Origin of the sequence: Pelagovum pacificum (genome assembly GCF_016134045.1) — a bacterium.
Taxonomy (GTDB): domain Bacteria; phylum Pseudomonadota; class Alphaproteobacteria; order Rhodobacterales; family Rhodobacteraceae; genus Oceanicola; species Oceanicola pacificus_A.
On sequence record NZ_CP065915.1, the window covers coordinates 3,461,527 to 3,517,004 of the forward strand.

Below are 55,478 nucleotides of genomic sequence, written 5' to 3' on the forward strand. Positions count from 1 at the left end.
ATCGGGTTACAGTGGAAGATCGGAAGTAGCCAACGACCCGCATCGATCTTGACCAACGGCGACCGGATGAAGGTGCCAGCCTTGTCGAACATCACCTCGATGTCGCCCCAGCTCTTGCCTCCATCGGTCGACCTGCGCTGACGAACGAATGCGGTGTCCTGGTTGCCGAAGTGCTGGGCAGTCCAGATAGCGACGAGCTCGTTACCGTCCTCGTAGAGTACCGGGTTCTGTTCCGAGCGTTCCGGGTCATCGGAGATCTTCACCTCTTCTGTCCACTGGTCCGCACCTTTCGGCAGGCTCGAGAACCAGATCGAGACGTCGGGCTTGCCCTCCTGTGAGCCGGCGAACCAGAGGCAGCCGATGTCTCCGTTCTCCTGCGTCAGTAGAAAGGACGCATGGGTCGAGGCAGCGGCAGTCGGCAGAAAGCCGTCCAGACGCCCCGCGTCGCTCTCGCGCATCAGTCCGTCACGGCGCGGGTACTCTCCGATCTTGGTCATGGTGGTCCTCCCTCTGTCCAACTGGACATGTTGTGAATCAGTCAGGGTAGATCGTGAGTTCGCTCCCTGTGCATCGGCCAATAGATTACAAGAGAACAGCTTGGCAACAAGTCAGAATCGACTGGAATTTAGATTGAGCAGAAATTTATTAAACTATTACAATGGTATAATTGACCCCCCACCGTAAGGGCCAGTACCCTAGCGGGATATGTTGACAAATTTACAGCTGCTGTCATGGTGCTTGGCACGAATTCAGGGGAGGAGCCCATGACACACAAGATCAAAGCCGGCATTACCCGGCGCACCCTGCTCATGAGCGGCGCGGCCGCCGTTGGGGCACTATCCGTCGGCGCACGCCCGACCCAACTAATGGCGCAAACACCTGCCGCAGAGCAGGTTCTAAAGGTCGCCCACGGTGGCTTCGACCTTGACTGGTCGCCGATGCGTGGCGGCGGTCGCGTGCTTCGTTGGAACTCACTCTGGTGGGCGAGCCCGATGTACTTCGACGAAAATGCGCAAATCCAGCCGTACGTCGTTACGGAGTGGACGCCGAACGACGACATGACCGAGTGGACCTTCACCCTGAACCCCGACGCGGTGTTCTCGGACGGTAGCCCGATCACGGCTGCGGACATCAAGGGGTCGTGGGAACTGGCCGCGATGCCTTCCACCCGCCACGAACGGGTGAATCAGGTGCTGGCCGGCGTCGTCGGCTACGACGAAATCACCGGAGGCGAGACCTCGACGCTTGAAGGTGTTGCCACTCCCGACGACCAAACCGTCGTCGTGACGCTTGGCACGCCCGATCCAATCTTCTTCATGCGGATCGCCAACCATTTGATCCCGATCGTGAAAGCCTCGGAGGCCCGCGACGAGAACGGCGAAGAAGTCATGGAATGGTTCGCCCCCGAAAACGGTGGCATCACCTCCGGCCCCTTCACCATGGTGGAGCTAGACGTGGACGGCGGCTCTATCGCTTTCGAGCCCAACCCGAACTTCTTCATCGAAGCTCCGAAGCTGACCCGCGTCGAGATCCAGGTGATCGAGGACACGGTGACCGCGACCAACCTGATCGCGCGCGGAGACATGCATGCTCACACTGAGCTTGTCACCTCGACCATCATCCAGGACCTCGGACCCGAATTCTCGGCCGGCCCGCAGATCCCGTCAGGGCAGCACTTCTGGTTCAACGTGAACGCGGCGCCGTTCGATGACCCGATGGTGCGCGAGGCGGCGATCCTCGCCGTTGACCGCGAGGGCCTGATCCGGGCCTCGTTCCCCGACGGCCCCCACGAGATGGCGGAACAGATCCTCGTCGGAATCGACGGTGTGGACCCCGATTGGGAGCCCTATCCCTACGACCCGGAACGCGCCCGCGAACTGCTGGCCGAGTCGTCCTACGGCGGCCCCGAACGCCTGCCCCGCCTCATCCTCGCCGGCACGACTACGCCCGCGATCACCGCCGCGGCGCAGTTCATCGTGGAACAGTGGAGGCAAAACCTCGGCATTACGGCCGTGGAACTGCGACCCTCACTGGACGGCTTCCGACCGGCGGATGTCCACATCATCCGCGACGACGCCGGCACCCGGATCCCGGACGCTGCCTCGTTCCTGAATGCCAACATCTCGACCGAAGGCAACATCTCCAAGAACAAGATGAACGGCTATTCGAACGAGGAGATCGACAGCCTGCTCGACGCGGCAATCGACATGGCGGTCGACAACCCGGACCGGATCGGCAATGCGCGGGAAGCGCAACGCATCTTCCGCGACGAGTTCGGCTTCATTCCGTGGTACTATGAGACGATGTCCCGCTGGGCTCGTGCCGAAGTCGAGGGGATGGAGAAGAACCTCGATTGGCAGGTCATTCGCCCCTGGAACATCCAGATCATGGAATCCTGAGCCTGCCGGCCTGACGCTCCCACCCATGGCCCGGCAACCTTGCCGGGCCATGGGCTCCCAGAACGACCCGAGGTTCCCATGCTCCGCCATACGCTCCGGCGACTTCTCGTCTGGATCCCGACCGCCCTGCTGATCCTGCTAGCCGTCTACGCGCTTGCCTTCTATGGCGCGGGCGACCCAATCAAGCTGATCTTCGAGCGCGCCCCGGGCGATGTTGCCTACGATCCTGAGCGGATTGAAGCGATCCGAGAACGTGCCGGCCTCAACGACCCTTTCCTTGAACAGTTCGGCCGGTACGTGCTGAACGTCGTGCAGGGCGACTTTGGCAATTCGCTGATCTCCGGTCGCTCGGTCACGACGATGATTAAGAGCGCTGCCCCGGTATCGATGCAACTCGGCATATTGGCGATCGCGCTTACCGCGCTCGTGGCGATCCCGCTTGGCTTGATCGCCGGCCTCAACCAGAACACGCACCTCGACTACTGGATCCTCGGGTCTGCGCTATTCCTCTGGGCCATTCCTGCCTACGTCGCTGGCCCAATCATGATGGTCCTTCTTATCCTGCTGCTACCCGACGCGCAGATTCCATACGGTTGGGGCGGCATCCTCGACACGCGCATCATCCTTCCGCTCATCGTGCTGGCCTTCCAGCCCATCGCCCTGATTGTGCGCCAGACCCGCGCGGCAGTAATCGAGATCATGGGTGAGGACTTCGTTCGGACTGCCCGCGCCAAGGGCATCACCGAACGGCAGGTCGCGATGCGCCACATCCTGCGGCCGATCCTGACGCCGGTCATCACCCAGCTCGGTCTCATCATGATTACCCTCGTGAACGGGGCGATCTTCGTCGAACTCGTCTTCGGCCTCCCCGGCTTGGGCCGGATGACGGTGCAGGCGCTAACCAGCTCTGATTATCCGGTCATCCTCGCTGTGACGCTGATCGCCTCGTTCCTCGTCATGGCGGCGAACCTGATGGTCGACCTCGCTTATCCCCTGCTCGATCCCCGAGCCTCCGAAGCGCGGAGTGCGTGACATGGCCGCCATCGAACCGACAGATCCCAAAGTACTGGACGATGAGGCCGCGTCCCTCTGGGGCGACGCATGGGCCCGGCTCAAGGCAAATCGCATTGCGATGGCCGGCCTCGTGATGATCGCGCTGCTCTTCGCGATCGCCCTGATCGGCCCCTACGTCACGCCCTATGACTTCCTTGACCAGAACCTCGACCTGCGATCCGCGCCACCATCCTGGGCCCACCCGTTCGGCACGGACGAGCTTGGCCGGGATGTCCTGTCGCGCGTGATCTTCGGCACCCGGACGGCGCTTATCGTCGGCGTTGTCGTAACCCTGATTGCTGCCGCGCTCGGCGCGTTTCTCGGAGCGCTGGCCGGCTACATCGGAGGCCGGGTGGATCGCTTTGTGATGTGGCTGACGGACGTGTTCATGTCCGTGCCGCAGCTTTTGCTGGTGATCGTCGTCACTACCACCATGAAGCCACCACTGTCCCGCTGGATGGACGCGCAGTACATGGAGACGCTGAACCCGTTCTACCGCAACACGATGTGGATCGACTTCTTCATGGTGTTCGGGGGCATCTCGCTGGTCATGTGGCCGCAGTACGCCCGGATCGTTCGCGGCCAGGTGCTGTCCGTGCGCTCGCGTCCCTACGTCACTGCCGCCCGCGCTCTCGGCCTCGGGCAGAGCGCCATCCTGCGCCGCTACATCCTGCCGAATTCGATCGGCCCGCTCATCGTCGCCGTCAGCGCCGGTATCGGTCAGGCGATGGTCCTCGAGAGCGCCTTCTCCTTCCTTGGCGTCGGTGTTCAGCCTCCTATCCCTTCATGGGGCCTGATGATCTCCGACGGGCTGCGGACCTGGCAGCAATACCCGCACCTTCTGGCCGCGCCGGCGCTGACCCTCGGCATCGCCACTGTCGCCTTCAGCTTCCTTGGCGACGGCCTCAACGACGCTCTCAATCCCAAAGGCTCTAAATGACCAAGACCGAAATCTTCCCGCCGATCGCTATCGACCGCCCTGCCCGGCTGGTTTTCGGCTGGGGCCGCGTCGGAGAAGTCGGCGATTTCGCCCATGCCACGGGCGCGCATCGCACCCTGGTGATCGCCGACGCGTTCAACGCCGATCGCGTCGGGCTTCTGAACCTGCCCGGCGAAGTTACCACCTTTGGCACAGTCAAACCCGAGCCGGACATCGAAAACCTTGAGTCTGCGCGAGAAGCAGCGGCTGCCTGTGCCCCCGACCTCGTCGTTGGCTTCGGCGGCGGCAGCGCAATGGACCTCGCCAAGCTCGTCGCCGTGCTGGTCGGTCGCGATCACAAGCTGTCAGACATCGCCGGCCCGAATCGGGCCCCTGTCAGAACGGTGGACCTCGTCCAGGTACCGACGACTGCCGGGACCGGCAGCGAAGCCGGGATCCGCTCGCTCATCACCGACCCGGAAACGCGGAGCAAGGTCGCGGTCGAGAGCCGCAACATGTGCGCCGACCTCGCCTTGATCGATCCGGAACTGACCGCCACGATCCCTCCCGCCATCACTGCGACCACAGGTGTCGATGCGCTGGCGCATTGCACCGAGGCCTTCACCTCCGCTCGCGCCCATCCGATGATCGACCTCTACGCACGGGAGGGCATCCGGCTCGCCGGACAATGGCTGCCGGTCGCCGTGCGCAACGGCACCGACCAAGAAGCGCGGACGGCCATGTCTCTGGCCTCGCTTTACGGAGGGTTCTGCCTCGGCCAAGTCAACACCACTGCCGGTCACGCGCTGTCCTACCCGCTCGGCACGCGCTTCGGCTTGCCGCATGGCCTCGCCAACGCACTGATCTATCCACACACTCTTGCTTTCAATGCGCCAGCCCGACCGGAGAAAACGGCAGAGATTGCCCGCGCGCTTGGTGTCGCCGAGTCGGGATCAATGAAGGCGGATGTCACCGCCTTCTGCCGCGATCTCGGGATCGAGATGTCGCTCGCCGCGAACGGCGTCACTGCGCAGGACCTCGACGGGATGGCGGAAGAGGCGGCGGCGATCCGGCGACTGCTGGACTGGAACCCACGCGACATCGGCAAGGACGACATCCGCGCAATCTACGAAGAGGCACTCTGAGCCGAGCGCCTCAGCCTGTCAGCGCATTCGCAGATCCAGTTTACCACCCTCGAACAGCCGGTCGCGCGACCCATGCAGGTGCTCAGTCATCAGGTCGTGCGCCAGATCACCCTGTCCGTCGCGGATCGCTTCGAAGATGGCGTAATGCTCATCGAACACGGCCTGCAACCCCGGTTGCGGGCCCATCAACGCCTCTCCGTGAAGCTTCATGCCGACGCCGATATGGCTCTTGAGAGCCAGCATCGACGAGCTGAAGTAATGATTGTTCGACGCCTCGGAAATCGTCTGGTGAAAGACGAAATCGGCATCCTCGCGGTGGCTGTGCCGCCGGGTCGCGTCAGCCATCATCTGCAGCGATGCCTCGATCCGTTCGAGCGCGGACGGGTTATGCCGCTCCGCCGCATGGCGCGCGGCAACAGGCTCGATCGCGAGACGAAACTCGTAGCAGCGTTGGATGTCGGCAATTGTCTCCAGCGGAGCAAAGCCGAGCCGCGCCTCCTGTGCCGGTGCCCGAACGAAGCTGCCGGCCCCCTGTCGCGAGTAGATCAGGTTCTCGTCCCGTAGCCGGCTAAGCGCGAAACGAATGATCGGACGCGAGACGCTGAACTGCTCGGACAGCTCCTTCTCACTCGGAAGCCGCTGGTTCTCCTGGTACTCGCCTGAACTGATCCGCGTATGCAGGATATGGAAGATACGATCCGCCAGCGTGCTGCGGGTCCCCGTCGGGCTTTCCATGTCTCCGTCGGCCGTCTCAGCCATGTTTGCGCTCCCAAATCGATCCCGCGCGAGGGTTCACTGGTAATAGTCCGGCGGCACTGACGAGATCCAGTAGCGCCGACGGTCCGCCGAAACCGCCGGACTTCGTTACGATCTGCATTGCCCGGTGCCCGCTGTCGAGCGGCGCGACCCTGACAATGCCGGGACAGGGTTCGTCGAGCACGGTCAGTCGACTGATACCGAGCCTGTCCAGAATGGCCGCTGCTGTCTCACCCCCCGTCGCGACGAGGAGGCCATGACGTCGTGCGCCGAGGCGCGAGGCGACGCTGTCGGCAAAGCGCCGGACGGCATCGGCCGGGTCGAGCGGCGCAAAACCCTCGGCAAGCACGACGGTCGACAGGTCATCCTCCGGCAGCTCCGGAATTACGCCGCCCGGGGCCGGCACCACGAGCATCCCCTCCGCTGCGAGTGCATCGACCTGCGCACGGGTGATCGGGTCCCGTGATCCGACGGCGACGAGCACCGGCCCTGTCCAGTCCTCCCGACGATTGTCCGAAATATCCTCGAAACGTCGCGCGATGGCGGCGGAGAACCCGCGCGCACCCACCGCCAGAGTCCCCGGCGTAAGTGTCGCCGCGATCCGATCGAGGTCGGAAGCGCTCTCGCAGTCGGGAAAGCTTGCCCCGGCCCAGCCCATCCGTCCCACGATGTCGATTGGTTCCGCGACGCCGTCACCGACCAGCCGTCCGGCCCGGACGACCCGACCCATGTCCGGGATCGCGGGGCAGACGACCGCCTGCTCGCAGTCGGCCGCCTCAGCCGTCGCGCGGGTCTCCAGGCCGGGATGGCCCTTCATCCGGCTGTCGATCTTGCGGAACAGGATTTCGGGCTGCATCCGGGCAACCGCCTTACCAAAGCTCTGTGCGCGCGCCTCGGCCACCTCCGGTGGACCGTCACGTGTGCCGGAGACCAGACCGATGGCATCGGCTTCCACCCCCTCGAGCGAGCGGAGCGGATCGTTACCGCAGCAGACGACGGTTCTCAGACCCCGTGCCGCGAACGGTACGATGGCGTCGAGCGCACCGGTAAGGTCATCGGCGATGAGCGCGACGCGCGGGCTCATCAGCTGGGCTCACCTTGGATGGTCTCGGGCACCATGTGGCAGGCAACCCAATGCTCCGGCGCAGCCTCGCGCCACTGCGGCACCTTCTGGGAGCAGACAGTCTCGGCCAGCGGACAGCGCGTGTGAAAGCGGCACCCGGTCGGTGGATTCAAGGGTGAGGGGATCTCACCCACCAGTTCCTGACGGCGCCGATTGCGCTCCCGCTCCGGATCGGGCTCCGGCACAGCCGACAGCAGCGCGCGCGTGTAGGGGTGAAGTGGTTCGTGAAATAGCGCCTTCTTGGGCGCGAGCTCCGCGGGACGGCCGAGATACATGACAAGCACCCGGTCCGACATGTGCCGCACCACGGCGAGGTCGTGAGCGATGAACAGGTAGGTCAGACCGTACTTCTTCTGGAGGCTCATCAGCAGATTCACGATCTGCGCCTGCACCGAAACGTCGAGCGCGGAGACCGCCTCGTCACAGACGATGAATTCTGGATCGCAAGCGAGCGCCCGGGCGATGGCCACCCGCTGTCGCTGCCCGCCGGACAGCTGGTGTGGGTAGGAGCTGAGCACGCGCGTCGGCAGCCCGACGTCACCCAGCATCTCCACGCTTTTGTCGCGGACCGTTTTCTTCGTGGCCAGCCCGTGGAGCAGCAACGGCTCGGCCAACACTTCGCCGATGGTCATTCGCGGGTTGAGCGTCGCATACGGGTCCTGAAATACGACCTGCAGCTTCTGGCGGAAGCGGCGCATCTGCTTCTCGCTGAGCTGCGTCAGGTCCGTTCCCTCAAAGGTCACCGATCCCTCCGAGGGCTTCAGCAACTGCAGGATCGAGAAGCCAAGCGTTGACTTCCCGCAGCCAGACTCGCCCACCACCGACAGCGTTTCGCCCCGGCGGACGTCTATCGTGACGTCCTCCAGCGCGTGAACGGTGCGGACTTCGGTCCCGAATGCCCCGGGCTTGACGTAGAATTTCTTCCCGAGGTTCTCGATCCTCAGCAACGGCTCGGCATTCGGGAGCGCGCGCGACGACGGGCTGTCCATCCTTACCTCCATGTTCATGCGCTCACCTCTTCAGTTCGGGCTGCCAGGCCTGGCACCGTAACCCAGCAGGCGGCCCGGTGGCTCGACGTCGCTGAGACCGGCTCGAGTGGCGGCATTTCGTGGCCGCACCTGTCCACCGCATTCGCGCAGCGCGGCGCGAACGGGCAGCCCGCCGGCCGACGTCGCGGGTCCGGCGGCGTGCCGGGGATCGAGGCGAGTTCCTCCGGCTCCGCATCGTCGTCGCCGAGACCGGGCAGCGAAGCCAGAAGTCCCCGCGTGTAGGGATGAGTCGGATTGGCGTAGAGGTCGTCGACTTGCGCCTCCTCGACGATCACACCCGCGTAGAGCACGATGATCCGGTCGACGAGACCGGAAATCAGCGCGAGGTCGTGGGTGATCCAGATGATCGCCGTGCCGAGCCGGCCGCGAATGTCCTTCACCATATCGACGACTTGCGCCTGAATCGTCACGTCGAGCGCCGTCGTTGGCTCGTCCGCAATCACCAGCGACGGCTCGCAGGCAAGGCCCATCGCGATCATCACCCGCTGGCGCATACCGCCGGACAGCTCGTGCGGGTAGTTGTCCAGCCGCTCCTTCGGGCTCGGGATGCCGACGAGCGTCAGAAGCTCCTCTGCCCGCGCGAGCGCCGCCGCCTTCTTCATATTCCGGTGCCGGATCAGCGACTCCGTCAACTGATCGCCGATCCGCATCACCGGATTGAAAGAGGTCATCGGGTCCTGAAAGATCATGCCGATCTCGGCGCCACGGACGCTCCGCATCTCCTTGGCGGAGAGCTTCAACAGGTCCCGGTCCCGGTACATGACTCGTCCGCGGGACGCTTCAGCGGTGTGCGGCAACAGTCCCATCAGAGAGAGCGCGGTGATCGATTTTCCGCAGCCGGACTCCCCGACGACACCCAGCGCCTCGCCTTCCCGAACCTCGAAGCTGAGCGCGGGCACGATACTGGCCGTCTGACCGCCCCGCATTCTGATATCGATCCCCAGCTCCTCTACCGAGAGCAGCGGGGCTCCCCCTTGACGATCCGTCGACATGGGCACCTCCCAGCTAGTCCCATGAGGCTCTTGGATACTTGTTCATTTGTCAACATAGATCGACCGCAGGATGCATTAAGGAAGCGCTATCCGTCGTAATTTCACTGCAAAACGACGGAATAACCTGCATTTTACTCTGAATGACAAGCTAGCGCCCGACTTGACAATTTGACTGAACCGGTCACAACTTGCCGCGTCTTTCGAGGAGGGAACAGCATGTCAGCGTCAATGCCGGACGATCGCGTCGGGATCACGATGGGCGATCCCGCAGGTGTCGGGCCCGAAGTCATCATGCGCGCCGCCGCCAGCCTGTCCGCGCATGAGCTCGCCGCCACCACCGTCATCGGTACGGCCGACGTACTGCGCCGGGCTGCCGAGGTAACCGGCGTCAAGCTCCCCCTGTCGCAGAGCCCGAAGGACGGACATCTGCACGTGACTGAGGTCGAGGTTCCCGGCCTTTCCGCCGACTGGGGCAAGCTGCACGCCTCCTGTGGCGACGCCAGCTTCCGCTATGTCGAACGCGCAACCCGCATGGCGGAGGCCGGAGAGATCTCCGCCATCGTAACCGCGCCCATCAACAAGGAGGCGCTCAACAGCGCCGGCCACCACTACGATGGCCACACCGGCATGCTCGCTGCGCTGACCGGCCAACGATCGAGCTTCATGCTGCTCGCCTGCGAGCGGATGAAGGTGATCCACGTCTCCACGCATGTCGCCCTGTCTGAAGCGATCAACCGGGCCCGCCCCGCTCGCGTCATCGAGACGATCGAGGCAGGTCATGCCCACCTCCGTCGCCTCGGCGTCGAGGCCCCGCGCATTGCCGTCGCCGGGCTCAACCCGCACTGCGGCGAGAACGGCCTTTTCGGTGATGAAGACGACACGTATCTCGCCCCCGCCGTCGCCGAAGCCCGCAAGAATGGCATCGACGTCGTCGGTCCCATCTCGGCCGACACCTTGTTCCACCGCGCCTATAGCGGTCAATTCGACCTCGTCGTCGCGCAATACCACGATCAAGGTCATATCCCGATGAAGCTGGTGGCGTTTGATACGACGGTGAACGTCTCGCTCGGCCTGCCAATCGACCGCACCTCCGTTGATCACGGCACCGCCTTCGATATCGCCGGCACCGGGAAGGCAGATCACGGCAACATGCTTCACGCCATCGCCTACGCCCGTCGCCTTGCCGCCACGCGCGCCGCCAAACGGGAGACCGCATCATGAAGGGTGTTTACTGCGCCGCCGCTACCCCGCTGAACGCGGACCTGTCACCCGACACGGGGCGTCTCGCCGATCACTGCCGCCAGCTTCTCGAGGACGGTTGTCACGGGGTCGCCCTGCTCGGCTCTACCGGGGAGGCGAACTCGTTCTCAGTGTCAGAGCGGACTACGATGCTCGAAAGCGTCGTGAAGGCCGGCTTGTCGCCCGAGACCCTGATGCCGGGCACCGGTGTCGCGAACCTGCCGGAGACGGTGGAGTTGACCCGCCACGCCCTATCGCTCGGCGTGACGACGGTCGTCATGCTGCCGCCCTTTTACTACAAGGAGCCGGGTGACGCCGGCGTGGTAGAATCGTACTGTCGCGTGCTGGACGAGGTCGACGACGACCGCTTGCGGGTGGTGCTCTACCACATTCCCCAATTCAGTCAGACATCCATCACCCCAAAGGTCATCGAGGACCTGACCGGACGGTACCCGCAAACCGTCGTCGGCATGAAAGATTCCGCGGGAAATCTAGACCGGATGATCGAAATCGCCGGGCGCTTCCCGGGATTCGACGTTCTGTCAGGGGCCGACCCCCTGATGTTGCCGCTCCTGAAGGCCGGCTGCGCCGGATGCATCACGGCGACATCCAACCTGCTATCGACCGATTTGCGCTTCATCTACGACAATTACGCCAACGATTCCCGCCGGGACGATGTTGATGCCGCGCAGGCCCGCGTGGTTTCCGTCCGTGAACTAAGTAATCGGCATGCACAGATACCAACCATCAAAACCATGGTCGGCGGACGCTACGATGACTCGTCCTGGCGAAGAGTCCGAACTCCGCTCATGCCGCTGCCCGAAGACGACGGGGACGCAATCTGCAGCGACCTGCGGGCGTTGATGAATTGAGGGGCAACATTCCAATTGCATCCACTAGAGCTTCCCTGCACCGACTACACCTTTAGAGAATTCGCGTTGTAAGGTGTTACGACTTGCACGTTGAAATCTCTGATTGGCCCAGGTTGCGACTGCAAGTATTCGTCTAATTGAACGCCGGCCAGGATGTCTGCTTCTGGCCGGTGGCGGTCATTCGCTAAGAGGGTCATCGCCGGGGTGCGATAGCTCCGAAACGATAGTCCGCGAACACGCACGACCTGCTCCGGGTGACCAAAGTCAGCGGCGCTGGATGGAATTGCTTTACCCCAAGTGGCGTCCCCACAGATGTTCGCGGCCACTCGCACGAAGGCCTATCATGCGGCCAAAACCTTTTCTGTCTGACCAAACTACGTGTCGCTAAACCCGCCCCCCGAGAGTTCGGCGAGACCATCCTCCCAGGACATGACCGGCACATATCCGAGGTCCCGCTGCGCCTTGTGGATGTTGAGTGTAATCTCGACTGCACTAGTGGCAAAGTCTTGGAAGCTCATCGGCCCCCGCCAACGGCCGCCACTCACGCGATGAAGCCCGTCGCCTAGTCGCGCGACGTTGCGGAGCACGCCGCGCGGCACCGTCTTGGTGGGGACCTCGATTCTCTGGCTCTCCAAGAGTCCGGTGACAGTCTCGCGGAAGGTGCGCGCCGGTCCATCCGAGACATGGTAGATCTCGCCAGATGCTCCACGCTCCAAGGCCAGTTCCACGGCGTGGCACAGATTGGCGATGTGTAATGTTGAGGAGCGATAGCCCCCACCCGAGATCCAGCCGAACTGCCCGCTTTGAGCAGCGCCGACCAGCGTCGGCAGGGCCGTCGTATCGTCGCGCCCCCAGACCATGCGGGGGCGCAGGGTGACCACGTGCTGGCCGGAGGCGGCAGCGCGCAGGGCAATCCTCTCCGCTTCGGCCTTTCCAGCTGAGTAGGCTCCGGCAGGGCGAGACGGGTAGGGCGTACTCTCGTCAACGTTGCACAGCGGCCGGCCATCTTGGAGAACGGAATCTGTGCTGATGTGGATTGCCTTCTCTATATTCGCCTGTCTGGCGGCCTCGAGGACGCGTCTGGTGCCCTCTGGATTGATGACGGCCGCAGCGGAACCGGCTCCATGATCAACGCTCGCAGCCGCATGGATGAGGGTATCCGCACTGGACATGAGTGGCGCCAGATCGGCGCTCAACATGTCACCGAGTACGGGTTCCCCGCCCCAGGCTCTCACGCGATCAGCGGCCTCAGCGTTGCGGACCAGACCAATGACCCGCCGGCCCTTCGCAATGAAGTGGCGCAGCAGGTTGCGACCGACATAGCCAGCAGCGCCGGTAATGAAAATTGCATGCTCAGACACAGCGATCACCGACGGTGCTCATACCCTGACGGGCGAGCGTTTCGATATCTGCTAGAATTTCGACTCGCTCGGCCTCGCTCCAGTCGTAAAACTCAAGATGTTGTTGAAACTTCAGCCCTTCCAGCGCCAGCCAGGCCAGACGGGCGGCACGGGGATGGCTCGCCTGCTCCAGCAGATCGCGGCCGAGGGCGCTTTGGTTTTCGCGAAACGCGTCACGCAGCGTCGAGTCCTGCATCAGCGCTGAAACGAGGCTCAGCACGGCACCGTTCTCGCCCGGCACTGGCGGACTGCGCCGAGCGGCCTCAATCCGGCCGCGCAGAGGCGCATCAAGCTCTCCAGCGAACTCAGCCTGGCAGGCCTCGTTGAAGGCGTTATCAGCCTTGATGTTGCGGTTGACCAGAGCCGCGACGAGATCGGATTTACTGGAATGCTCGTACAGCACTGTCGCCTTCGACACGCCGGCTTCTTTCGCGACCGCATCGATGGTGAGCACACCATCGCGTGCAACTACACGTTCGACGGCATCGAGGATCTGTTGTTGATCATGTTTTCTTGGGCGGGCCATGGATCACCTGTTTATTTCCATTCGGTCGGAAATAAACAGGTGACCTCCTGCTGTCAATTCGTACGACGACATCGCGCTCCCGGAAGGTCGGCGACGAAGAGAGCTACGGTCTGTTCGACTGACGGTTCGTAGATGACCCTCATCCACGTGACGGCGTATCGGCATACAGCGCATGTATGGCACCGAGCTAAAGACATTTTGGCGAGCTCCGCCAAAGAGTGGCCGCGCTTCACGTCCTCACGCTGCAGCCGCGAAATCTTCATTCATCATGGCGGCAAATAAAGGTTCGAAGTGAACATGCGGAGGCGCAGGGGTTTGGCTGTTAGGTTCCCTCAACTAGGCGCGACAAGTTCAGTCCAGTTTGGACGTTGAGACCTGCCGCGACGATCGCCGCTTCCGGCCCCTGTCAGACGTATATCCCCACCGCGACGAGTGTCCGCTTCCCCACGCTTCTCTGGCCATCACCATCTCCCGATCAAATCCTTCGTTTGCGGTTCGACCAAAGACTAACCCACGCCGTTGGCGAAGGAATTGCTGCGACGCAGAGAACGGTTGGTCCCGTTCCACGAGGGCACCCATATATCTCCACGCCGTTGGACTTTGGAGTTGGTTCATCGGCGAAGCAGAAAGCTAGTTGTTACAGCCACCTTCGCCACGGCACGTCATTCACTGCTTTGCCGAGAGGTGAGATCTGTGACGGAGACGACTTCGATCTGGATGTCGCCTCGAACACGGAAAAAAGCCCACCAAGTTAGCTACCAAATCGATTTACATTTGACTCAACCGACAAGAAGTGTGACTTCTCATCGTTACAAATCGATTTGCAGGGGGGTGAGTCGGCGTGGTCAAGATCAAGCAAGTCGCGGAACGGGCCGGCGTCTCACCGACGAGCGTCAGCCACGTCCTGTCGCGCAAGCGGCAAGTCTCCGACGAATTGCGCCGCAAGGTCGAGGCCGCCATCGCCGATCTCGGCTACGCGCCCAACCCGTTGGCCCAGGGCCTTCGAACTGGCAAGACCGGTAGCGTCGCGTTTGTCCTTCCTGACATATGCAACCCCAATTACTCCGAGATGGCGCGCGCGCTTCAAGCGGGCCTAACCCGCTCGGGTGAGGACATGCTGGTCTACAACAGCGACCTGCCAGGCCAGTCCGATACGATGGCCGCCGACGAATCCGGCCGTGCCATCCTCGACCGTATCCGCGCGGGCCGTGTCGACGGGCTTATCGTCGCCGAAGCCGCACTTCAGGGAGCGGAAAGCGAGCTCCGCACACTCGGTTGTCCCTGCATCTACATCGGCGACTTGCCGAAGCCCCTCGTCGACAGTGTCAGCACTGATCAGTCGGAGAATACCCGCCTCGTCGCGCGGCACCTGATAGAGCGCGGACATACCCGCATTGCCCATGTCACCGGGCCGCACCATCTGCGGATGAGCAAGCCACGCAAGGATGCGTTCGAAGGCGCGTTGGTCGACGCGGGCGTACCGATCATCGACGACTTGAGGTTCGAAGGTTCGTTTCTCGCAGAATCCGGTCGCAGGGCCGCGGACTGGCTTGTCGATCAGATGCCGAAGCACCAACCGACTGCGATCTTCGTGGCAGGGTCGCAGATGGCCCGCGGCATGATGGGACGCCTCTACGACCTAGGCATCAGCGTCCCCGGCGACATCGCGGTCGCGACCTACGACATGCACAATACGCTCGAGGACTTGCGACCGCGCCTGACCTCGGTCGGTACGAAGCCCTCGCAACTCGCCGAACGGGCGCTTGAGATGCTCCGCGAGCGGCTGTCCGGCAAGGAAACCGGGCCGCCACGACGAGAGGTCATCCCCGGCGAGCTGCGTGTCGGCCAGACGACCTGACGCTTAATCGAATTCACTGAATCAATGCCAAGGGAGGAAATCATGGCTAATTGCAAATCGATTTGGAGATCGAGTTCAACCGCGCTTGCCGCGCTGTCACTCGGCCTTGTCGCAACGTCGGCGCTGCCACAGGAGGCTGAGCGCGAGGACCAGCTCGTCTTCGAGAACATCAGCCAGCGCGTCACGACGCCGGAGAACTACAACCCTTACCTGCCGAGCACACTGCAACATGCGGGGCTTCAGCAGGTCGGACAGGAATCACTGTTCTACTACAACTACGAAAGCGGTGAGCTGGAGCCGTGGCTCGCCTCGGGTTACGAGTACAATGAAGCGTTCGACGAGGTCACGATCACCCTGCGCCCAGAAGCGCGGTGGAGCGATGGTGAGCCGTTCACGGCGGACGATGTCGTCTTCACCATGCAGATGCTGAAGGAGAACGCACCAGCGCTCGGCGGCAATTCAGTCGATGCGCGCACGTGGATCGAGGAGATCGAGGCAGTGGACGAGCATACCGTCCGCATCCAGCTGACCTCGGCCAACCCGCGTTACATCCTCAACACCTTCGGCGTACGCATCTACGGCACTGCCATGATCGTGCCTGAGCACATCTGGTCCGAGCAGGACCCGCTGACCTTCTCGAATTACGATCTCGAGGCCGGATACCCCGTCTCCACTTCGCCCTACCAGCTGACTTCTTCGACTACGACGGAGACAGTCTGGACCCGGCGCGACGACTGGTGGGCGTCCGAAAGCGGCTTCAAGGACCTGCCCGAACCAGTCGAAGTGCTGTTCCGCACCGCCGGCAGCGAGGAACGTCGCGCCGCGATGGCCAACGCGAACGAGTTGGACACGCTTTGGGTGCTGGGCCGCGACAACTTCGAACAGGTGGTAGAGCAGAACCCCGACATAACCGCCTGGTTCGAGGAGGCGCCCTACGCCTACCTGGACCCCTGCCCGCGCTACATGGCATTCAACACGACGAAGGCGCCGTTCGACGATCCGCGCGTCCGCTGGGCCGTCAGCTACGCGATGAACCGCGACGCCATCGTCGACATCGCGTGGGAGAACCTGACCGTTCCCGCCCAGTGGATGACGCCGGACTATCCTCCGTTCCAATCCTACATGGAAGAGAACGCCGACCTGTTCGAACAGTATGATACGCTGACCTACGACACCGACCGGACGGCTGAGCTGATGGAAGAGGCCGGGTTCGAGATGGACGGCGACTATTGGGTCGACGGTGACGGCAACCGGGTCACGCTCGACCTCGTGATCCGTCAGGGCGAAGCCGACCAAACGCGCATGGCGCCCGTCGTGTCGCAGCTTCTGCAACGCGCCGGCTTCGACGCGACGTTCCAGCTCACCGACATCGCGGCCTACACGGACGCGCTGAACAGCGGTCGGGCCGATGCGTGGCTCGACGTGTCTTGCGGCGGCGTCTCCGACCCTTACGCGACGTTTGAGCTCTACCACAGCCGCCATGCGGCCCCGGTCGGCGAAGTCGCCACCGGCGCGCGGACCCGTTGGGAGAACGAGCAGTTCGACGAGGTCGTGAACCAGATGGCGGTCACGGCCGCGGACGATCCGGCGATGCACGACCTGTTCCGCGAGGGGCTCGAGGTCTGGCTAGAGGAAATGCCGGCGGTGCCGCTGGTGCAGGCCGCGCTGCTGACCGGCTTCAACGAGCACTATTGGACCAACTGGCCGACGGAATCGAACAACTACGTTCACCCCGGCCACTGGTGGGCAACCGCCCTCCTGCTGGTCACCAATGTCGAAAAGGCCTCGGCCGAGTGATCCGGGCGGCGCGTGGTGGCCTTGAGCCGCCCGCGCCAACCGGCCTCCCCGCGGACCGGCCATCTGCCGGCCGGTCCGCGTCACAACATCCCAGACTTGGCGGCACGACAAAGCCGTCGAAAGATCGGAAGCTCCAATGACCTGGAATTATGTCGGTCGGCGCGTCGCGATGTTCTTCGCCGTCGTTCTGCTCGCAGCCTCAGCCAACTTCCTGATACCGCGCTTCGCCCCCGGTGATCCAACGGCCGCCGTGCTCGAACAGCTGATGTCGCGGGGCCAGCAGGTTGAAGGCGCAGGCGACATCGTCCAGGAATACCGCGAACGGTTCGGTCTCGATGATCCGCTGCACATCCAGTATTTCCGATACCTCTGGAATACGCTTCGGTTCGATCTCGGGCAGTCGATCTCGTTCTTTCCGCAGACGGTGTCCTCGGCGATCCTGGACGCCCTGCCATGGACGATCGGGCTGCTTCTCGTCTCGACATTCATCGCGTTCGGCGTCGGAAGCCTCGTCGGTGCCCTGATCGCGTGGCCCGGCGCACCGCGTGCCGTGAAGGCGCTGGTGCCGGGGCTGATGATGCTGTCGGCCATCCCCTACTACCTGCTCGCGCTCATCATCCTCTATGCGCTCGCCTTTTCCTCCGGGATATTCCCGCTCGGCGGCGCCTATTCGTCCTACCCTCGCAGTTTCGACTTCGAGACCGTGGTCGACATCCTCTACCATGCCTGCCTGCCGGCGCTGTCAATCGTGCTGGCCGGGGTCGGCTTCTGGGCGCTCGGCATGCGGGGCGCCATGATCGGCACGCTCGGCGAAGACTACCTGACACTTGCCGAGGCCAAGGGTCTGAAGCCCCGCCGTATCTTCTTCGGCTACGCGGTGCGGAACGCGATGTTGCCACAGGTGACGTCGCTCGCCATCGCACTCGGCACCGCCGCATCGGGGTCCGTGCTGGTCGAAGTCGCCTTCAATTACCCCGGCATCGGCTTCCTGCTCTACAACGCGCTGCGCTCGTCAGACTACTTCCTCGTGCAGGGGATCGCCTTCGTGCTGGTGCTGACCGTCGCGATCGCGGTGCTGATCCTGGACCTGGTCTACCCGTTCCTCGACCCCCGCATCGAGCGGCAGTGACGGAGGCCCCCATGTCCAACGTCCTCCGCACCCTTCGCGCAAGCCTGAGCTTCGCGCTCGCCAATCCCAAGATGCTGGCCGGGATCGCGATCCTCGCCGTGCTGCTGCTGTTCAGCTTCGTCGGTCCGATGTTCGTCGACCTGCGCAATGCCGAGCCGATTTCGGTCAGCACCAACCAGCGCCCTTCGGCCGAGCTCTGGCTCGGCAGCGATAGTGGCGGGCGCGACCTGCTGGCCGTGATGATCGCCGCGACGCCCCAGACCTTGCGAATGGGCGTGCTCGCCGGTGCGCTCGGAGTCGCGTTCGGGGTCTTCCTCGGCCTCGTCGCCGGCTACTGGGGCGGCTGGCGCGACCGTGTCATCTCGACCGTCACGGACACGATGCTGACGATCCCGCCGCTGGCCATCCTGCTGGTCGTCGCCGCCTCGATGCGGTCGATCACGGTGGAGATTATGGCGGTCATCATCGCAGCGCTGTCGTGGATGTTCGCCGCGCGCATCATCCGCGCGCAGGTCCTTTCCCTGCGGGAACAGAACTACGTGAAGATGGCGAAACTCTCCGGCATGAGCGATCTGCGCGTAGTGCTAACCGAGGTGCTGCCCAACATCGTGCCTCTGGCCTTCGCGGCCTTCGTCGGCGCGGTCTCCGGCGCGATCCTAGCCGGCATCGGGCTCGAGGTGCTCGGTCTCGGACCGCAGAACACGCCGACCCTCGGGATGACGATCTACTGGGCGCTGCTCTACTCGGCCTTCAGCCGGGGCATGTGGTGGTGGTGGCTGCCTCCGATCCTGATCCTGATCGCGCTCTTCATCTCACTCTTCCTCATCACCGCGGCCCTCGACGAGGTCGCCAACCCGAAACTGAGGAGGTCCCGCAAATGACCGGCCCCGTTCTCAGCATCCGCAACCTCTCTGTCACCTACCGCATCGCGAACGAGGATTTCCCGGCGGTCAGCGACGTGAATCTCGACCTCGCCGCGGGTGAGCGCATCGGCATCGTCGGCGAAAGCGGTTCTGGCAAGTCTACGCTCGCGCTCGCCCTCATGCGTTTGCACAAGCACCCCGCACGGATCGCCAGTGGCAGCGTCACGATCGGCGGCACCGACCTCTTGTCTCTCGGGAAGGAGCCGCTGCGGCGATTCCGGTGGGATCGCGTATCGATGATCCCGCAGGGCGCGATGAACTCGCTCAACCCGGTGACCACGGTGCGACGACAAATGACCGATACCATCCGCGCCCACACCCGTGAGCTGTCGAAGCGCGACATCAACGCCCGGATCGAGGACCTGCTGGAGCGCGTCGGCCTCGACCGTGGAGTCGCAGACCTCTACCCGCACGAGCTGTCGGGCGGCATGAAGCAGCGGGTCTGTATCGCGCTGGCCATCGTGCTGGAGCCGCAGCTCATCATCGCGGACGAGCCGACGAGCGCGCTCGACGTCGTGGTCCAGCGGCGGGTGATCGAGACACTGAAAGACGTTCAGTCGCAACTTGGCGCGGCGATGATCCTGATCGGGCACGACATGGGGCTGATGGCCCAGTCGGTCGACCGCTTGGCCGTCATGTATGCCGGCCGCCTCGTCGACGACGCACCGATCCGCGACTTTTTCCACGACCCGCAGCACCCCTACAGCCGGCTGCTGATCGACTCCCTGCCCTCCCCCGACGAGTTGAAGCCGCTCACCGGCATCCCTGGCATGCAGCCCGGCCTCGGGCGGTTGCCGGACGGCTGTCCGTTTCACCCCCGCTGCCCGAATGCCGCCGAGGTCTGCCGCAACATAGACCCGCCGCTCGAGCTGTCTGGTCCCAGTCGCCGCGCCGCCTGCCACATGGTCGCCGCCGCGCGCGCCGGCCGCAATTTCGAGGAGGTCACGGGATGAGCGCACCGCTTCTGGACATCGACGACGTCACGGTCAAATTCGGCGGCGGCGTCGGACAGGGCCCGGCTTTCACCGCGCTCGAGAACTTCACGCTGCGCATTCCCTCGGACGAGCCGCAGATCATCGCGGTCGCGGGCGAGAGCGGCTCCGGAAAGTCGACCATGGGGGGCGTCGGCCTCGGCCTGAACCGCCCGAGCGCCGGGACCGTCCGGTTCCAGGGCGACGACATCTGGGGCTCCGGCATGGCGCGTTCGACGGACTTCCGAAAGTCGGTGCAGGCGATCTTTCAGGACCCGTTCTCGGTCTTCAACCCGTTCTACCCGGTGGAGCGACTGCTGCGCATTCCGCTGCGCCAGTTCGGCATCGCCAAGGGCCGCACGGAACAGGACGAGCTGATCCAGGACGCCCTGTCGAAGGTCGGCCTGCGCCCCGAGCAGATCATCGGCCGCCATCCGCATCAGCTGTCTGGCGGCCAGCGGCAGCGGATCGTGGTCGCCCGCGCCCTGATGCTGCGCCCGAAACTGATCGTCGCGGACGAGCCGGTGTCGATGATCGACGCGAGCCTGAGGGCGACGGTGCTCGAGAACCTGCGCAGCCTGCGCGACGATCACGGCATCTCGCTGATCTACATCACGCACGACCTCGCCACCGCGCGGCAGGTCAGCGACCGGCTCTTCGTGCTCTACCGCGGGCGCGCGGTTGAGGAAGGCAGCGCCAACGACGTCATCGGCGACCCGCTGCACCCCTACACCCAGCTGCTGATGAACTCGATCCCGCGACCCGACCCGGACGCGGGGTGGGAGGGCGAGACTCAGGGCGATGAGGCGCGCGGCACGCTGTCCGACCGGTCGCAATGCGTTTTCATCGACCGGTGCCCGCACAGGATGGACGCCTGCCGCCGCGCACCATCGGACAGCTTCGTCCAACGCCGCCGCGTCGCCTGCCATCTCTACGACGACGCGCGCGTCGCGACCTGAGCCAAGATTACCCAACAGGAGGAAACCATGAACTCATTCAACGGGCTCGGCATGAGCCTCGGCAACCTGTCACGTCTGTCAGACGCGAAGTCCCGTTCGATCTGCCCGGAGAACTTCACGGGCGAGAAAGGCGGGGCCTGCCAGGCGACGGAAGGCACCGGGGCCCACGCGGCGCGCGATCTTGGCAAGGGCTGGAAGATCTCGCCCTCGATCAACATCGCGCCCGGCGAGACCGCCCTGCTGGCCGACATTGAGGGCCCCGGCGCGATCCAGCACATCTGGATGACCCCGACGGGCAACTGGCGCTTCTCGATCCTGCGCTTCTACTGGGACGACGAGGAGACACCGTCGGTGGAATGCCCGGTCGGCGACTTCTTCGGCTGCGGCTGGGGGGAGTTCGCCCAGCTGACCAGCGCGCCCGTCTGCGTGAACCCCGGCAGCGCCTTCAACTGCTACTGGGAGATGCCTTTCCGAAAGCGGTGCCGAGTGACGATGGAGAACATCGCCGACGAGCAGATGACCCTCTACTACCAGATCGACTACACCCTGACCGAGGTGCCGGAAGATTGCGCCTACTTCCACGCCCAGTTCCGCCGCACCAACCCGATCCCGTGGAAATCGGACTACACCGTGATCGACGGCGTGCAGGGCAAGGGCCATTTCGTCGGCATGTATCTCGCTTGGGGCATGAACAACAACGGCTGGTGGGGCGAAGGCGAGGTGAAGTTCTACCTCGACGGAGACGAGGACTATCCGACCATCTCCTCGACCGGGCTAGAGGACTATTTTGGCGGGTCCTACAATTTCGACCCGACGCCGAAGCACGACAATGCCTACGTCACCTACACCACGCCCTACGCCGGGTTTCACCAGGTGATCCGCCCGTCCTCCGACTATCAGACCCAGTTCCGCATGGGTATGTACCGCTTCCACGTAATGGACCCGGTCCGGTTCGAGCAGGACCTTCGCATCGACGTTCAGGCGCTCGGCTGGGGATACAACGGGCGCTGGCTGCACGTTCAGGACGACGTCGCTTCGGTCGCCTATTGGTACCAGACGCTCCCCGCCGCACCGTTCCCGCCGCTGCCGGAGCGGGATCGACTGCTTATCGTCTGACATGACTTCGAGGATCCGTTCCCTCGATTGAGTTCAGCCTACCCCCAAGTCTCAAGCTCGGCCCAATGAGGGCCGGGCGACCTGAGCAATCTGGTAATTCGTGACGCGACGTTGCAGCGACTTAGATAGCTTCACTGAGCCGCAGTGTACCGCTTGCGTCAGCGCCGAAGGCCGCAACGCAATCGAGACCTTGAGATCCCTTATCTCTGAATTTCACGTGGAAATGGTCGAAGGACGGTTATCCATCACTGTCTATGGATACGTCGCCGCCCTTCTCGAAGGGGATGCCAGTTTGACTACGGTGGTAGCGTGGGGCGGACTTGAACCGCCGACCCCAGCATTATGAGTGCTGTGCTCTAACCAGCTGAGCTACCACGCCACACCGGCGTTCCACTAGACACCACCCGCCCCGGTGTCAACGCATATCTGGCCCCTTTTCCTTCCCCCACCGTTGCGTCATCACCCGGGGAGAGGAGGCCATCCGATGCTCGACGCCATGAGGTCCCTGTTGGGGCTGGAGAATGTGCTGACCGGCGATGACGCCGTGCCGTGGGGACGGGATGCGACCGGCAAGTACGTCGGCACACCGCGCGCCGTGCTGCGCCCGTTCGATACCGCGCAGGTGTCCGCGATCCTCGCCGCGGCGAACGACAGCGGCACCGGGATCGTACCTGTCTCGGGCAATACCGGGCTGAACGGCGGGGCCTTCGCGGAGGACCAGATCGTCGTCTCGCTCGACCGGATGCGGAAGGTCCGAGACATCCGTCCGGAAACCCGGCTCGCCGTGGTCGAGGCCGGCGTGATCCTCTCCGATCTGCACGAGGCCGCCCATGCCGAGGGGCTGAGCTTCCCGATGACATTCGGGGCGCGGGGCTCGGCCCGGATCGGTGGCATCCTCGCCACCAATGCCGGCGGCTCCAACGTACTGCGCTATGGTAATACCCGGGACCTCGTGCTCGGGATCGAAGCGGTGATGGCCGACGGGCGGGTGATGAACCTGCTCACCGAGCTGCACAAGAACAACACCGGCTACGACCTGCGGCACCTGCTGATCGGGGCGGAAGGGACGCTCGGCATCATCACCGCCGCCGTGGTCAAGCTGGTGCCACGCCCCCGCGCCTACGCGACCGCGACGATCGCGACCGGCTCCCTCGCCGACGCGCTGACACTGCTGAACCGCCTGCGCGAGGCGAGCAGCGGCGCCGTCGAAGCGTTCGAATACATGCCGGACAGCTACATATCCGGCCACCTCGACGCCATCCCCGGTGCGCGCGAGCCCTTCTCGGAGCGCCACCCGGTCACGCTGCTGACCGAACTCGGTGCGACCTCCCCGAAAGAGGCGGAGCCTGGTCCCGACGGCGAAATCCCCCTCGTCGCGACGCTCGAGGCGACGCTTGCCGAGGCGATGGAAGACGGCCTCGTCCGCGACGCCACGATCGCCCGCTCCGAAAGCCAGCGGACCGAGATGTGGGCCCGCCGCGAAGCCGCTGCCGAGATTGCGTTTCACAAGCGCCCGTTCGTCGACACCGACATCGCCCTGCCCCTCGACCGGTTGCAGGCGTTCTTCGACGAAGTGCGCGCGCGTCTGGCCAGGCTGGACGCCGGTGCGACCGACCTCGCCGTCGCGCACCTCGGCGACGGCAACATTCACTACACGGTCTATCCCACCACCGACGACGCGGCGCTGCTCGGACAGGTGCGCGACATCATCGACACGACCTCCGTTGAGCTTGGCGGCACCTTCAGCGCGGAGCACGGGATCGGCATCTCCAAGCTCGGCCCGATGAGCCGCTTCAAGGACCCCGTCGCGCTGTCGGCAATGCAGGCGATCAAGCGGGCGCTCGATCCGAAAGGCATCCTGAACCCCGGCAAAACGCTGCCGGCCGAGTCCTGATGCTGCGCCCGCTCGTCCTGATCTGGCGCGACCCCGCGCTGCGGCTCGCCGCCATCGCGCTGATCCTCACGGGGTGCAACGCGGCCTCCATCGCGCCGTACCAGAGCCTGCTGGCGATCCGCCTGTTCGGCCTGTCCGACAGCGCCTACGCGCTCGTCCTGACCATCGCCTCTGCCGCCTCGGTGATCGGGGCCATCGGGATCGGCATCCTTGCCGACCAGACGATGGCAAGGAAGAAGATCACCATCGCCGCCACGGCGCTCGGCATCGTGGGGCAGATCATCGTGCTTCTGTTTCCCAGCAAGGCGAGCTTCATCATCGCCCACGCCGTCATCCTACCCGTCAGTTCCGCCACCTTCGGACAGGTGTTCGCCCTCGCCCGAATGGCCTCCTCCAGCTACCTGCCGGAGGAGCGGGACGGCATCATGGCCGCAATCCGTGCGCTCTTCGCGCTGCCGTTCATCGTGATCCTGCCGCTCTGGTCCGTCGTGTTCGACGCGGGCGCCGGGCTGATCTGGATCTACGTCGAGCTGGCGCTCGTCAATGTCGTGCTGGTCGCGCTGATCCTCCATCGCTGGCCGGCGGATGGCAGCACGATGTGGGTGGACCAGCGCTCCGGCCTGTCGCTCGGCAAGTCGCTGCGGGAAATCGGGCATCCGTCCGTTCTCGGTCGGGTGTTGCTGTCAGGCGCCGTCGGTTCCGGCATCGCGATCTACATGGTCACGCTCGGCCTGACCTTCGACGAGGCACCGGGCCGCGACATCGGGGACGTCGCGATCTTCGCCGGCCTGCTCGCCGGGCTGGAGGTGCCGGTCATGCTGTCGATGGGCTGGCTGCTGCGATATCTCACCCGGATGCAGGCGATCCTGCTCGGCGCGACGGTGCATGCCGGCTTCCTGCTGGCGTTCCCGGTGCTTCTGCCGACCCCCGCCGTCTGGTTTCTCGTGGTCCCGGCTGCGATCGGGGCGGGGATCCTCCTGTCGCTGCCGATCGCCTATGTTCAGGACCTGATGGGCACCCGCGCCGGGGCGGGCGGCGCGATGCTGGCCGTGCAACGTGTGGCAAGCGAGTCGATCGCGGCGGCGCTGTTCGCGGTGGCGACGTGGGTGGCGGGCTACAGCCTCGCCCCCGTGCTCGGCGGGATCACGGTGGTCCTGGCGGCGCTGGCGCTCTGGTGGCTGGACGGCCGTCAGACCGCGAGGAAACCCGGACCGGCCTGAGACAGCAGTTCGTCGGCCAGCTGTTCGCCAAGCCGCGCGCCGTCGGACACCTGTCCGGCTGTTTCGCCCGCGAAACATTTGCTGCCGTCGGGCGCGAGGATCTCGCCCCGCAGGCGCATCCGGCCCGCGCCGTCGAGCTCCGCCAGCCCGGCGATCGGCGTCTGGCACGACCCGTCGAGCCGCGCGAGGTAGGCCCGCTCCGCCGCCAGCCGCTCACCGGTCGGAACATCGTGGATCGCGGCGAGCATGTCGGCGATCCGCGTGTCGTCGAGGCGACGTTCGATCCCGATGGCCCCTTGGGCGACGGCGGGAAGGATATCGCCCGTGTCGATCACTCCGTGCGGCACGTCGACCGCCCGCAGCCGGTTGAGGCCCGCCATGGCGAGGAAGGTCGCCTCCGCCACGCCATCGGCGAGCTTCTTCAGCCGGGTCTGCACGTTGCCGCGGAACTCCACCACCTTCAGGTCGGGCCGCCGCCACAGAAGCTGCGACTTGCGCCGGAGCGACGAGGTGCCGACCACGGTGCCTTCGGGCAGGTCGGCGATCCCGCCGTAACGCAGCGAGACGAAGGCATCGCGCGGGTCCTCGCGCGGCAGGTAGCAGTCAAGCGTCAGCCCGTCGGGCTGCAGCACCGGCATGTCCTTCATGGAGTGAACGGCTATGTCGATCGCGCCCTCGGTCAGCGCCATCTCGATCTCGCGCGTGAAGAGCCCCTTGCCGCCGATCTCCGACAGCGGCCGGTCGAGCACCCGGTCACCGGTGGTCTTGATGACCACGACCTCAAACGCCTCTTCGGGAAGGCCGTGCGCCGCCATCAGACGGTCACGCGTCTCGTTGGCCTGGGCAATCGCGAGCGGTGAGCCGCGCGTGCCGATCTTCAGCAGGATATCACTCATGTGGCCTCTCTAGACCCGGTCGCGGGCGGTGCCAATGGCTTGACTTAAGCCCGGCCCGGTGGGACCAACCGGCGTTTCTGAAGGAGACCCCATGCCGTCCGACAAGACCCTGCTGCGCGTCCTTTCCGGCGAGCGCGTGTTTCCCCCGCCGGTCTGGCTCATGCGCCAGGCGGGCCGCTACCTGCCCGAGTATCGCGCGACGCGCGAGACCGCCGGCGATTTCCTGTCGCTCTGCTACAACCCGGAGCTCGCGGCCGAGGTGACGCTTCAGCCAATCCGCCGCTTCGGCTTCGACGGCGCGATCCTGTTCGCGGACATCCTCCTGGTGCCGCAGGCGCTTGGCCTCGACCTCTGGTTCGTGAAGGGCGAAGGGCCGCGCCTGTCGACAGTGACGGGGCCGGGCGACCTCGCCGCGCTCAAGGGCGTCGACGCGATCCACGAAACGCTGTCTCCGGTCTATGAAACGGTGCGCATCCTGTCGCGCGACCTGCCGTCCGAGACGACGCTGATCGGCTTCGCCGGCGCGCCCTGGACCGTGGCGACCTACATGATCGCCGGACGCGGCACTCCCGCGCAGGAACCGGCCCACGCGCTGATGCAGCAGGACCGCGAAACCTTCGAGGGGCTGCTCGACCTCATCACCGAAGCCACGATCGAATACCTGTCCGCCCAGGTCGACGCGGGCGCGGAGTGCGTGAAGCTGTTCGACAGCTGGGCAGGGTCGCTCGACGGAGACGCGTTCGAAGCCTACTCGGTCGAGCCGATCCGCCGCATCACCGCCGCGCTGAAGGCGCGCCATCCGGGCCTTCCGGTCATCGCCTTCGCGCGCGGCGCGGGAGAGCGCTACATCGGGCTGCACGCCCGGACCGGCGCGGACTGTATCGCTGTCGACCAGGGGGTCTCCGCGGACTGGGCGGCCGCGAACGTGCAGGTCGGCGGACCGGTGCAGGGCAACCTCGCACCGGAGCACATGGTGCAAGGCGGTGAGGGTCTGGTCGACGCGGCCCGTGCCATCGCCGAGTCGTTCCGGGGCGGGCCGCATGTGTTCAACCTCGGCCACGGCATCACGCCGGACGCCGATCCAGACAACGTGCACCTGCTGTTGGAGACGATCCGCGCGATGCGCTGATCAGCCTTCGACCTTGCGGCACAGCCGGTCGAGCCGCGCGTCCCACGACGCCTCCAGCCGGGACAGGTGGTCCCGCGTGGCCAGCTGGTCCGGCACGCTCCGCCTCAGGATCTGCCGCCACGACTTGCGCAAGGCGCGATCCAGATGTTGCGCTTTCCGACAGGAGCGGGAACCCGCCGGTGCCTCTCCGGTTGGACCGGCATGAACGCGATTGACCAGATCACCCGCCAGAGCTTCGCGCGCCTGCCCCGGCCGATGACGGACAACGGCGCGCCCCGCCGCACGGGCGTCGAGATCGAGTTCTCCGGCCTGACCGAAGCCAAGGCCGCCGAAGTCGCCCGCGATCTCGCAGGCGGAGAGGTCCGCGACGCGGGTCCGAATGCCGTGACTCTGGAAGGCTCTCGGCTCGGCGACCTGAAAGTCTACCTCGACACCGCATTCCGCGACCGTACCGGCAGGCTGGCGACAGCCGCGCTCGACCTCGCACGCTCCGTCGTGCCGGTGGAGATCGTGACGGCGCCGCTGGCAGAGGATCAGCTGCCCCTGCTGGAGACCCTCGTGCAGGCGCTGGCCGATGCCGGTGCCGAGGGCTCGCGCGACGGGCTGTTCTACGGCTTCGGACTGCACCTGAACCCGGAGGTGACGTCGCTTGACCCGCAGGACCTCGGCCGGGTGATGACGGCCTACGCGCTGATCGAGGACTGGCTGCGCCTCGCCGATCCGATCGACCCGAGCCGCCGCGTGCTGCCGTTCTCGGATCCCTACCCGCGCGCCTACCTCGACGACCTCGCCGCGACGGAGCACTTCGACACCGACACGCTGTTCGACCTCTACCTGCGCCACAACGCGACGCGGAACCGGGGTCTCGACGTCCTCCCGATCCTCGGCGAGCTGGACAAGGACCGGCTGGAAAGCGCGCTGCATGGGCTCGGCGCCGTGTCGTCGCGCCCGACGTGGCACTATCGGCTGCCGGACTGCCGGATCGGGCGCCCCGAATGGACGATCGCCTACGAGTGGAACCGCTGGGTGACGGTCGAGCGGCTGGCGAATGACACCGGGCGGCTGGAGCGGCTCAAGTCCGACTGGCGGCAGCACCGGTCGGAGCTGCTGAAGCTGCGGTCCGACTGGCGGCAGCACGTGACCGGCTTCCTTGCCGACGAGGGGCTGCTGCCGTGAGCCGCCCCGTGATCGCTGTCACTACTTCGCGCCGGTCAGGCTGGCGCATCTTTCCGCTGGTTGCGCTGAACGTCTGGATCGGCGGAGGCCGCGCCGTTCGCTGGGGGGCGGGCCGTCCGTCCGACCTCGACACCGTGTCCGGCGTCATCGTCGGCGGCGGCGACGACATCGCCCCCGACCTCTACGGCGGCGCACCTGTCACCAAGGCGCGGCTCGACCCCGACCGGGACGCGCTTGAACGGCAGATCGTGGAAGCATGCCTGTCCCGCGGCATCCCACTGCTCGGCATCTGCCGGGGATCGCAGATGCTGAACGTCGCGCTCGGCGGCACGCTGGATCAGGACGCCTACGCCACGTTCACGCGGTCGAAGAAGGTCTACACGATCCTGCCGAAGAAAGACGTGCGTGTGGAATCGAACACCCGTCTGCAGGAGATCACCGGCACCGCGCCGATGAAGGTGAACGCGCTGCACAGTCAGGCGGTCGACCGTCTCGGCCAGGGCCTGCGCGTCGCGGCGCGCGATACCGGCGGCATGATCCAGGGGGTCGAGCGGATCGCCGACCCCTTCGCGCTCGGCGTGCAATGGCACCCAGAGCATCTGTTCTACGCCCATCGTCAGCGGGCGATCTTCCGCGCGCTCGTCACCGCCGCGAAAGCGCGGGACGACGGGCGCGCGCAGAACCCGGACGTGTCCGCCGACGCCGCCTACAGCTGACGCTCAGACCCACTTCGCCAGTGGCGGCAGGCTCATCAGCACGGCATCGGGATCGTGGCTGGTGGCGAGCCCGAACTTGGTGCCCCGATCGTAGACGAGGTTGTATTCCGCGTAGAGCCCGCGATGGATCAGCTGCGCCTCGCGATCGGCGTCGGTGAAGGGTTGCATCCGGCGGCGATCGGCAAGCGGCAGGAAGGCCGGCAGGAACGCCCGTCCGATATCCTGCACCAGTCCGAAATCCGCCCGCCAGTCGCCAGAGTTGCGGTCATCCATGAAGATGCCGCCGACGCCCCGCGCCCGCTTGCGGTGCGGGATGTAGAAATATTCGTCCGCCCAGGCCTTCAACTCGTCGTAGAGCGCCGCGCCATGCGGCGCGACATGCGTGCGCTGCACCTCGTGAAAGTGCGCCGTGTCCTCGTCATACGTGATCGCCGGGTTCAGATCGGAGCCACCCCCGAACCACCAGGCGCCGGGGGTCCAGAACATCCGGGTGTTCATGTGGACAGCAGGGGCGTGCGGGTTCTGCATGTGCGCCACGAGGCTGATGCCGCTGGCCCAGAAGGACGGGTCCGTCTCGATGCCGGGCACACCGCGCGCCGCCATCGACGTCTGCGCTGCCTCGCCGAGGGTGCCGAAGACGGTGGAGACGTTGACGCCGACCTTCTCGAACACCCGTCCGCCGCGCATGACGCTCATCAGCCCGCCCCCGGCGTCGGACCCGTCGTCGCTGTGCCGGGTCGTCGGCGTGACCTCGAATCGGCCGGCGTGCCGGTCGGACAGCGGCCCTTCCGTGTGCCGGTCTTCAAGTGCCTCGAACTCGCCCACGATGCGATCGCGCAGCTCGCGAAACCAGCCGGCGGCTTCCTGCTTTTCGTCTTCCATCAACTCTTTGCGCCCCGATTGACTGTCGCGCCGCAGTAGCATCGGATGAAGCCCTTATCAAAGGACGACCAGAATGCATTCGATCACCAAGCTCTTGCTTTGCACCCCGCTGCTCCTCGCCGCCTGCGCGACGCCGCAGGAACGCTGCCTGAGCAGCGCCAGCCGGGAACTGCGCACGCTGACGCGCCTCGCCGCCGAAACCGAGGCGAACGTCGCGCGCGGCTACGCCGTCGAGGAATTCCAGGAAGTGCGCGAGCGCATGACGTTCTGCGAGGTGCGCAACGACGAGGGCCAGGTCGTGGAGCGCGAGCTCTGCCGCGAGACGGATGTGGTCGACCGGACCCGCCCGGTGGCCATCGACGTCAACGCGGAGCGTCAGAAGCTGCAGCAGCTGAGAAGCCGGATCGCGACCGAGGAAAGCCGCGTCGCGCGCGCCCAGCAGACCTGCCTCGCGACCTATCCGCAGTAAACCGGCGCCCGGCCTTCTTTGGGCTTCAAATATTTCTCGGGGGTGAATGGGCCGCAGGCCCAGAGGGGGCAGACAGCCCCCTGAACCCGCCCGCCCGCAGGGTGGGCTGATCCTGTGCGCGCGCAGCGCGCTCCGCCGGATCAGGCTCCGGGGTCAGTGGGCGGGGGCCGTGACCGGGTCGATCAGGGTGCGGCCGCCGTCGACCGTGATGATCTGGCCCGTCACGAAGGACGATGCGTCAGAGGCGAGGTACTGCACCGCGTCGGACACTTCCGACGGCGCGGCAATCCGGTTCAGCGGCGTGTGATCCACGATCTCCTCACGGAAATCGCTGTTCTCCTTCAGCGCACCCTTCAGGCTCGCCGACATGACCGAGCCGAAGGCGACCGCGTTCACGCGGATGCGCTTGGGCGCCAGCGCGACGGCGAGGCTGCGCGTCATCTGGTCGAGCGCGGCGGTCGAGACGGAATAGGCCATCAGTTCGGGATGCGTGCGCCGCGCGGCGATCGAACTGAGATTGATGATCGACCCCACCGGGCCTTCGCCGTCGGGATCGGACTGCTTGATCATCCGCTTCGCCGTGGCCTGGCTCAGGCGGAGCGAGGTCATCAGGTTTTGCTGCAGCAGCGCCTCCACCCCGTCCTTTTCCGAATCGAGCGGGTTGCCGGTCAGCATCTGGCGCGATGCGTTCACGAGGATGTCGACCTTCTCGAAGGCATCGACCGTGAGCGACAGCAGGTTGGCGATGGTCAGCTTCTCACGCAGGTCGCCGGAAAAGATGCGGACCGCTTCCTCTTCGGCGGCACGTTCGCCCATCTCGTGCTCGAGCGCCTGTTCGTCCATGTCGGCGAAGACGACGTTCGCCCCTTCGCGCAGGAAGTGCCGGCCGATCGCAAGGCCGACGCCGTTGGCCGCTCCGGTGACGATGGCGGTCTTGCCGGAGATGGAAAAGGACATCGGGACGCTCCCTTGAAAGATCGAAGTCTAGGACGATTCACCGTCGCGGGCGAGAGGCGTGGAAGATCTTGTAACGGTTGTCCCCGCCCGTCTCGGCCACCTCCGCGAAGGACTCGCGGAGCGCGGCCTCGTAGGGCAGATGCCGATTGGCTACAAGCCAAAGCTGACCGCGCGACGTCAGGGCGCGCGCGGCGGTTGCGATGAAAGCCTGGCCAAGCGCGCTGTCGGGGGCGCGGCCGGTGTGGAACGGCGGATTGCAGAGGATCCCGTCGTACGCCTCCTTCGGTGTGAAGGTCGTCGCGTCTTCCCAGAGGAACGACGCCCGCGGATCCGTAACGTTGAGCCGCGCGCAGTCGAGCGCGACCGCCTCCGCCTCGATCAGGTCGATGGAGTCGATGCCGGTCTTCTCGAGGGCGCGGCTGGACAGGTAACCCCATCCCGCACCTAGATCGGCCATCCGGCGCGGCAGCTTGTCCGGCAGCGCCTCGGCCAGCAGGCGAGAGCCCGCGTCGATGGCCCCGTCAGAGAAGACGCCGGGTGCCGTGTAGAACCCTTCCGGCCCTTTCGACGGCGGCGGGGCCTGCCATGCGGAGAAGTCCGCGCCCTCGAACCAGAACAGCCGGCCGTGCGCCTTGGTGATCGAGGGCAGATCGCCGAGTTCGGCCCGGCAGGCCTTGAAGATGCTGTCGATCCCGTCTGTCCGCTGTCCGTCGACGAGCACGAGGCCGCTACCGGCCCGTGCGACGAGGTCCCGCGCAAGCGCCTTGGACCGGGGCACAACGACGAGCGTCGCGTCGGACGGTTCGGGCGATTGCACGACGCGGTAGCCGCGCGCCTCCCAGGCGAGGACGTCGGGACGGAAGGTCGCGACGATGAACGCCTGATCGGGCGTGAGGGAGAGGTCGTAGTCTGCTGACGGACCAAGCACCTGCACAGGCGCAGCCGGCAGCGTCAGACCGCGATCGAGCGCGGTGTCTAGGCGGGACGCGGACATGAATGCGGCGCGGCGGCGCCTATTCCTTTTCCATGGTGCATTGCAGCGGGTGCTGGTTGCGCTGTGCGAAATCCATCACCTGCGCGACCTTGGTCTCTGCGATCTCGAACGAGAAGACGCCGACCACGGCGACACCCTTCTTGTGCACGGTGAGCATCAGCTCGAACGCCTGCGAATGCGTCAGGCCGAAGAACCGCTCGAGCACATGAACGACGAATTCCATCGGGGTATAGTCGTCGTTGAGGATAAGCACCTTGTAGAGCGGCGGCCGCTTCGTTTTCGGACGCGTGTCCAGCTTGACGCCGGTATCCCCGTCGTCGCCGTTTCCGCCCGCCATCATGTAGAAGTCCGCCAACATCCGTAAATCGGATCCCTGCTTTCGGTTCGTTCTCGTGAAGCCCATAATATATGAGGGCGTCCCCGCATGAAAAGGGGCCGGACCGGGAGAATTCAATGGACTGGCTGATCGGCTTCGATGCGGACGATACGCTTTGGCACAATGAGCGTTTTTTCCGCATGACGCAGGAGCACTTCGCGGAGCTGCTCTCCGACCATGCCGAGCCCGGACATCTGTCCGAAAAGCTGCTGGAGGCCGAGAGGCGCAATATCGGGCGCTACGGATTCGGCATCAAGGGCTTCACCCTGTCGATGATCGAGACCGCGCTCGAGGTCACGGACCGCAAGGTGCCGGGCGAGGTCATCGCGGCGATCGTCGAGGCAGGCAAGGAGATGCTCGGGCACCCGATCGAGCTGTTGCCCCATGCGAAGGACGCGGTCGAGTCGCTGTCCGGGCGGGCAGAGATCGCGCTCATCACCAAGGGCGACCTGCTCGACCAGGAGCGGAAGCTGGCGCAGTCGGGTCTCGGCGATCTGTTCGACGCGGTGGAGATCGTCTCCGCCAAGACGCCGCAGGTCTATGGCCGGATATTCGCGCGGCATGGGCGGGCGCAATCGATGATGGTCGGCAACTCGCTGCGCTCCGACGTGATTCCGGCGATCGACGCCGGCGGCTACGGCGTGCACGTGCCGCACGACCTGACCTTCGCTCTCGAACATGCCGACGCGCCGGAGGACAGCGCGAAATTCCGCCGTATCGCCGACCTGTCCGAACTGGAGCAATTGGTGCTCGCCCTGTCGGACTGAGCGCCCCATTTCGGCCACATTTGCCCTCAATTTGCCACATTGGCCGATGTGGGGTCATATTCTTGAAAGACCCCCTACATCTGAGTGGTGTTGCGCGAACACCGCGGCGCAAAGCGCTTTAAATAAGGGCTTTTGCGCCCCAAACCTCCGTGCTACGCTTCTGTCAAATCAAACCGAGGGATCCATAAAAACAGGATCCCCAGAGGCAAAATCGAGGCAGGCGGCATGGCAAGTCGTATTGGGAACCCCGCGCGGACGGGGCTGACACTTTGTGTCGTTCTTCTACTGGCAGCGCTCGCACCATTGGCAGCACGCGCGGCACCCTACGCGGAGATGGTGATGGATGCCCGAACCGGGCAGGTCTACACCTCCGACAACGCGAACACGCGACTTCATCCGGCATCTCTCACCAAGATGATGACGCTCTATATCGCCTTCGAGGCGATCGAGCGTGGCGAGATCGGCCTCGACACCGTGGTCACCATCCCGCGGGAGGCCGCGGCCGAACCGCCCTCGAAACTCGGCCTCACGACGGGGATGCAAATCCGCTTTCGCTACCTGATCCGCTCCGCTGCGGTGAAGTCGGCGAACGACAGCGCGACGGCCATCGCTTTCGCCATCTCCGGGTCCAAGGAAGCCTTCGCCGAGCGGATGAACCGCACCGCCCGCGCGATGGGGATGAACAACACCACGTTCCGCAACCCCCACGGGCTGACGATGGAGGGGCACATGTCGACCGCCTACGACATGTCGATCCTCGGGCGGCACATGATCTACGACTGGCCGCAGTACTATAACCTCTTCTCGCGCCGCGAGACGGACGCCGGCCTGCGCACGGTGGCCAACACCAACCGCCGCCTGCTGGACGCCTACCCCGGCGCCGACGGCATCAAGACCGGCTTCACCAACGCCGCCGGCTCGAACCTCGTCGCCTCCGCCGAGCGGGGCAATGTGCGTATCATCGCTACCGTGTTCGGCGGCTCCTCCTCCGCCAACCGCAACGCGCGCATCATGGAGCTGTTCGACCTCGGCTTCTCCCGCGCGCCGGCCCGGGTCGCGCTGGTGCGTCCCGAACGTCCGCCTTACCTCGGCAACAATGCCGAGCCGGGCACGCGGACGGTGCGCGTCGCCGGGGCCGTGATGCACAGTCTGCGGCCAACGGAGCGCCCGGCCTCCGTGCTGGCGCTTCATGCGCCGCCGCCGTCCGTCGATGGGGATCTCGTGACGGCTGCCGTGGCCGCCGCGATCGCACCGACCGGTGATCAGACGGCCGATGCCGCCGCGCTCGCCGCTGCCGCGTCTCCGCCGCCGCGGCCGGAGGACGTCACGCTGGCCTCCGCACCCGCCGCACCGCCGCAGGAAGTCGTGACCCGCATGTCGACCAGCAGCGGTCGCCACTGGGGCATCAACGTCGGGCGCTACAACTCGCAGTACCAGGCGGAGCGAGTCCTCCTGCGGGTCGCTCTGAACGAGATGTCGTCGCTCGACGGGTCGCTGCGCCGGGTGGTGCAGGGCAACCGTGGGTTCGATGCGAACTTCATGGGCCTGACCCGCGACACCGCAGAGGTCGCCTGTGCCCGCCTTCAGGCGCGCGGTACGACCTGCTTCATGATCGCCCCGCCCAGCTGACGGGGCGAGTGTCCGCCCGCCGCCCACGGGACGGCGGGCGGGGCGACGCCGCAGGCGAGCGGCGTCAGCCGGCCTTGATGAAGGCCGCTTTCATCAGTTCTCGGGTATAGTCGGTCTGGGGCGAGTCGAAGATCTGGTCGACCGGACCCGCTTCGACCACGTCACCCTGCTTCATCACCAGCACCTTGTGGGACAGCGCGCGCACGACCTTCAGGTCGTGGCTGATGAAGATGTAGGCCAGCCGGTTCCGGCGCTGCAATTCGCGCAGCAGATCTACGATCTGAACCTGCACCGTCATGTCGAGCGCCGAGGTCGGCTCGTCCAGGACCACCAGCTTCGGCCGCAGGATCATCGCTCGCGCGATGGCGATCCGCTGCCTCTGTCCGCCGGAGAACTCGTGCGGGTAGCGATCCATCATCGCGGGGTTCAGGCCGACTTCGTCCATGATCTCTGCGACGAGGACGCGCTTGTCCTCGCCCTTTTCGATACCATGCACGCCGAGGCCCTCGGCGATGATCTCCGCCACCGTCATGCGGGGGCTGAGCGAGCCGTAGGGGTCCTGAAAGACGATCTGCATGTCGCCGCGCAGCGGTCTGACCTTGCTTTGCGACAGCCCCTGGATGTCGTTGCCGAGGAACAGGATGCGCCCCTCGGATCGGATCAGCCGCATGATGGCGAGCGCCAACGTCGTCTTGCCGGAGCCCGACTCGCCCACGATGCCGACCGTCTCCCCTGCCCTGACGGACAGGCTGGCGTCGTTCACTGCCTTGATGTGACCGACCGTGCGGCGCATCAGGCCGCGCTGGATCGGGAACCAGATCTTCAGGTTCTGCGTCTCCGCGACCAGTTCGGCATTCTCAGGGACGGGTGTCGGGCTGCCGGTGCTTTCCGCCTCCAGCAGCATTCTCGTGTAGGGATGCTGCGGGTGGTCGAAGATCTCGTCCACCGGGCCGTGTTCCACGATCTCGCCGTCCTTCATCACGCAGACCCGGTCGGCGATCTGCCGCACGATGGTCAGGTCATGGGTGATGAACAGCAGGGAGAGCTGGCTGTGCGTCTTCAGGTCAGCGAGCAGGTCGAGGATCTGCGCCTGGATCGTGACGTCGAGCGCGGTCGTCGGCTCGTCCGCGATCAGCAGGTCCGGCCCGTTGGCGAGCGCCATCGCGATCATCACGCGCTGCCGCTGTCCGCCGGACAGCTGGTGCGGGTAGCTCGTCAGTCTCTGCTCGGGGTCGCGAATGCCGACCTGGGTGAGCAGTTCGATGATCCGCTCTCGCACCGCCGGGCCGCGCAGGCCCTGGTGCAGCTCGATCGACTCGGCGAGCTGCTTCTCCAGCGTGTGCAGCGGGTTGAGCGAGGTCATCGGCTCCTGGAAGATGAAGCTGATGTCGTTGCCGCGCACTTGGCGCAGCTTCGATTCCGGTGCGCCGACCATCTCCTCGCCCTCGTAGATGATGGAGCCCGAGAGCGTCGCGCTTTCCCCCAGAAGCTGCACGGTCGACAGCGCGGTGACGGACTTGCCCGACCCGGACTCGCCGACGAGGGCCACCGTCTCCCCCCGGCCGACGTCGAAGCTGACGCCGCGCACCGCGTGGGTCGAGCTGCCGTCCTGGTTGAAGCGGACGTTCAGGTTGCGAACGGACAGGATCTGATCGGTCATCTGGGGTCTGCCGCCCCCTCGGCGGCGGTTTCCGTCGCGGGGCCGGCCGTCTCGGTCTTCGCACCACCGGTGAAGGTCTTGCGTGGGTCGAACGCGTCACGCACGCCCTCGAAGATGAAGACCAGCAGCGACAGCATGATCGCGAAGGTGAAGAAGGAGGTGAAGCCAAGCCACGGCGCCTGGAGGTTCTGCTTCGCCTGCAGGGTCATCTCGCCCAGTGAGGGGGCCGACGACGGCAGGCCGAAGCCGAGAAAGTCGAGAGAGGCGAGCGTGCCGATCGCGCCGGTCACGAGAAACGGCAACATGGTCACGGTGGCCACCATCGCGTTCGGCAGCACATGGCGGAACATGATGGTCCGGTCACTCACACCGAGTGCGCGCGCGGCGCGCACGTACTCGAAGTTCCGTGCCCGCAGGAATTCCGCCCGGACGACGCCGACCAATGCCGGCCAGCCGAACAGCACCGTCAGGAACACAAGGAGCCAGAAACTTCGCCCCAGGATCGCGAAGACGATGATGATGACGTAGAGGCTCGGCGTTCCGGTCCAGACCTCGATCAGACGCTGGAAGACGAGGTCGGTCCAGCCGCCGAAATAGCCCTGCACCGCGCCGGCGACGATGCCGATCAGCGACGAGGTTACGGTGACGATGATCGCGAACAGGATCGACAGCCGGAAGCCGTAGATCACTCGCGCGACCACGTCGCGCTTGGTGTCGTCGGTGCCGAGCCAGTTGTCCGGGCTGGGCGGAGACGGCGCGACACCCGGCACGTCGACGATCGTGTCGTAGCTGTAGGGGATCGGCGGCCAGATCACCCACCCCGCCTGGAAGTCGGGATTGGACTCGAGGCTGCCATCCTCCGCCGCATCCAGTGTTCCGACCGGATCGTCGAAGCAGTCGTCGGCGAGGCCGCCGGTCTGGATCAGGCAGCGCACTTCGATGTCGCCGTAGACGGCCTCGGACGGGAAGTCGCCGCCGAAGTCCCGCTCCGAGTAGAAGGAAAAGATCGGCATCCGCAGTTCGCCCCGGTAGCTGACGAGGACCGGCTTGTCGTTGGCGATGAACTCCGCGAACAGGCTGAGCCCGAAGAGCAGCGTGAAGATCCAGAGCGACCAGAAGGCCCGCCCGTTGCGGCGGAAGTTGCGCCAGCGGCGCTGGTTCAGCGGCGACAGGACGGGGCGCTTGCGGTTCGGGGCCGCGGCCATGCCCGGCATCGGTTCTTGCTGGGACGTGCCGGTCTGGCGCTCGGACGGTTCGGGCGTGGCCATCTATCCCCTCCCCTCGAAGTCGATGCGCGGGTCGATCAGCACGTAGGTCAGGTCGGTCAGGATGCCGACCACAAGCCCGATCAGCGAGAAGGTGAACAGCGTGCCGAACACCACAGGGTAGTCCCGTGCGACGGCGGCCTCGTAACCAAGCCTGCCGAGCCCATCGAGGCTGAACAGTGTCTCGATGATGAGCGAGCCACCAAAGAACACGCCGATGAACAGTGCCGGAAAGCCGGAAATCACGATCAGCATCGCGTTGCGGAAGACGTGGCCGTAGAGGACCTTGCGCTCCGGCAGGCCCTTGGCCTTGGCGGTCATCACGTACTGCTTCTTGATCTCGTCGAGGAAGCTGTTCTTCGTCAGCAGCGTCAGCGTCGCGAAGGCGGAGATGGTTGAGGCGAGCACCGGCAACGTGATGTGCCAGAAGTAGTCGAGCGCCTTGCCGATCAGGCTCAGGTCTTCCCAGTTGTCGCTGGTCAGGCCCCTCAACGGGAAGATCCGCCAGTAACTGCCGCCGGCGAACAGCACGATCAGCAGGATCGCGAACAGGAAACCGGGGATCGCGTAGCCGACGATGATCGCACCGGAGGTCCACGTGTCGAAGGGCGAGCCGTCGCGCACCGCCTTTCGGATGCCGAGCGGGATGGAGACGAGGTAGGCGATCAGCGTCGACCAGAGACCAAGCGTGATCGACACCGGCATCTTCTCGAGCACGAGGTCGACGACGGAAATGTTGCGGAAGTAGCTCTCGCCGAAGTCGAAGCGCATGTAGTCCCACATCATCGTCAGGAACCGTTCGAGCGGCGGCTTGTCGAAGCCGAACTCGCGCTCGAGTTCCTCGATGAAGTTGGCGGGGAGGCCGCGCGCGCCGATGTAGTCGCTGTCGCCGCTCTCGATCACTTCGGAGCCACCGCCGGCGAAGCTTTCGAATACGTCGCCGTTGCCTTCGAGGCGGGCGATGATCTGTTCGATCGGGCCGCCGGGGACGAACTGGATCAGCGCGAAGTTGATGATCATGATCCCGAGAAGCGTCGGGATCACCAGCAACAGCCGCCTCAGGATATATGCGCCCATACGGTCTCCGCTACCTGGTCGCCGGGATTGCGACGACCTCGACCTGTTCCGTCGGCAGGACGTAAGACACGGAACAGGCGTCGGCGGCAAGGCCGGACAGGTCCCGGAGGGCCCGCCCGGACGTCACAAATCCGGGATGGGGTACAGTCATTCCGGGATTACTGGAATGCCCCGGCGGCTTCGAGTTCGGCCGCCGCCTCTTCGTCATACCACCAGAAGTCCAGCTGTCCGACCGAGTAGGGCGGCAGCTCTTCCGGGTGGCGGAACATGTCGTAGTAGGCGACCCACTGCTCGCTGTTGAACCACTGCGGCACCTCGAAGTGGAGGGAGCGCAGCACGCGGTCCAGCGCGCGGGTCGAGTTCTGCAGTTCTTCCAGCGTGTCGGCCTCGGTCACCAGCGGGATCAGCCGATCGACTGCCTCGCTCTGGAGGCGCTGGAGGTTGCGGGAGCTTTCGCCCGCCGTCTCGGAGCTGAACCACTGCTTCAGTTCGGTGCCGGGCTCCAGCGACATGGAGAAGCCCGCGTTGGTGAGGTCGAAGTCACCGGACAGGCGGCGTTCCTGGTACGTCGAGGAATCGACCCGTTCCAGAACACCACGGACGCCAAGCGCCTCGAGGTTCTCGATGTAGGGGTTCACGATGCGATCGAACTGCGGAGAGAACTGGAGGATCACCACCTCGAGCACTTCGCCGTCCTTTTCGTAGTAGCCGCTGTTGCCGATCTCCCAGCCGGCTTCGGTCAGCAGGCGCGTCGCCTCGCGCAGCGCACCGCGACCGGGCCGGTTTTCGCCCGGATCGTTGACCGGCGGGATCACGGCCTCCGCGGTCAGGATGCTCTCATCCAGCAGGCCTTCCTCGACCAACGGCTCGAGGATCGCCAGTTCGCCTTCGGTCGGCGTCCCCATCGCGGCGAGGTCGGTGTTCGGCCAGAAGGACTCCGGCCGCGCGTAGAGGCCGTAGAACAGCGTTTCGTTCGACCATTCGAAGTTGAACATCAGTTCGACCGCCTGGCGGGTGCGCTGATCCTGCCACTTCTCGCGGTCCATGTTGAACACGAAGGCCTGCCGCGTCCCGACGGTGCCGTCGGGGATCGTCTCCTGCACGGCCCAGCCGTTGTCGAGCGCGGGGAAGTCGTAGCCGGTCGCCCAGAGGAGCGAGGTGTTCTCGGACCGGAAGGTATATTCGCCGGCCTTGAAGCCTTCGAATGCGGCGGCGCCGTCGGCGAAATACTCGACACGGATCGTCTCGAAGTTGCCGCGGCCGATGCTGAACGGGTGGTCTGCGCCCCAGTAGTCCGGGTTGCTGCGGTAGATGATCTGCCGGTTGTAGTCGAAACTGTCGAGCATGTACTGCCCGGTCGACATCAACGGCTCCTCGCTCGGCTCGTCGAGGCGCTGACCGGTTTCCTCGAACCACGCCTTGGAGAAGACGGGTGTGCCGCCGGCGAAGCTGATCCGGTCGCGCATCGGCGCGTCGTCGGTAAAAGTGAACTTGACCGTGTGATCGTCCAGCACCTCGACCGTGTCGAGCCACGTGGACCGCACGACCCGGAACTCTGAGATGCCCTGCTCGAGAAAGAGCTCCATCGAGAACTTCACGTCCTCGGCCGTCATCGGCGTGCCGTCCTGGAAGGTCACGTCGTCACGCAGGTTGAATATGACGTAGGACAGGTCCTCCGGGTACTCCATCGTCGTGCAGAGGAAGCAATACATCCCGTAGGGATCGTCGGCGGTGCCGGTCAGGATCGCTTCGCTGCTGATCGTGGAGAGCGCGGCGGCGACGCCCTGGAACGCATAGAGGTTGAAACTGTCGAAGGTGCCCTGCGACCAGATCGCGATCTCCCCGCCCTTGGGGGCGTCGGGGTTCACGTAGTTCAGGTGTTCCATGTCCGCGGGGTACATCAGCTCGCCGAAATTGGCGTAGCCGTGACTCTCGATCACTTCGCTGTCCGACACGTCTGCCTCGGGCTCGGCGTCGGTCTCCTGCGCGCGGGCGTCGACGGCCCAAAGAAGCGTGCCGACGAGCAGAAGCGACCCGCCGAGGGCGGTGCCCCATTTGCCGCCCAACGGGGCGCTTGCGGGAACGGCAACCGAACGGGACGTGTGACGGGACATGATACCTCTCCTGTCGTGTGCAGCTTGATCTGCGGGACCCGTTTTCCGGGCCTCTCGACTAAGACCTGTAGCTAAAAGGCAGGCTGACGAACAATCAAGGCGAGAAATCGTCAGCAGCCCGTGATCGGCCGTGTGCCGTAGCCCTGTTGCCGGAAGAGGGGGAGTCGAACGCAAAACGGCGCGGAAATCCGCGCCGTTCGGGGCCGCTTTGGTGCGGCGGAGATTGCGAGGCGCTCAGCCGCCGACCGTCTCGAGATAGGCGATGAGGTTCGCGCGATCCTCGATCCGGCGCATGCCGCCGTAGGACATCGCGGTGCCCGGCGCGAAGCCGCGCGGGTTCTCGATGAAGTGGTTCAGGTTCTCGGGGGTCCAGGTCTCGACGACCTCTTCCAGCGCGCCGGAGTAGCTGAAGCCTTCGACCGCATCGACCGGGCGGCCGACCACACCGGCCAGCGACGGACCGGTGCGGTTTTCGCCCGGCTCCAGCGAGTGGCAGGTCTGGCAGTTGCGGAACAGGCCTTCGCCCTCGGCCGGATCGGCGGCTGCAAAGACTTCCTCGAAGGCCGGGCCTTCTTCCTCGGCGGCGCCGTCGCCACCCTCGCTGCTTTCCTCGACAGCGATCGAGTAGGCCTGTTCACCTTCACCGTGACCGCCGGGGTGGTAGATGCCTTCCGCGGCCCAGCCACCGAGCAGGAAGATCAGGAAGGTCCCGCAGAACCCGCCGATGATCTTGGTCATGGTCATTGTGTCGAACATGTCGCGATCCGCCTCGAACTGAATTTCGCGCCCATGTATCCGCTTCAAGACGGCCTGTGCAAGATGTAGCACCGCGACGAAATGCCCATTTTGCCGCTCCGGGGGGAGCAAGAGGGATGCCTGGAAGAATAGCGTTCCAGGGCGAACTCGGCGCTTACGGCCATCAGGCCTGTGTCGAAGCGCGGCCCGATCTGGAGCCGCTGCCCTGCCCTACGTTCGAGCATGCGATTGAATCCGTGCGAAAAGGTGATGCCGAACTCGGCATGATCGCGATCGAGAATTCGACATACGGACGTGTCGCCGACGTCCACCACCTGCTGCCGGAAAGCGGTCTGCACATCGTGGACGAGCACTTCCTGCGGGTGCGGATCAATCTGCTGGGCGTGCCCGGTGCGCAACTGTCGGACGTCCGCCGGGTTCGGTCGATGTCGATCCTGCTCGGCCAGGCGCGGCAATTCATCCGCGACCACGAACTCGAAACGCTCGACTGGACAGACAATGCCCGCGCCGCCCGCGACGTCGCCGAGAACGGCGACTACGCCGAGGCCGCGCTCGCCTCGGAACTCGCCGCGCAGGCCTACGGGCTGAACGTGCTGGCGCGCCACATCGAGGATCACGACCGCAACACGACGCGCTTCCTCATCATGTCGCGGGAGCCGGACTTCTCGCGCCGGGGCAACAGCGCGATGATCACCAGCCTGATCTTCCGGGTCCGCAACATCCCCGCCGCGCTCTACAAGGCGATGGGCGGGTTCGCGACGAACGGGATCAACATGACCAAGCTGGAAAGCTACATGGTCGACGGCAACTTCTCCGCGACGCAGTTCTATGCGGAGATCGAGGGCCACCCCGACGACCGCTCGGTGCAGCTTGCGCTCGACGAGCTCGACTATTTCACCGAACGGCTGCGGCTGATGGGTGTCTTCCCGGCCAACCCGCGCCGCTACGAGCGACCCCGACCCAACAGTGACTGAGAGCGCGATGCTGAGCCAGGAGGACGTCTGGGACCGCGAAGCGGCGGAAGAATACGACACTCCCGGTGAAGGCATGTTCGCGCCCGAGGTGATCGGTCCAACCGTCGAGACGCTGAAACGGCTGGCGAACGGCGGTCCGGCGCTCGAGTTCGCGATCGGGACCGGCCGGGTCGCGGTGCCGCTTCAGGACGCTGGCGTGCCGGTCAGCGGGATCGAACTGTCGGCGCCGATGATCGCGCAGTTGCGCAGCAAGGTGGACGCGGCAACGATCCCGGTCGTTCAGGGCAGCATGGTGGACGCCGAGGTGCCCGGTGACTTTTCTCTCGCTTACCTCGTCTTCAACACGATCGCGAACCTGATGACACAGGCGGAGCAGGTCGAGTGCTTCCGCAACGCCGCCCGGCATCTCGCCCCCGGCGGCCGCTTCGTCATCGAGCTTTGGGTGCCGCAATTGCCCCGCGCCGCCGCGCCGCAGGCGACGGTCGAAGTGTCGGAGGACGGATATATCCTCGTCGATACGTTCGATGTCGTGACGCAGCACCTCGTCTCGCACCATGTGAGGTTCGCGGAAGGTCGCGAGGCGCGGCTGTTCCGCTCTCCGCATCGCTACATCTGGCCGTCGGAGCTCGACCTCATGGGCGAGCTGGCTGGGTTCGAACTGGAGAGTCGGTCAGCGGACTGGTCCGGCGCGCCCTTCACGGGCGACAGCCGATCCCATGTGTCGGTCTACCGCTTGAAAGGCTGAGCTCAGACCTTTTCCCGGTGACTGATCTCGATCTCGCGGGCGACCTTCGCCATCCGATCCTTGAGACGCTTGTCGAGACTGCTCTTGGCGAGCTTCAGCGACTGGATCATCAGGCGCGCGGCGAGCGTCGTCGGCCGCATCTCGATCGCGACCATGAGCCGGGTGCGCGTGCGCGACAGCTGGACGAGGTCGATCGTCGTGAGGCCGTCGATGCCGGTCGTCGTGGCGCCGACGCTGATGCTGTTCGGCGGATCGAAGGTCGTCACGGTGGCGGTGAGGTCGCGGCGCCGGCCCCGGAAATTGAAGCCGACCTTCCAGCGCGATCCGACGCCGATCCCGGTTCCGCCATCGAGCCGCTGCACATCCGCGCCACGGCGCAGGGCCTGACGTTCGAACGTCGCATGGTCGGTGACGTGAGCGAACACGTGGTCGATCGGAGCTTCGATATCTTCGCGCGTGGAGAACTTCATGGCCGCCCTTCTGATCCTCTTTCGTTGATTCTTCGTTCAATCGAGCCTGTCAGCCAGCCAATAGCGCAACAGGAAGGCGGCAATGGCACCGCCGCGCGGCGCTCGTATGACGGGATCCGTACCGGCGAAGACGTCCAGCATCCGTTCCCGGCTCACCCATGTGGCCTGCTCGATCTCGACGGGGTCGACTTCGATCTCCGTCGATTCCGCCTCGCCGATGCAGCCGAGCATGAGGGACGCGGGGAATGGCCAGGGCTGGCTGGCGAGGTAGTTCACCTTGCCGACCCTGACGCGGGTTTCCTCGAAGACCTCGCGGCGGACCGCCGCCTCGATCGTCTCTCCCGGTTCGATGAAGCCGGCGAGGAGGGAGAACATGCCGTCCGGCCAGCCGGGCGATCGTCCGAGAAGAACGGAATTTCCCTTGACCACCAGCATGATGACCACGGGGTCTGTGCGCGGAAAATGATGCCCGCCGCAGTCCGGGCAGCGGCGCTGCCAGCCGCCGTCGACCATCTCGCTCGGCTGTCCGCAGACGGAACAGAAGCCGTGGCTCGCATGCCAGCCGAACAGGGCCTTCGCGGTCGCCGCGAGTTCAGCCTCGCGCGGCGTGAGGGCGGTCATGATGGCGCGCAGGTCGTGGAACTCCGCACCGTCGGGCGCGTCCGGGTGTGCGACCGAGACCGAAGAGAACGGCGCAGGTTTCGGCGCGTCCTCGGGCAGGTCGGGCTCCCACGGGGCGAGCTCTTTGGCAAAGACCGGTCCCGCCTCGTCCCGGCCGACGAAGATCCGTTCGTCCGTCGTGCCGGACAGGACCTTTGACTCTTCCGGGAGCCGGGTCAGCGCCGATCCGTCCGGCGCCGCAAGGATCATGCCCCGCCAGAGAAGAAGTGTCCGCGCTTCCGGAGTCGCGGCCAGACGGTCGAGCTCCGCCGGATCGCGCCGAAGCTCTGCCGCTCGGTCGAGCCCGGACCCGCCGAATGTCACCGTCTCTGCCAGTTTCATGCATCTCCCGTCGCATGCGACAAAACGCTTGGCAATCTGGCTTTTCCGCATCTGTCGCGGGCGTTAAACCTGAGGTTGAAACACGGTCGACAGATGCCGCCTGACCCGCCGGATGAAAGGGGCGCGATCCGCGAAGGCACGCTCGGGCTGCTCCGGCTCACGCGCGACACGCAATCTGCAGGGTGACCTCACCGGCATCGGCTTTCCCGACGACCGGCAAAGTCGTGCGGGTCGTGTGCACTCTTCGAGGCCACGAGGCTTGCGTTTCGGGGTCGGGATGGCTAAGTCCTCTTGTCGAGAGGTTGGCGCGGGCAGGCACCTCGCCAACCCGGTCAGGTCCGGAAGGAAGCAGCCGTAACGAGCCACGCTTGGGTCGTTGTCAGCCTCTCACCTAAGACTACGTGATTGCCTCGTTTTTCGGAGACAGGGGAGGGCCAGGATGATTGTCGCAGCGCACCTCCCGGGCGCGGTCTAAGCCGCCCGGCCAGTTCCCGTTGCCTACGCGGCTCGGGTTCAAGCCATTGTTCCGAAAGAAAAACCAATGACAATTTATTCGCGCGCCGACCTCGGCTGGCGCCACCATTTCGCCCTGCAGTGCGGCGAAATCACCGAGCCCGACGCGGCCCGGCTGACCGGTATCGACCGTGACCGCGTCTCGGCCCTGTCTCCTGACGGGCCGTTGGTCCTGACTTGTCCGCAGGGCCTGTCCACCGGAGAGCTCGCCGTCGGGGACTGGACATTGTTCGATCCCGACTCGCACCGCATTATCCGTCGGCTGGAGCCGTTTAGCGCCATCAAGCGCAAGGCGGCCGGACGCGAGGCGCGGACGCAACTGATCGCGGCGAACGTCGACACGCTGGGGATCGTCACCTCCTGCAACTCCGACTTCAACGAGGCGCGGCTGGAGCGTTACCTCGCGCTGGCATCCAGCGCCGGATGCATGCCGCTGATCCTGCTGACGAAGGCCGACATGGCGGAGGATCCGGACGAGTACCGGCACCGCGCCACGGCACTTTCGCCGCTTGCGGTTGCCGAGACGCTCGACGCGACCGATCCGGGGGAGCTGTCGCGGCTGTCCGGCTGGGTCGGCACGGGTCAGACGATGGCGCTCGTCGGATCGTCCGGTGTGGGCAAGACGACGATCACAAACGGGCTCACCGGCGCGTCGGACCTCACCCAGGATATCCGCGAGGACGATGCGAGGGGCCGGCACACGACCACCGCCCGTTTTCTGAAGCGCACCGTCTCCGGCGGGTGGCTGATCGACACGCCGGGGATGCGGGAGCTGGGCCTCGCCGATGCCTCCGACGGAATCGCCGAGGTCTTCGGCGACATCGAAGACCTGGCCGCTGCGTGTCGATTCAACGATTGCAGCCACGAGTCGGAGCCAGGCTGCGCCGTGAAAGCCGCGATCGACAGTGGCGAGCTGGATCCCGAGCGACTGAAGCGGTGGGACAAGCTGAAGCGGGAGGACCGCTACAATTCCGAATCCATCGCCGAGACTCGCGCGCGGGCACGGTCGCTGAACAAGCTCTACCGGGGTGGCTCCGCCCGCGCGAAAGAAAAGCGGCGGATCGAGTGAGACCGGGCCGGCCCCGCCGAGGTGCGGGGCCGGTTCCGTCGGACCGTTCTAGACGATTCCGTGCGCGACGACGCTCTCGGGATGGTTCTCCATCCGATCCCTGAGGAGCGCCGACCGCTTTCATGGCGGGCCAGCTGGCGAAGTCGTTCCGCGCCACGACATGCAGGTAGTCCGCGTGTTTCATCGGCTCTCCCACCGGCCTCGGCCGGTCGGCGCGAACGCGGCTCGTCGCGCCGACGTCACCGGCGGCGTGATCCTTTACAAACCTCGCCCTGGCCGGGAACGCCGGTGGACCTTGCCCGGCGGCGGCCTTACCTTGGCCGCGTCCCGACGGAGTGAATGATGTCCGACGCCCCCGCCTATCAGGTGCTCGCCCGCAAGTACCGGCCCGAGACGTTCGCCGACCTCGTCGGACAGGACGCCATGGTGCGCACGCTGAAGAACGCCTTCGCGGCGGACCGCATCGCGCAGGCCTTCATCATGACGGGCATCCGGGGCACCGGGAAGACGACGACCGCACGGATCATCGCGAAGGGTCTCAACTGCATCGGCCCCGACGGAGAGGGCGGCCCGACGACCGAACCCTGCGGCGTCTGCGAACATTGCACCGCCATCATGGAAGGCCGCCATGTCGACGTGATGGAGATGGATGCGGCTTCGCGCACTGGCGTCGGCGACATCCGCGAGATCATCGACAGCGTACATTACCGGGCGGCCTCGGCGCGCTACAAGATCTACATCATCGACGAGGTTCACATGCTGTCGACGAGCGCGTTCAACGCGCTACTCAAGACGCTTGAAGAACCGCCCGCCCACGTGAAGTTCATCTTCGCGACGACCGAGATCCGCAAAGTACCGGTGACGGTCCTGTCGCGCTGCCAGCGGTTCGACCTGCGCCGGATCGAACCGGAAGTGATGATCGCGCTGCTCCGTCGCATCGCCGACGCCGAGAAGGCCGAGATCGCGGACGATGCGCTCGCCCTGATCACACGGGCGGCCGAAGGCTCCGCCCGCGACGCCGAGAGCCTGCTCGACCAGGCGATTTCCCATGGCGCGGGGGAGACGACGGCCGAACAGGTCCGCGCGATGCTCGGTCTCGCCGACCGGGGCCGCGTGCTCGACCTGTTCGACACGATCCTGCGGGGCGATGCCGCCGCGGCCCTGACCGAGCTGTCCGGCCAGTATGCCGACGGTGCGGACCCGATGGCGGTGATCCGCGACCTCGCCGAGATCTGTCACTGGGTCTCCGTCATCAAGATCACGCCCGAGGCCGCCGAGGATCCCACCGTGTCGCCCGAAGAGCGGGATCGCGGGCGCGAGATGGCCGAGGCACTACCGATGCGGGTGCTGTCGCGGATGTGGCAGATGCTGCTGAAAGCGCTCGAGGAAGTCGCGAGTGCCCCGAACGGCATGATGGCGGCCGAGATGGCGGTGATCCGCATGACCCACGTGGCCGACCTGCCCACGCCGGGAGAACTGGTCCGCAAGCTGTCGTCCGAGCAGCCGCCGCCCCCGCCCCCGCACGGCGGCGGCGGAGCACCGCAACCGGCGCCACAGCAGGGCGCGAACGGGGCTGGCGGACATCTGTCCGGTGGTGGCGGCTCTGCTGGGCCGACCTCGCACGGGTCGCTCGCGGTGAAGGCCGAGTCCGCCCTGGCGCGCTATGTCGCGTTCCCGGACGTTGTGGAACTGATCCGCGCGCATCGCGACGTGAAATTGCTGGTCGAAGTTGAATCGAACCTGCGGCTGGTATCCTACGCACCCGGCCGGATCGAGTTCGAGCCAACGGAGACAGCGCCGCCCGACCTGGCCCAGAAGCTCGGCAGCCGGCTGCAAAGCTGGACAGGTGTCCGCTGGGCGATCTCCGTCGCGACCGGCGGCGGCCCGACGATTGCGGAGGAACGCGACGCCGCCGACCTGCAGCTGAAGTCGGAGGCCGCGGCGCATCCCCTGGTTCAGGCTGTGCTGAAGGCATTTCCAAAGGCCAAGATCACCGACGTCCGCACCGCCCGCGCCGTGGCGGAAGAGGCGGAGGCCGACGCGCTGCCGGAAGTCCCGGACGAATGGGATCCGTTCGAGGACGAGTGAGCGCCTTGTGACCGGGCGCGGCCCTGCATAGGTTGATCCGGACCTCTAACGGGAGACACAGCTATGCTGAAAGGCTTGGGCAATCTTGGCGACATGGCCAAGATGATGAAGTCCGCGCAGGAAATGCAGGGCAAGATGGCCGAGCTCCAAGAACAGATGGAGCAGATGGAAGTGACGGGCGAAAGCGGTGCGGGGCTGGTGAAAGCCACGGCGACCGTGAAGGGCGAGCTGAAGGCGCTCGACATCGACCCGTCGATCTTCGATCCGAACGAGAAGGAAGTCGTCGAGGACCTGATCCTCGCTGCTATCAAGGACGCCCAGGGCCGGGCGCAGACCAAGATGCAGGAAGAAATGTCGCGAATGGCCGAAAGCCTTGGCCTGCCGCCGGGCATGAACCTGCCGTTCTGAACCGGGACACGTGTGGCACTTGAAATTTCTCGCGCGCCGTAACGGTTTTTCAATGAAAAACCGATATCGAATTTTCGACGAAAATTCGTAAGGGATGGCTGATCCTCGCAACGATCTCGAGACGCTGATCGAGCTCATGGCAAAGCTGCCGGGCCTCGGCCCGCGATCGGCGCGGCGCGCAGTACTGCACCTGATCAAGAAGCGCGGCGTGTTGCTGTCACCCCTCGCCGAAGCGATGACGCGGGTCGGTCAGACTGCGCGCGAATGCCTGAACTGCGGCAACATCGCCACCGGAGACCTCTGCGACATCTGCACCAGCGAAAAGCGCGCCAACGGCCAGATATGCGTGGTCGAGGATGTCGCCGACCTCTGGGCGATGGAGCGCGCCGCGGTCTTCAGGGGGCGTTACCACGTGCTCGGCGGGACGCTGTCCGCGCTTGACGGGATCGGACCGGAGGAACTGCGCATTCCCAAGTTGCGCGATCGGATCTCGGCCGAATCGGTGAGCGAGGTGATCCTCGCGCTCGGAGCCACGATCGACGGGCAGACGACGGCGCATTACATCGTCGACGAACTGCCGGGCGTGACGGTGACGTCGCTGGCGCAAGGCGTGCCCGTTGGCGGAGAACTCGACTATCTCGACGACGGAACGATCACTGCGGCGCTGAACGCGCGAAAGTCCCTCTGACCTCTGCACAAACGAAAGCCGGGGACCAAAGGCCCCCGGTCTGCAAACTTCCGTAACAGAGAAACGCCGACCTCAGCGGTCGTCGTCCTCGTCATCCTCGTCGCCGTTGTCGGGCAGGTTGAAGAGGCTGTCGGCGTCCGGATAATCCTCGGAAGACCCGCTTTCGCTGTCGCGCGGATCGTCGGCCTCTTCCCCGTCGGAGAGCGAGAATGTCTCGAGGCCCGAAATAGCGGTCGGCATCCGCGGCTCGGGATCCATGCCGAGCGATTGCTCGGTGGAGACCAGCTTGCGGCGCTCGTCGTCGGTCATCACGCTGCCTTCCTTGGCGCGCTTCTCGGCGGCCTTGGCGACGGCGGCGTCCAGCTCACCCTGCTTGCAGAGGCCCAGCGCGACGGGGTCGATCGGCTCCATCTGGCTGATGTTCCAGTGCGTGCGCTCGCGGATCGACTGGATCGTCGGCTTGGTCGTACCGACGAGCTTCGAGATCTGCGCGTCCGCCAGTTCGGGGTGGAACTTCACGAGCCAGAGGATCGCGTTCGGGCGGTCCTGACGCTTGGACAGCGGCGTGTAGCGCGGGCCGCGCCGCTTTTCCTCACCAACGGAGGCCGGGTTGAATTTCAGACGCAGCTTGTGAAGCGAGTCCTTCTCGGCCTTGTCGATCTCTTCCTGGGTCAGCTGGTTGTTGGCGATCGGGTCGAACCCCTTCACGCCCGCGGCCACGTCGCCGTCGGCGATGCCCTGAACCTCGAGCTCGTGCATCCCGCAGAAATCGGCGATCTGCTTGAAGCTCATCGTGGTGTTGTCGACCAGCCAGACGGCGGTGGCCTTTGCCATGAGCGGCTTGTCGGACATAGCCTTGCCTCCTTACGAACAATCCTTTCCCCTGCCCCGGCTTGGGGGCGAGCCGCTTTCGGCTCCGGTTCTCGTTGTCGGGGAACTCGCCGGCTATATAGTCTCCCGCGCGCCATCTTGAAAGGTCCAAAAATGCTGTGCCGCCTGCTGCTCCTGTCGCTGTTTGCCGCATCACCAGTCCGGGCGGACGACGTCGCAGGCGAATTCGACTATTACGTGATGGCGCTGTCGTGGTCGGCGAACTGGTGCGAGATGGAGGGCGACGAGCGCGGATCGCCCCAGTGCGCCCCGTCGGAGGACTTCGGCTGGGTGCTTCACGGGCTCTGGCCCCAGTACGAACGCGGCTGGCCGTCCGACTGCCGGACATCGGAACGCAATCCGTCCCGGGCGGAAACGTCGGAGATGGCGTGGCTCTTCGGATCCTCGGGGTCGGCATGGCACCAGTGGAACAAGCACGGCACCTGTACGGGTCTGTCCGCCCCCGACTTCTATCTGCTGGCGGGTGAGGCGTATGATCGCGTCAGCCGCCCAGAGGTGTTTCGTCGGCTGGAACGGTCCGTGCGCCTGCCCGCCGAGGTGGTGGAAGAGGCCTTCCTGCGCGATAACCCGGAGCTGTCGCCGGACGGAGTCACGGTGACGTGCCGGTCCGGCTACATTCAGGAAGTCCGTATCTGCCTGACCCGCGACCTCGAATTCCGCGACTGCGCCGCCGACACGCGGGCGGATTGCACTCTGGACGACGCCCTGTTCGAGCCCATGCGCTAGCCGAGCGCGGCCTCGAGCGCGGACCAAAGCTCCTCCAGAGGTTCGCAGCCGACGGACAGGCGGACGAAGGCGGCGGGCACGTCGTCGCCCCACCGCGCGCGGCGCTCGGCACTGGAATGCACGCCCCCGAACGACGTCGCGGGCCGCAGGAGCGGGCAGTCGTTGATGAAGGCCTCCGCCTTTTCCTCGGTTTCGAGCCAAAGGCCGATCATGAAGCCGAACCGGGACATCTGTCGCGTCGCGAGCGCGTGTCCGGGATCGGACGGCAGTCCGGGATAGCGGATCTGCGAGACGGCGGGATGTTCGGCGAGCCTTTCGGACAGGTGTCCGGCCGTTGTGCACATCCGGTCGAAACGGACCTCCAGCGTCTCCAGCGAGCGATGCAGGAGCCAGGCCTCGAACGGACCGGGGATACCGCCGGAGAGGGTGCGCCATGTTCGGGCGGCGTCGAGCAGCGCGTCGTCCCGCGTCGACAGGTGGCCCATCAGCAAGTCGGAATGACCGCCGGGGGCCTTGGTGTCGGCGGCGACGAGGATATCGGCGCCGAGGTCGAGCGGCCGCTGTCCGAAGCAGGTCATGGTCGTGTTGTCGACAACACTGATCCCGCCGGCGGCACGGACCTGTCCGGCGATCTCGGCGATGTCGCATAGGTCGAGACCGGGGTTCGACGGGGTTTCGATGAAGACCAGTCGGTAGCCATCGAACCTGCCTTCGGCGAAGCCCGTTGTCGGGCGGAGGTCGGTCGCCACACCCAGACTGGCAAGCGGACCTTCCGCCAGACGCCGGGTCGCATAATAGCCGTCGGAGGGCAGCAGAATGCGATCGCCGGACTTCAGGACGGAGAAGAGCGCCGCCGAGATCGCACCCATCCCGGAGGGAAACACCAGCGTCGGTGCCCCTTCGAGGTGCGACAGAGCCGATTCGAGCACGTCCCAGGTCGGCGTGCCGGCGCGACCGTAGAAATGTTCTCCACCCGGCAGACCCGGCAAGTGGAACATGCTGGCCATTGTCAGATCAGGCGAGATCGGATCGCCCTTCGACAACGACTGGCCGTGAAGATGCAGCAGATCCGCGGCAGAGGGCGGCTTCGGAGGCATGGCGGGGTCCTGTCTTACGGCGCGGCGGGGAACGGGGGGCAGGGCGACGCCCTAGGCCCGACCGTCCGGGTAGACCGCCGGGCCCTTGATCTCGAGCTTGTTGCCGAACGGGTCGCGAATGTAGAACGAATTCCCGACACCGCGAGCGCCGCCATGCTCCGCCTCGCGCTCGATCTCCACGCCGTGCGCGGCGAAATGGGCGCGCAGGTCGTCGGGGTCGACCGGGGAGGTGGCGATGCAGACGTGATCGACGTTGCGCCCGCCCGCGACCGGCGGGACGGCAGCGGATGCACCGGGATGGGTCGTATCCCAGAGAACGATCAGCGCCGCGCCGGTCCAGACCTGCTCCATCCCCAGGGCGGGATAGGAGTAACCCGGCTGACAGCCGAGCACCCCCTGGTAGAAGGCCATCGCGACGTCCATGTCATCGACGAGGAAGACGACATGGTCGATACCGACCAGCGTGAAGGGCGGCGCGCTCATTCCTCGTCCCACGCAGGGCACCACGACCCGTTCACGCAACGCATGTTGCGATCCAGCCCGTCGATGGTCTTGAGCTGGGCGGCGGTCAGCTGCACCTCGGTCGCCGCGAGGTTCTCGGCGATACGGTCGGTGTTGCTGGACGAGGGAATGACGATGTAGCCCTGCGCCATCAGGTAGGACAGCGCGACCTGGCTCGGCGTTGCACCGATGTCGTCCGCGATGCCCTGCAGCGTCACGTCCTCCGGCACGGCCCGCCGCGCGAGGGGGCAATAGGCCGTCAGCGGAATACCGAGCGACTTGCAGTGCTCGACGATCGGCCGGTTGGCAAGAAACGGATGAAGTTCGATCTGGTTGGTCGTGATCGCATCGGCGCCGAGGATCTCGACCGCCTTGTCGATGTGGCGGATCGTGAAGTTCGACACGCCGATGGTGCGGGCAAGTCCGGCGGCTTTCACGTCGGCCAGCTGTCCGAGATAGTCCTCGATGTCGTACTTGTCGTCGATGGAGGGCCAGTGCGCGAGGAGCAGATCGACCTGATCGAGGCCGAGCCGTTCGAGGCTCGCTTCGGCATGGGGGCGGACCTCGCCCGGGCCGAAGTTCTCGGGAGCGACCTTCGTGGTGATCCAGAAATCGTCGCGGGCAACGCCACTCTCGGCGATCCCCTGCCCGACGTCCTTCTCGTTCTCGTAGCCTTCGGCGGTGTCGATATGGCGGTAGCCGGCTTCGAGAGCGGCAAGCACGCCGTTCCGGGCTTCATCGCCACGGCGCTGCCAGGTGCCGTAGCCGATCTTCGGGATGGCATCGAGCATGTTGTCCTCCGTTCCATGTTCGCTGGCCGGAACCCTAGTCTACTTTGCTCAGACCTCCAGAACGATCTTGCCGATATGTGTCGAACTCTCCATCCGCTCGTGAGCTTTGGCGGCGTGCTCGAGCGAGAACGTCTCATCCATCACTGGCGCGATCCGGCCCGACGACAGGAGCGGCCAGACGTGCTCGCGCAGTTCGGCGGCGATGGCCGCCTTGGCGGCAACCGACTGCGGACGGAGGGTGGAGCCGGTGACGACGAGGCGACGCATCATGATCTCGGCGAAGTTAACCTCCGCCTTGGGCCCTTCGAGGAAGGCGATCTGCACGAGCCGCCCCTCGTCGGCGAGGGTCTTGATGTTGCGCGGAATGTAGGAGCCACCGACCATGTCGAGCACGAGATCCGCGCCGCCCTCCGCCTTGAGGATGTCGACGAAATCCTCTTCGCGATAGTTGATCGCCCGCTCCGCACCGAGCCGTTCGCAGGCCGCGCACTTCTCGGTCGATCCCGCCGTCGCGAAGACCCGCGCGCCGAAGTGGGCCGCAAGCTGGATCGCCGTCGTGCCGATTCCGGAAGAGCCGCCGTGGATAAGGAACCGTTCGCCGCCGGTGAGGCCTCCGCGCATGAAGACATTGGACCAGACGGTAAAGAAGGTCTCCGGCAGGCAGGCCGCCTGCTTCAGGTCGAGACCGTCAGGCACCGGAAGGCAGTGCGCCGCCGGAGTGACGACCTGTTCGGCATACCCACCGCCGGGCAGCAGAGCGCAGACTTCGGCCCCGACTTCGGGGGTCGCGACGCCGGGACCGACGGCGACGACAGTGCCCGCGCCTTCGAGGCCGGGAAGATCGGACGCGCCCTTCGGCGGGGCATACATGCCCGCCCGTTGCAGCGCGTCAGGACGGTTCACGCCGGTATAGGCGAGGCGGATCAGCACTTCGCCGTATCCGGGTTGCGGGACGGGCCGGGTCGCGGGGGTCAGCACTTCCGGACCGCCGGGCTTCGAGATCTCGATGACGCGCATGCTTTTCATTCCGGCTCCTCCTCCGGTTCCTTCGATCAGCTCTTCGGCGGAACCCAGCTTCCGGGCATGTCCATCGGGGGCGTGCCACCACGCGGCGCGCGAACCTTTTCGGACAGGCGCGCGAGTGGCGCCGTAAAGGGGCGAAGCAGCGAATTCTGGTTCACCTGCGCCTTCACCTTCTCGATCTGCATCACATCGCCGATCCGGCGGTCGATGAAGTCGTCCGTGGCCTGCTGGTCGAGGCTGTCGTCGCCGAGCCAGTAGAGCACCGTCGCGCCGTAGACGCCCGACAGCG

General features: G+C 65.4%; 54 protein-coding genes, 1 tRNA gene and 1 other RNA gene (2 of these 56 only partly in view). 29 read left to right on the forward strand and 27 right to left on the reverse strand.

Annotated elements, in window-relative coordinates; translation table 11 throughout:
* Nucleotides 1–497 carry the 5' end (the start) of a sialidase family protein gene (locus tag I8N54_RS16985; protein ID WP_140196616.1) on the reverse strand. The gene continues 661 nt to the left of window position 1, outside the view, so the window shows 497 of its 1,158 coding nt (coding positions 1–497); the start codon lies at nucleotides 495–497; its stop codon lies off the left edge, out of view.
* 267 nt (nucleotides 498–764) lie between these two features.
* On the opposite strand from I8N54_RS16985, the gene I8N54_RS16990 reads away from it, so the two are divergent.
* The 4 genes from I8N54_RS16990 to I8N54_RS17005 all read left to right on the forward strand — a co-directional run bounded on the left by I8N54_RS16990 (nucleotide 765) and on the right by I8N54_RS17005 (nucleotide 5,516).
* Complete coding sequence (locus I8N54_RS16990; RefSeq protein WP_140196618.1) at nucleotides 765–2,399, forward strand: ABC transporter substrate-binding protein; 1,635 nt, start codon at nucleotides 765–767, stop codon at nucleotides 2,397–2,399.
* Between the two features lie 78 nt (nucleotides 2,400–2,477).
* Nucleotides 2,478–3,431, forward strand: coding sequence for an ABC transporter permease (locus I8N54_RS16995; protein ID WP_140196620.1), 954 nt, complete (start codon nucleotides 2,478–2,480; stop codon nucleotides 3,429–3,431).
* Between the two features lies 1 nt (nucleotide 3,432).
* Nucleotides 3,433–4,392, forward strand: a complete 960-nt coding sequence (locus tag I8N54_RS17000) for an ABC transporter permease (RefSeq protein WP_140196622.1) — start codon at nucleotides 3,433–3,435, stop codon at nucleotides 4,390–4,392.
* On the forward strand, nucleotides 4,389–5,516 hold the full coding sequence (locus I8N54_RS17005) for an iron-containing alcohol dehydrogenase (RefSeq protein ID WP_140196624.1): 1,128 nt from the start codon (nucleotides 4,389–4,391) through the stop codon (nucleotides 5,514–5,516). Before I8N54_RS17000 ends, I8N54_RS17005 begins: the two co-directional genes overlap by 4 nt.
* An 18-nt stretch (nucleotides 5,517–5,534) precedes the next feature.
* Here I8N54_RS17005 and I8N54_RS17010 read toward each other — a convergent pair whose 3' ends face one another.
* The 4 genes from I8N54_RS17010 to I8N54_RS17025 are packed head-to-tail and all read right to left on the reverse strand — an operon-like array spanning nucleotide 5,535 to nucleotide 9,436.
* Nucleotides 5,535–6,275, reverse strand: coding sequence for a FadR/GntR family transcriptional regulator (locus I8N54_RS17010; protein WP_231592711.1), 741 nt, complete (start codon nucleotides 6,273–6,275; stop codon nucleotides 5,535–5,537).
* Nucleotides 6,268–7,356 (reverse strand): four-carbon acid sugar kinase family protein, encoded by a 1,089-nt coding sequence (locus tag I8N54_RS17015; protein WP_140196626.1) that lies wholly within the window; start codon nucleotides 7,354–7,356, stop codon nucleotides 6,268–6,270. Before I8N54_RS17015 ends, I8N54_RS17010 begins: the two co-directional genes overlap by 8 nt.
* A complete protein-coding gene (locus tag I8N54_RS17020; protein ID WP_232790408.1) occupies nucleotides 7,356–8,402 on the reverse strand; it encodes an ABC transporter ATP-binding protein in 1,047 nt (348 codons plus the stop codon). The genes I8N54_RS17015 and I8N54_RS17020 overlap by 1 nt, the downstream gene beginning before the upstream one ends.
* Nucleotides 8,399–9,436 carry an ABC transporter ATP-binding protein gene (locus I8N54_RS17025; RefSeq protein WP_197097644.1) on the reverse strand — a complete coding sequence of 346 codons (1,038 nt, stop codon included), beginning with the start codon at nucleotides 9,434–9,436 and terminating at the stop codon, nucleotides 8,399–8,401. The genes I8N54_RS17020 and I8N54_RS17025 overlap by 4 nt, the downstream gene beginning before the upstream one ends.
* Nucleotides 9,437–9,652: 216 nt before the next feature.
* On the opposite strand from I8N54_RS17025, the gene pdxA reads away from it, so the two are divergent.
* A complete protein-coding gene (pdxA, locus tag I8N54_RS17030) occupies nucleotides 9,653–10,657 on the forward strand; it encodes a 4-hydroxythreonine-4-phosphate dehydrogenase PdxA (RefSeq protein ID WP_197097645.1) in 1,005 nt (334 codons plus the stop codon).
* Nucleotides 10,654–11,547: a dihydrodipicolinate synthase family protein gene (locus tag I8N54_RS17035; RefSeq protein ID WP_140196630.1), complete on the forward strand. Its 894-nt coding sequence runs from the start codon at nucleotides 10,654–10,656 to the stop codon at nucleotides 11,545–11,547. Before pdxA ends, I8N54_RS17035 begins: the two co-directional genes overlap by 4 nt.
* Nucleotides 11,548–11,921: 374 nt before the next feature.
* Here I8N54_RS17035 and I8N54_RS17040 read toward each other — a convergent pair whose 3' ends face one another.
* Together I8N54_RS17040 and I8N54_RS17045 are read right to left on the reverse strand one after the other, a co-directional pair.
* Nucleotides 11,922–12,908: an NAD-dependent epimerase/dehydratase family protein gene (locus tag I8N54_RS17040; protein WP_140196929.1), complete on the reverse strand. Its 987-nt coding sequence runs from the start codon at nucleotides 12,906–12,908 to the stop codon at nucleotides 11,922–11,924.
* Nucleotides 12,901–13,473: a TetR/AcrR family transcriptional regulator gene (locus I8N54_RS17045; RefSeq protein ID WP_140196632.1), complete on the reverse strand. Its 573-nt coding sequence runs from the start codon at nucleotides 13,471–13,473 to the stop codon at nucleotides 12,901–12,903. The genes I8N54_RS17040 and I8N54_RS17045 overlap by 8 nt, the downstream gene beginning before the upstream one ends.
* Nucleotides 13,474–14,314: 841 nt before the next feature.
* On the opposite strand from I8N54_RS17045, the gene I8N54_RS17050 reads away from it, so the two are divergent.
* From I8N54_RS17050 to I8N54_RS17080, 7 genes are all read left to right on the forward strand, one after another.
* A complete protein-coding gene (locus I8N54_RS17050; RefSeq protein WP_198571734.1) occupies nucleotides 14,315–15,331 on the forward strand; it encodes a LacI family DNA-binding transcriptional regulator in 1,017 nt (338 codons plus the stop codon).
* Between the two features lie 42 nt (nucleotides 15,332–15,373).
* Nucleotides 15,374–17,128, forward strand: a complete 1,755-nt coding sequence (locus I8N54_RS17055) for an ABC transporter substrate-binding protein (protein WP_197097647.1) — start codon at nucleotides 15,374–15,376, stop codon at nucleotides 17,126–17,128.
* Nucleotides 17,129–17,264: 136 nt separating this feature from the next.
* On the forward strand, nucleotides 17,265–18,257 hold the full coding sequence (locus tag I8N54_RS17060) for an ABC transporter permease (RefSeq protein ID WP_140196638.1): 993 nt from the start codon (nucleotides 17,265–17,267) through the stop codon (nucleotides 18,255–18,257).
* A gap of 11 nt (nucleotides 18,258–18,268) precedes the next feature.
* The gene (locus I8N54_RS17065) at nucleotides 18,269–19,138 is read left to right on the forward strand and encodes an ABC transporter permease (RefSeq protein ID WP_140196640.1); all 870 of its coding nucleotides are present in this window, start codon (nucleotides 18,269–18,271) and stop codon (nucleotides 19,136–19,138) included.
* Nucleotides 19,135–20,133 carry an ABC transporter ATP-binding protein gene (locus I8N54_RS17070; RefSeq protein ID WP_140196642.1) on the forward strand — a complete coding sequence of 333 codons (999 nt, stop codon included), beginning with the start codon at nucleotides 19,135–19,137 and terminating at the stop codon, nucleotides 20,131–20,133. The genes I8N54_RS17065 and I8N54_RS17070 overlap by 4 nt, the downstream gene beginning before the upstream one ends.
* Nucleotides 20,130–21,110, forward strand: a complete 981-nt coding sequence (locus tag I8N54_RS17075) for an ABC transporter ATP-binding protein (protein WP_140196644.1) — start codon at nucleotides 20,130–20,132, stop codon at nucleotides 21,108–21,110. Before I8N54_RS17070 ends, I8N54_RS17075 begins: the two co-directional genes overlap by 4 nt.
* A gap of 27 nt (nucleotides 21,111–21,137) precedes the next feature.
* Nucleotides 21,138–22,226 carry a glycoside hydrolase family 172 protein gene (locus tag I8N54_RS17080; RefSeq protein ID WP_140196646.1) on the forward strand — a complete coding sequence of 363 codons (1,089 nt, stop codon included), beginning with the start codon at nucleotides 21,138–21,140 and terminating at the stop codon, nucleotides 22,224–22,226.
* A 302-nt stretch (nucleotides 22,227–22,528) separates the two neighbouring features.
* Here I8N54_RS17080 and I8N54_RS17085 read toward each other — a convergent pair.
* A tRNA-Met gene (locus I8N54_RS17085) sits at nucleotides 22,529–22,605 on the reverse strand.
* A gap of 105 nt (nucleotides 22,606–22,710) precedes the next feature.
* Between I8N54_RS17085 and I8N54_RS17090 the strand changes: the two genes are divergently transcribed.
* Entirely contained in the window at nucleotides 22,711–24,120 is a 1,410-nt protein-coding gene (locus I8N54_RS17090; RefSeq protein WP_140196648.1) for an FAD-binding oxidoreductase, read from the forward strand.
* Nucleotides 24,120–25,340, forward strand: a complete 1,221-nt coding sequence (locus tag I8N54_RS17095; RefSeq protein WP_140196650.1) for an MFS transporter — start codon at nucleotides 24,120–24,122, stop codon at nucleotides 25,338–25,340. Before I8N54_RS17090 ends, I8N54_RS17095 begins: the two co-directional genes overlap by 1 nt.
* On the opposite strand, the gene hemC is transcribed toward I8N54_RS17095, so the two are convergent.
* Entirely contained in the window at nucleotides 25,310–26,236 is a 927-nt protein-coding gene (gene hemC / locus I8N54_RS17100) for a hydroxymethylbilane synthase (RefSeq protein ID WP_140196652.1), read from the reverse strand. The two genes, I8N54_RS17095 and hemC, sit on opposite strands and share 31 nt — an antisense overlap.
* 91 nt (nucleotides 26,237–26,327) lie before the next feature.
* Here hemC and hemE point away from each other — a divergent pair, with 91 nt between their 5' ends.
* Nucleotides 26,328–27,365, forward strand: coding sequence for a uroporphyrinogen decarboxylase (gene hemE / locus I8N54_RS17105; RefSeq protein WP_140196654.1), 1,038 nt, complete (start codon nucleotides 26,328–26,330; stop codon nucleotides 27,363–27,365).
* Here the strand turns inward: hemE and I8N54_RS20305 are convergent, their stop codons facing one another.
* Entirely contained in the window at nucleotides 27,366–27,497 is a 132-nt protein-coding gene (locus I8N54_RS20305; RefSeq protein WP_269802033.1) for a hypothetical protein, read from the reverse strand.
* A 69-nt stretch (nucleotides 27,498–27,566) separates the two neighbouring features.
* Here I8N54_RS20305 and I8N54_RS17110 point away from each other — a divergent pair, with 69 nt between their 5' ends.
* Nucleotides 27,567–28,541: an amidoligase family protein gene (locus I8N54_RS17110; protein ID WP_197097648.1), complete on the forward strand. Its 975-nt coding sequence runs from the start codon at nucleotides 27,567–27,569 to the stop codon at nucleotides 28,539–28,541.
* A complete protein-coding gene (locus tag I8N54_RS17115; protein WP_140196658.1) occupies nucleotides 28,538–29,257 on the forward strand; it encodes a gamma-glutamyl-gamma-aminobutyrate hydrolase family protein in 720 nt (239 codons plus the stop codon). Before I8N54_RS17110 ends, I8N54_RS17115 begins: the two co-directional genes overlap by 4 nt.
* 3 nt (nucleotides 29,258–29,260) lie before the next feature.
* Here the strand turns inward: I8N54_RS17115 and hemF are convergent, their stop codons facing one another.
* On the reverse strand, nucleotides 29,261–30,139 hold the full coding sequence (hemF, locus tag I8N54_RS17120) for an oxygen-dependent coproporphyrinogen oxidase (RefSeq protein WP_140196660.1): 879 nt from the start codon (nucleotides 30,137–30,139) through the stop codon (nucleotides 29,261–29,263).
* A 73-nt stretch (nucleotides 30,140–30,212) separates the two neighbouring features.
* Between hemF and I8N54_RS17125 the strand changes: the two genes are divergently transcribed.
* A complete protein-coding gene (locus I8N54_RS17125; protein WP_140196662.1) occupies nucleotides 30,213–30,608 on the forward strand; it encodes a hypothetical protein in 396 nt (131 codons plus the stop codon).
* Nucleotides 30,609–30,761: 153 nt separating this feature from the next.
* On the opposite strand, the gene I8N54_RS17130 is transcribed toward I8N54_RS17125, so the two are convergent.
* Genes I8N54_RS17130 through clpS form a run of 3 tightly spaced genes read right to left on the reverse strand, consistent with a single transcriptional unit; the run spans nucleotide 30,762 to nucleotide 32,917 of the window.
* The gene (locus I8N54_RS17130; RefSeq protein ID WP_140196663.1) at nucleotides 30,762–31,565 is read right to left on the reverse strand and encodes an SDR family NAD(P)-dependent oxidoreductase; all 804 of its coding nucleotides are present in this window, start codon (nucleotides 31,563–31,565) and stop codon (nucleotides 30,762–30,764) included.
* A gap of 37 nt (nucleotides 31,566–31,602) precedes the next feature.
* Nucleotides 31,603–32,559, reverse strand: a complete 957-nt coding sequence (locus I8N54_RS17135) for a class I SAM-dependent methyltransferase (protein WP_140196665.1) — start codon at nucleotides 32,557–32,559, stop codon at nucleotides 31,603–31,605.
* A gap of 19 nt (nucleotides 32,560–32,578) precedes the next feature.
* Entirely contained in the window at nucleotides 32,579–32,917 is a 339-nt protein-coding gene (clpS, locus tag I8N54_RS17140; RefSeq protein WP_140196667.1) for an ATP-dependent Clp protease adapter ClpS, read from the reverse strand.
* Nucleotides 32,918–33,012: 95 nt separating this feature from the next.
* Here clpS and I8N54_RS17145 point away from each other — a divergent pair, with 95 nt between their 5' ends.
* Both I8N54_RS17145 and I8N54_RS17150 read left to right on the forward strand, forming a co-directional pair.
* Nucleotides 33,013–33,702, forward strand: a complete 690-nt coding sequence (locus I8N54_RS17145; protein WP_140196669.1) for an HAD family hydrolase — start codon at nucleotides 33,013–33,015, stop codon at nucleotides 33,700–33,702.
* A 225-nt stretch (nucleotides 33,703–33,927) separates the two neighbouring features.
* Nucleotides 33,928–35,331 carry a D-alanyl-D-alanine carboxypeptidase family protein gene (locus tag I8N54_RS17150; protein ID WP_140196671.1) on the forward strand — a complete coding sequence of 468 codons (1,404 nt, stop codon included), beginning with the start codon at nucleotides 33,928–33,930 and terminating at the stop codon, nucleotides 35,329–35,331.
* A gap of 64 nt (nucleotides 35,332–35,395) precedes the next feature.
* Here the strand turns inward: I8N54_RS17150 and I8N54_RS17155 are convergent, their stop codons facing one another.
* The 5 genes from I8N54_RS17155 to I8N54_RS17175 all read right to left on the reverse strand — a co-directional run bounded on the left by I8N54_RS17155 (nucleotide 35,396) and on the right by I8N54_RS17175 (nucleotide 42,203).
* Nucleotides 35,396–36,991, reverse strand: coding sequence for an ABC transporter ATP-binding protein (locus I8N54_RS17155; RefSeq protein WP_140196673.1), 1,596 nt, complete (start codon nucleotides 36,989–36,991; stop codon nucleotides 35,396–35,398).
* Entirely contained in the window at nucleotides 36,988–38,205 is a 1,218-nt protein-coding gene (locus I8N54_RS17160; protein WP_231592729.1) for an ABC transporter permease, read from the reverse strand. The genes I8N54_RS17155 and I8N54_RS17160 overlap by 4 nt, the downstream gene beginning before the upstream one ends.
* A gap of 54 nt (nucleotides 38,206–38,259) precedes the next feature.
* The gene (locus I8N54_RS17165) at nucleotides 38,260–39,333 is read right to left on the reverse strand and encodes a microcin C ABC transporter permease YejB (protein WP_140196677.1); all 1,074 of its coding nucleotides are present in this window, start codon (nucleotides 39,331–39,333) and stop codon (nucleotides 38,260–38,262) included.
* 158 nt (nucleotides 39,334–39,491) lie between these two features.
* Complete coding sequence (locus tag I8N54_RS17170; protein WP_140196679.1) at nucleotides 39,492–41,447, reverse strand: extracellular solute-binding protein; 1,956 nt, start codon at nucleotides 41,445–41,447, stop codon at nucleotides 39,492–39,494.
* 234 nt (nucleotides 41,448–41,681) lie between these two features.
* Nucleotides 41,682–42,203: a c-type cytochrome gene (locus I8N54_RS17175; protein WP_140196681.1), complete on the reverse strand. Its 522-nt coding sequence runs from the start codon at nucleotides 42,201–42,203 to the stop codon at nucleotides 41,682–41,684.
* A gap of 116 nt (nucleotides 42,204–42,319) precedes the next feature.
* On the opposite strand from I8N54_RS17175, the gene I8N54_RS17180 reads away from it, so the two are divergent.
* Nucleotides 42,320–43,177 carry a prephenate dehydratase gene (locus I8N54_RS17180; protein ID WP_140196683.1) on the forward strand — a complete coding sequence of 286 codons (858 nt, stop codon included), beginning with the start codon at nucleotides 42,320–42,322 and terminating at the stop codon, nucleotides 43,175–43,177.
* A gap of 7 nt (nucleotides 43,178–43,184) precedes the next feature.
* Nucleotides 43,185–43,922: a class I SAM-dependent DNA methyltransferase gene (locus I8N54_RS17185; RefSeq protein WP_140196685.1), complete on the forward strand. Its 738-nt coding sequence runs from the start codon at nucleotides 43,185–43,187 to the stop codon at nucleotides 43,920–43,922.
* Between the two features lie 2 nt (nucleotides 43,923–43,924).
* Here the strand turns inward: I8N54_RS17185 and I8N54_RS17190 are convergent, their stop codons facing one another.
* Nucleotides 43,925–44,392 carry an SRPBCC family protein gene (locus I8N54_RS17190; RefSeq protein ID WP_140196687.1) on the reverse strand — a complete coding sequence of 156 codons (468 nt, stop codon included), beginning with the start codon at nucleotides 44,390–44,392 and terminating at the stop codon, nucleotides 43,925–43,927.
* 36 nt (nucleotides 44,393–44,428) lie between these two features.
* Complete coding sequence (gene nudC, locus I8N54_RS17195) at nucleotides 44,429–45,394, reverse strand: NAD(+) diphosphatase (protein ID WP_140196689.1); 966 nt, start codon at nucleotides 45,392–45,394, stop codon at nucleotides 44,429–44,431.
* A gap of 295 nt (nucleotides 45,395–45,689) precedes the next feature.
* Between nudC and ffs the strand changes: the two genes are divergently transcribed.
* From ffs to recR, 5 genes are all read left to right on the forward strand, one after another.
* Nucleotides 45,690–45,787, forward strand: an RNA gene (ffs, locus tag I8N54_RS17200) — signal recognition particle sRNA small type.
* A gap of 148 nt (nucleotides 45,788–45,935) precedes the next feature.
* A complete protein-coding gene (gene rsgA, locus I8N54_RS17205) occupies nucleotides 45,936–46,976 on the forward strand; it encodes a ribosome small subunit-dependent GTPase A (protein ID WP_140196691.1) in 1,041 nt (346 codons plus the stop codon).
* A 342-nt stretch (nucleotides 46,977–47,318) separates the two neighbouring features.
* A complete protein-coding gene (locus I8N54_RS17210; RefSeq protein WP_140196693.1) occupies nucleotides 47,319–49,064 on the forward strand; it encodes a DNA polymerase III subunit gamma/tau in 1,746 nt (581 codons plus the stop codon).
* A gap of 63 nt (nucleotides 49,065–49,127) precedes the next feature.
* Nucleotides 49,128–49,472 carry a YbaB/EbfC family nucleoid-associated protein gene (locus I8N54_RS17215; RefSeq protein WP_140196695.1) on the forward strand — a complete coding sequence of 115 codons (345 nt, stop codon included), beginning with the start codon at nucleotides 49,128–49,130 and terminating at the stop codon, nucleotides 49,470–49,472.
* Between the two features lie 94 nt (nucleotides 49,473–49,566).
* On the forward strand, nucleotides 49,567–50,160 hold the full coding sequence (gene recR, locus I8N54_RS17220) for a recombination mediator RecR (protein ID WP_140196697.1): 594 nt from the start codon (nucleotides 49,567–49,569) through the stop codon (nucleotides 50,158–50,160).
* Nucleotides 50,161–50,232: 72 nt separating this feature from the next.
* Here the strand turns inward: recR and I8N54_RS17225 are convergent, their stop codons facing one another.
* Nucleotides 50,233–51,012 carry a DUF1013 domain-containing protein gene (locus I8N54_RS17225; protein ID WP_140196699.1) on the reverse strand — a complete coding sequence of 260 codons (780 nt, stop codon included), beginning with the start codon at nucleotides 51,010–51,012 and terminating at the stop codon, nucleotides 50,233–50,235.
* A 132-nt stretch (nucleotides 51,013–51,144) separates the two neighbouring features.
* Between I8N54_RS17225 and I8N54_RS17230 the strand changes: the two genes are divergently transcribed.
* Complete coding sequence (locus I8N54_RS17230; RefSeq protein ID WP_140196701.1) at nucleotides 51,145–51,777, forward strand: ribonuclease T2 family protein; 633 nt, start codon at nucleotides 51,145–51,147, stop codon at nucleotides 51,775–51,777.
* Here I8N54_RS17230 and I8N54_RS17235 read toward each other — a convergent pair.
* The 5 genes in view from I8N54_RS17235 to I8N54_RS17255 are tightly spaced (at most 51 nt apart) and all read right to left on the reverse strand, a layout consistent with a single transcriptional unit that may run on beyond the window.
* Nucleotides 51,774–52,874 carry a cystathionine gamma-lyase gene (locus I8N54_RS17235; protein WP_140196703.1) on the reverse strand — a complete coding sequence of 367 codons (1,101 nt, stop codon included), beginning with the start codon at nucleotides 52,872–52,874 and terminating at the stop codon, nucleotides 51,774–51,776. The genes I8N54_RS17230 and I8N54_RS17235 overlap by 4 nt on opposite strands.
* Nucleotides 52,875–52,925: 51 nt before the next feature.
* Nucleotides 52,926–53,357 carry a VOC family protein gene (locus I8N54_RS17240; RefSeq protein WP_140196705.1) on the reverse strand — a complete coding sequence of 144 codons (432 nt, stop codon included), beginning with the start codon at nucleotides 53,355–53,357 and terminating at the stop codon, nucleotides 52,926–52,928.
* Nucleotides 53,354–54,166: an aldo/keto reductase gene (locus tag I8N54_RS17245; protein WP_140196706.1), complete on the reverse strand. Its 813-nt coding sequence runs from the start codon at nucleotides 54,164–54,166 to the stop codon at nucleotides 53,354–53,356. The genes I8N54_RS17240 and I8N54_RS17245 overlap by 4 nt, the downstream gene beginning before the upstream one ends.
* A 48-nt stretch (nucleotides 54,167–54,214) precedes the next feature.
* Entirely contained in the window at nucleotides 54,215–55,192 is a 978-nt protein-coding gene (locus tag I8N54_RS17250; RefSeq protein WP_140196708.1) for an NAD(P)H-quinone oxidoreductase, read from the reverse strand.
* Between the two features lie 26 nt (nucleotides 55,193–55,218).
* Nucleotides 55,219–55,478, reverse strand: partial view of a COQ9 family protein gene (locus I8N54_RS17255; protein ID WP_140196710.1) — the final stretch only. 442 nt of this gene lie beyond the right edge of the window; only the last 260 of its 702 coding nucleotides appear in the window; the start codon falls outside the window, past its right edge; the stop codon is at nucleotides 55,219–55,221.

Coding starts and splice junctions, on each gene's coding strand:
- I8N54_RS16990 (WP_140196618.1), top strand. CDS start 765: ATGACACACAAGATCAAAGCCGGCATTACCCGGCGCACCCTGCTCATG.
- I8N54_RS16995 (WP_140196620.1), top strand. CDS start 2,478: ATGCTCCGCCATACGCTCCGGCGACTTCTCGTCTGGATCCCGACCGCC.
- I8N54_RS17000 (WP_140196622.1), top strand. CDS start 3,433: ATGGCCGCCATCGAACCGACAGATCCCAAAGTACTGGACGATGAGGCC.
- I8N54_RS17005 (WP_140196624.1), top strand. CDS start 4,389: ATGACCAAGACCGAAATCTTCCCGCCGATCGCTATCGACCGCCCTGCC.
- I8N54_RS17010 (WP_231592711.1), bottom strand. CDS start 6,275: ATGGCTGAGACGGCCGACGGAGACATGGAAAGCCCGACGGGGACCCGC.
- I8N54_RS17015 (WP_140196626.1), bottom strand. CDS start 7,356: ATGAGCCCGCGCGTCGCGCTCATCGCCGATGACCTTACCGGTGCGCTC.
- I8N54_RS17020 (WP_232790408.1), bottom strand. CDS start 8,402: ATGAACATGGAGGTAAGGATGGACAGCCCGTCGTCGCGCGCGCTCCCG.
- I8N54_RS17025 (WP_197097644.1), bottom strand. CDS start 9,436: ATGTCGACGGATCGTCAAGGGGGAGCCCCGCTGCTCTCGGTAGAGGAG.
- pdxA (WP_197097645.1), top strand. CDS start 9,653: ATGTCAGCGTCAATGCCGGACGATCGCGTCGGGATCACGATGGGCGAT.
- I8N54_RS17035 (WP_140196630.1), top strand. CDS start 10,654: ATGAAGGGTGTTTACTGCGCCGCCGCTACCCCGCTGAACGCGGACCTG.
- I8N54_RS17045 (WP_140196632.1), bottom strand. CDS start 13,473: ATGGCCCGCCCAAGAAAACATGATCAACAACAGATCCTCGATGCCGTC.
- I8N54_RS17055 (WP_197097647.1), top strand. CDS start 15,374: ATGGCTAATTGCAAATCGATTTGGAGATCGAGTTCAACCGCGCTTGCC.
- I8N54_RS17060 (WP_140196638.1), top strand. CDS start 17,265: ATGACCTGGAATTATGTCGGTCGGCGCGTCGCGATGTTCTTCGCCGTC.
- I8N54_RS17065 (WP_140196640.1), top strand. CDS start 18,269: ATGTCCAACGTCCTCCGCACCCTTCGCGCAAGCCTGAGCTTCGCGCTC.
- I8N54_RS17070 (WP_140196642.1), top strand. CDS start 19,135: ATGACCGGCCCCGTTCTCAGCATCCGCAACCTCTCTGTCACCTACCGC.
- I8N54_RS17075 (WP_140196644.1), top strand. CDS start 20,130: ATGAGCGCACCGCTTCTGGACATCGACGACGTCACGGTCAAATTCGGC.
- I8N54_RS17080 (WP_140196646.1), top strand. CDS start 21,138: ATGAACTCATTCAACGGGCTCGGCATGAGCCTCGGCAACCTGTCACGT.
- I8N54_RS17090 (WP_140196648.1), top strand. CDS start 22,711: ATGCTCGACGCCATGAGGTCCCTGTTGGGGCTGGAGAATGTGCTGACC.
- I8N54_RS17095 (WP_140196650.1), top strand. CDS start 24,120: ATGCTGCGCCCGCTCGTCCTGATCTGGCGCGACCCCGCGCTGCGGCTC.
- hemC (WP_140196652.1), bottom strand. CDS start 26,236: ATGAGTGATATCCTGCTGAAGATCGGCACGCGCGGCTCACCGCTCGCG.
- hemE (WP_140196654.1), top strand. CDS start 26,328: ATGCCGTCCGACAAGACCCTGCTGCGCGTCCTTTCCGGCGAGCGCGTG.
- I8N54_RS17110 (WP_197097648.1), top strand. CDS start 27,567: ATGAACGCGATTGACCAGATCACCCGCCAGAGCTTCGCGCGCCTGCCC.
- hemF (WP_140196660.1), bottom strand. CDS start 30,139: ATGGAAGACGAAAAGCAGGAAGCCGCCGGCTGGTTTCGCGAGCTGCGC.
- I8N54_RS17125 (WP_140196662.1), top strand. CDS start 30,213: ATGCATTCGATCACCAAGCTCTTGCTTTGCACCCCGCTGCTCCTCGCC.
- I8N54_RS17130 (WP_140196663.1), bottom strand. CDS start 31,565: ATGTCCTTTTCCATCTCCGGCAAGACCGCCATCGTCACCGGAGCGGCC.
- I8N54_RS17135 (WP_140196665.1), bottom strand. CDS start 32,559: ATGTCCGCGTCCCGCCTAGACACCGCGCTCGATCGCGGTCTGACGCTG.
- clpS (WP_140196667.1), bottom strand. CDS start 32,917: ATGTTGGCGGACTTCTACATGATGGCGGGCGGAAACGGCGACGACGGG.
- I8N54_RS17145 (WP_140196669.1), top strand. CDS start 33,013: ATGGACTGGCTGATCGGCTTCGATGCGGACGATACGCTTTGGCACAAT.
- I8N54_RS17150 (WP_140196671.1), top strand. CDS start 33,928: ATGGCAAGTCGTATTGGGAACCCCGCGCGGACGGGGCTGACACTTTGT.
- I8N54_RS17155 (WP_140196673.1), bottom strand. CDS start 36,991: ATGACCGATCAGATCCTGTCCGTTCGCAACCTGAACGTCCGCTTCAAC.
- I8N54_RS17160 (WP_231592729.1), bottom strand. CDS start 38,205: ATGCCGGGCATGGCCGCGGCCCCGAACCGCAAGCGCCCCGTCCTGTCG.
- I8N54_RS17165 (WP_140196677.1), bottom strand. CDS start 39,333: ATGGGCGCATATATCCTGAGGCGGCTGTTGCTGGTGATCCCGACGCTT.
- I8N54_RS17170 (WP_140196679.1), bottom strand. CDS start 41,447: ATGTCCCGTCACACGTCCCGTTCGGTTGCCGTTCCCGCAAGCGCCCCG.
- I8N54_RS17175 (WP_140196681.1), bottom strand. CDS start 42,203: ATGTTCGACACAATGACCATGACCAAGATCATCGGCGGGTTCTGCGGG.
- I8N54_RS17180 (WP_140196683.1), top strand. CDS start 42,320: ATGCCTGGAAGAATAGCGTTCCAGGGCGAACTCGGCGCTTACGGCCAT.
- I8N54_RS17185 (WP_140196685.1), top strand. CDS start 43,185: ATGCTGAGCCAGGAGGACGTCTGGGACCGCGAAGCGGCGGAAGAATAC.
- I8N54_RS17190 (WP_140196687.1), bottom strand. CDS start 44,392: ATGAAGTTCTCCACGCGCGAAGATATCGAAGCTCCGATCGACCACGTG.
- nudC (WP_140196689.1), bottom strand. CDS start 45,394: ATGAAACTGGCAGAGACGGTGACATTCGGCGGGTCCGGGCTCGACCGA.
- rsgA (WP_140196691.1), top strand. CDS start 45,936: ATGACAATTTATTCGCGCGCCGACCTCGGCTGGCGCCACCATTTCGCC.
- I8N54_RS17210 (WP_140196693.1), top strand. CDS start 47,319: ATGTCCGACGCCCCCGCCTATCAGGTGCTCGCCCGCAAGTACCGGCCC.
- I8N54_RS17215 (WP_140196695.1), top strand. CDS start 49,128: ATGCTGAAAGGCTTGGGCAATCTTGGCGACATGGCCAAGATGATGAAG.
- recR (WP_140196697.1), top strand. CDS start 49,567: ATGGCTGATCCTCGCAACGATCTCGAGACGCTGATCGAGCTCATGGCA.
- I8N54_RS17225 (WP_140196699.1), bottom strand. CDS start 51,012: ATGTCCGACAAGCCGCTCATGGCAAAGGCCACCGCCGTCTGGCTGGTC.
- I8N54_RS17230 (WP_140196701.1), top strand. CDS start 51,145: ATGCTGTGCCGCCTGCTGCTCCTGTCGCTGTTTGCCGCATCACCAGTC.
- I8N54_RS17235 (WP_140196703.1), bottom strand. CDS start 52,874: ATGCCTCCGAAGCCGCCCTCTGCCGCGGATCTGCTGCATCTTCACGGC.
- I8N54_RS17240 (WP_140196705.1), bottom strand. CDS start 53,357: ATGAGCGCGCCGCCCTTCACGCTGGTCGGTATCGACCATGTCGTCTTC.
- I8N54_RS17245 (WP_140196706.1), bottom strand. CDS start 54,166: ATGCTCGATGCCATCCCGAAGATCGGCTACGGCACCTGGCAGCGCCGT.
- I8N54_RS17250 (WP_140196708.1), bottom strand. CDS start 55,192: ATGAAAAGCATGCGCGTCATCGAGATCTCGAAGCCCGGCGGTCCGGAA.